The sequence below is a fragment of the Rhodococcus sp. LB1 genome (assembly GCF_001583455.1).
Taxonomy (GTDB): Bacteria; Actinomycetota; Actinomycetes; order Mycobacteriales; family Mycobacteriaceae; genus Rhodococcus_F; species Rhodococcus_F opacus.
Genome location: NZ_LTCZ01000027.1, coordinates 51343 through 100119, shown reverse-complemented (window position 1 = coordinate 100119; position 48777 = coordinate 51343). Strand labels below are relative to the sequence as shown.

At 67.3% G+C, this 48777-nt stretch carries 44 protein-coding genes and 1 pseudogene; 28 read left to right on the top strand and 17 right to left on the bottom strand.

From position 1 onward, the window contains the following. Positions 1 to 150: 150 nt before the first annotated feature. Positions 151 to 390 (top strand): DUF6400 family protein, encoded by a 240-nt coding sequence (locus tag AZG88_RS05765; protein ID WP_005237803.1) that lies wholly within the window; start codon positions 151 to 153, stop codon positions 388 to 390. Positions 391 to 632: 242 nt separating this feature from the next. Here AZG88_RS05765 and AZG88_RS05760 read toward each other — a convergent pair whose 3' ends face one another. Continuing rightward, positions 633 to 1415, bottom strand: a complete 783-nt coding sequence (locus AZG88_RS05760; RefSeq protein ID WP_061042079.1) for an IclR family transcriptional regulator — start codon at positions 1413 to 1415, stop codon at positions 633 to 635. A gap of 198 nt (positions 1416 to 1613) precedes the next feature. Between AZG88_RS05760 and AZG88_RS05755 the strand changes: the two genes are divergently transcribed. From AZG88_RS05755 to AZG88_RS05745, 3 genes are read left to right on the top strand one after another with little or no spacing between them, the layout of a single operon-like run. Beyond that, complete coding sequence (locus tag AZG88_RS05755; RefSeq protein WP_061042080.1) at positions 1614 to 2381, top strand: CoA transferase subunit A; 768 nt, start codon at positions 1614 to 1616, stop codon at positions 2379 to 2381. After that, positions 2378 to 3040: a 3-oxoacid CoA-transferase subunit B gene (locus AZG88_RS05750; protein WP_061697170.1), complete on the top strand. Its 663-nt coding sequence runs from the start codon at positions 2378 to 2380 to the stop codon at positions 3038 to 3040. Before AZG88_RS05755 ends, AZG88_RS05750 begins: the two co-directional genes overlap by 4 nt. Before the next feature lie 32 nt (positions 3041 to 3072). Then, positions 3073 to 4272, top strand: coding sequence for an acetyl-CoA C-acetyltransferase (locus AZG88_RS05745; protein ID WP_005237808.1), 1200 nt, complete (start codon positions 3073 to 3075; stop codon positions 4270 to 4272). Between the two features lie 33 nt (positions 4273 to 4305). On the opposite strand, the gene AZG88_RS05740 is transcribed toward AZG88_RS05745, so the two are convergent. Both AZG88_RS05740 and AZG88_RS05735 read right to left on the bottom strand, forming a co-directional pair. Continuing rightward, on the bottom strand, positions 4306 to 4968 hold the full coding sequence (locus AZG88_RS05740) for an enoyl-CoA hydratase-related protein (RefSeq protein ID WP_061042081.1): 663 nt from the start codon (positions 4966 to 4968) through the stop codon (positions 4306 to 4308). Beyond that, complete coding sequence (locus AZG88_RS05735; RefSeq protein ID WP_061697169.1) at positions 4965 to 5603, bottom strand: TetR/AcrR family transcriptional regulator; 639 nt, start codon at positions 5601 to 5603, stop codon at positions 4965 to 4967. Before AZG88_RS05735 ends, AZG88_RS05740 begins: the two co-directional genes overlap by 4 nt. Before the next feature lie 177 nt (positions 5604 to 5780). On the opposite strand from AZG88_RS05735, the gene AZG88_RS05730 reads away from it, so the two are divergent. Genes AZG88_RS05730 through AZG88_RS05715 form a run of 4 tightly spaced genes read left to right on the top strand, consistent with a single transcriptional unit; the run spans position 5781 to position 9791 of the window. Continuing rightward, positions 5781 to 7199, top strand: a complete 1419-nt coding sequence (locus AZG88_RS05730) for a sugar porter family MFS transporter (RefSeq protein WP_025431604.1) — start codon at positions 5781 to 5783, stop codon at positions 7197 to 7199. A 36-nt stretch (positions 7200 to 7235) separates the two neighbouring features. Beyond that, positions 7236 to 7595, top strand: coding sequence for a universal stress protein (locus tag AZG88_RS05725; protein WP_005237812.1), 360 nt, complete (start codon positions 7236 to 7238; stop codon positions 7593 to 7595). Positions 7596 to 7603: 8 nt separating this feature from the next. Continuing rightward, positions 7604 to 8788 (top strand): Gfo/Idh/MocA family protein, encoded by a 1185-nt coding sequence (locus AZG88_RS05720; RefSeq protein ID WP_061697168.1) that lies wholly within the window; start codon positions 7604 to 7606, stop codon positions 8786 to 8788. Between the two features lies 1 nt (position 8789). Continuing rightward, positions 8790 to 9791, top strand: coding sequence for a Gfo/Idh/MocA family protein (locus tag AZG88_RS05715; protein ID WP_061697167.1), 1002 nt, complete (start codon positions 8790 to 8792; stop codon positions 9789 to 9791). A 6-nt stretch (positions 9792 to 9797) separates the two neighbouring features. On the opposite strand, the gene AZG88_RS05710 is transcribed toward AZG88_RS05715, so the two are convergent. From AZG88_RS05710 to AZG88_RS05700, 3 genes are all read right to left on the bottom strand, one after another. Next, the gene (locus tag AZG88_RS05710; protein ID WP_005237815.1) at positions 9798 to 10427 is read right to left on the bottom strand and encodes a nucleoside/nucleotide kinase family protein; all 630 of its coding nucleotides are present in this window, start codon (positions 10425 to 10427) and stop codon (positions 9798 to 9800) included. A 61-nt stretch (positions 10428 to 10488) separates the two neighbouring features. Further along, positions 10489 to 11115, bottom strand: coding sequence for a hypothetical protein (locus tag AZG88_RS05705; RefSeq protein ID WP_061697166.1), 627 nt, complete (start codon positions 11113 to 11115; stop codon positions 10489 to 10491). A 274-nt stretch (positions 11116 to 11389) separates the two neighbouring features. After that, a complete protein-coding gene (locus tag AZG88_RS05700; protein WP_061697165.1) occupies positions 11390 to 12385 on the bottom strand; it encodes an Lrp/AsnC family transcriptional regulator in 996 nt (331 codons plus the stop codon). Positions 12386 to 12612: 227 nt separating this feature from the next. Here AZG88_RS05700 and AZG88_RS05695 point away from each other — a divergent pair, with 227 nt between their 5' ends. The 3 genes from AZG88_RS05695 to AZG88_RS05685 all read left to right on the top strand — a co-directional run bounded on the left by AZG88_RS05695 (position 12613) and on the right by AZG88_RS05685 (position 16713). Continuing rightward, positions 12613 to 13983 carry a DUF3100 domain-containing protein gene (locus AZG88_RS05695; RefSeq protein ID WP_061042083.1) on the top strand — a complete coding sequence of 457 codons (1371 nt, stop codon included), beginning with the start codon at positions 12613 to 12615 and terminating at the stop codon, positions 13981 to 13983. 74 nt (positions 13984 to 14057) lie between these two features. Beyond that, a complete protein-coding gene (locus AZG88_RS05690) occupies positions 14058 to 15332 on the top strand; it encodes an amidohydrolase (protein WP_061697164.1) in 1275 nt (424 codons plus the stop codon). A gap of 4 nt (positions 15333 to 15336) precedes the next feature. Further along, positions 15337 to 16713, top strand: coding sequence for an L-serine ammonia-lyase (locus AZG88_RS05685; protein ID WP_061697163.1), 1377 nt, complete (start codon positions 15337 to 15339; stop codon positions 16711 to 16713). Positions 16714 to 16753: 40 nt separating this feature from the next. Here AZG88_RS05685 and AZG88_RS05680 read toward each other — a convergent pair whose 3' ends face one another. The 5 genes from AZG88_RS05680 to AZG88_RS05660 form a co-directional block, all read right to left on the bottom strand. Continuing rightward, entirely contained in the window at positions 16754 to 17059 is a 306-nt protein-coding gene (locus AZG88_RS05680) for a hypothetical protein (protein WP_143767426.1), read from the bottom strand. A gap of 190 nt (positions 17060 to 17249) precedes the next feature. Further along, entirely contained in the window at positions 17250 to 18845 is a 1596-nt protein-coding gene (locus tag AZG88_RS05675; RefSeq protein WP_061697161.1) for a GMC oxidoreductase, read from the bottom strand. Between the two features lie 128 nt (positions 18846 to 18973). Next, complete coding sequence (locus tag AZG88_RS05670) at positions 18974 to 19525, bottom strand: TetR/AcrR family transcriptional regulator (protein ID WP_061697160.1); 552 nt, start codon at positions 19523 to 19525, stop codon at positions 18974 to 18976. A 42-nt stretch (positions 19526 to 19567) separates the two neighbouring features. Continuing rightward, positions 19568 to 19873, bottom strand: coding sequence for a hypothetical protein (locus AZG88_RS05665; RefSeq protein WP_061697159.1), 306 nt, complete (start codon positions 19871 to 19873; stop codon positions 19568 to 19570). A 2-nt stretch (positions 19874 to 19875) separates the two neighbouring features. Next, positions 19876 to 21381: an APC family permease gene (locus tag AZG88_RS05660; protein WP_061697158.1), complete on the bottom strand. Its 1506-nt coding sequence runs from the start codon at positions 21379 to 21381 to the stop codon at positions 19876 to 19878. A gap of 164 nt (positions 21382 to 21545) precedes the next feature. On the opposite strand from AZG88_RS05660, the gene AZG88_RS05655 reads away from it, so the two are divergent. Further along, positions 21546 to 22175, top strand: a complete 630-nt coding sequence (locus AZG88_RS05655) for a TetR/AcrR family transcriptional regulator (protein WP_061042090.1) — start codon at positions 21546 to 21548, stop codon at positions 22173 to 22175. A 9-nt stretch (positions 22176 to 22184) separates the two neighbouring features. On the opposite strand, the gene AZG88_RS05650 is transcribed toward AZG88_RS05655, so the two are convergent. Further along, a complete protein-coding gene (locus AZG88_RS05650; RefSeq protein WP_061697157.1) occupies positions 22185 to 23798 on the bottom strand; it encodes an amidohydrolase in 1614 nt (537 codons plus the stop codon). A 329-nt stretch (positions 23799 to 24127) separates the two neighbouring features. Here AZG88_RS05650 and AZG88_RS05645 point away from each other — a divergent pair, with 329 nt between their 5' ends. The 8 genes from AZG88_RS05645 to AZG88_RS05610 all read left to right on the top strand — a co-directional run bounded on the left by AZG88_RS05645 (position 24128) and on the right by AZG88_RS05610 (position 30943). Continuing rightward, positions 24128 to 25495 (top strand): MFS transporter, encoded by a 1368-nt coding sequence (locus AZG88_RS05645; protein ID WP_061697156.1) that lies wholly within the window; start codon positions 24128 to 24130, stop codon positions 25493 to 25495. Between the two features lie 21 nt (positions 25496 to 25516). Further along, positions 25517 to 26161 (top strand): GntR family transcriptional regulator, encoded by a 645-nt coding sequence (locus AZG88_RS05640; RefSeq protein WP_005237829.1) that lies wholly within the window; start codon positions 25517 to 25519, stop codon positions 26159 to 26161. Positions 26162 to 26178: 17 nt separating this feature from the next. After that, complete coding sequence (locus AZG88_RS05635; protein ID WP_061697155.1) at positions 26179 to 26991, top strand: carbon-nitrogen family hydrolase; 813 nt, start codon at positions 26179 to 26181, stop codon at positions 26989 to 26991. Next, the gene (locus AZG88_RS05630; protein WP_061697154.1) at positions 26988 to 27665 is read left to right on the top strand and encodes a DUF2848 domain-containing protein; all 678 of its coding nucleotides are present in this window, start codon (positions 26988 to 26990) and stop codon (positions 27663 to 27665) included. Before AZG88_RS05635 ends, AZG88_RS05630 begins: the two co-directional genes overlap by 4 nt. Position 27666: 1 nt before the next feature. After that, positions 27667 to 29124, top strand: a complete 1458-nt coding sequence (locus AZG88_RS05625; protein ID WP_005237832.1) for a pyrrole-2-carboxylate monooxygenase subunit — start codon at positions 27667 to 27669, stop codon at positions 29122 to 29124. A gap of 6 nt (positions 29125 to 29130) precedes the next feature. Beyond that, on the top strand, positions 29131 to 29478 hold the full coding sequence (locus tag AZG88_RS05620) for a cupin domain-containing protein (RefSeq protein WP_061697153.1): 348 nt from the start codon (positions 29131 to 29133) through the stop codon (positions 29476 to 29478). Between the two features lie 7 nt (positions 29479 to 29485). Next, on the top strand, positions 29486 to 30010 hold the full coding sequence (locus AZG88_RS05615; protein WP_061697152.1) for a flavin reductase family protein: 525 nt from the start codon (positions 29486 to 29488) through the stop codon (positions 30008 to 30010). Positions 30011 to 30250: 240 nt separating this feature from the next. Next, positions 30251 to 30943, top strand: coding sequence for a GntR family transcriptional regulator (locus tag AZG88_RS05610; RefSeq protein WP_037178951.1), 693 nt, complete (start codon positions 30251 to 30253; stop codon positions 30941 to 30943). A 114-nt stretch (positions 30944 to 31057) separates the two neighbouring features. Here the strand turns inward: AZG88_RS05610 and AZG88_RS05605 are convergent, their stop codons facing one another. The 4 genes from AZG88_RS05605 to AZG88_RS05590 all read right to left on the bottom strand — a co-directional run bounded on the left by AZG88_RS05605 (position 31058) and on the right by AZG88_RS05590 (position 36055). Then, the gene (locus AZG88_RS05605) at positions 31058 to 32206 is read right to left on the bottom strand and encodes an ABC transporter ATP-binding protein (RefSeq protein WP_025431600.1); all 1149 of its coding nucleotides are present in this window, start codon (positions 32204 to 32206) and stop codon (positions 31058 to 31060) included. Between the two features lie 12 nt (positions 32207 to 32218). After that, positions 32219 to 34024, bottom strand: a complete 1806-nt coding sequence (locus AZG88_RS05600; protein ID WP_061697151.1) for an ABC transporter permease — start codon at positions 34022 to 34024, stop codon at positions 32219 to 32221. Positions 34025 to 34097: 73 nt separating this feature from the next. Then, positions 34098 to 35162: an extracellular solute-binding protein gene (locus AZG88_RS05595; protein ID WP_025431599.1), complete on the bottom strand. Its 1065-nt coding sequence runs from the start codon at positions 35160 to 35162 to the stop codon at positions 34098 to 34100. 5 nt (positions 35163 to 35167) lie between these two features. Next, positions 35168 to 36055, bottom strand: a complete 888-nt coding sequence (locus AZG88_RS05590; protein WP_061042094.1) for an amidohydrolase family protein — start codon at positions 36053 to 36055, stop codon at positions 35168 to 35170. Positions 36056 to 37567: 1512 nt separating this feature from the next. Between AZG88_RS05590 and AZG88_RS05580 the strand changes: the two genes are divergently transcribed. From AZG88_RS05580 to AZG88_RS05545, 8 genes are all read left to right on the top strand, one after another. Then, positions 37568 to 38143, top strand: coding sequence for an SRPBCC family protein (locus AZG88_RS05580; RefSeq protein ID WP_061042095.1), 576 nt, complete (start codon positions 37568 to 37570; stop codon positions 38141 to 38143). Further along, complete coding sequence (locus tag AZG88_RS05575) at positions 38127 to 38981, top strand: HpcH/HpaI aldolase family protein (RefSeq protein WP_025431597.1); 855 nt, start codon at positions 38127 to 38129, stop codon at positions 38979 to 38981. Before AZG88_RS05580 ends, AZG88_RS05575 begins: the two co-directional genes overlap by 17 nt. A 31-nt stretch (positions 38982 to 39012) precedes the next feature. Next, the gene (locus AZG88_RS05570; protein WP_005237844.1) at positions 39013 to 40071 is read left to right on the top strand and encodes an amidohydrolase family protein; all 1059 of its coding nucleotides are present in this window, start codon (positions 39013 to 39015) and stop codon (positions 40069 to 40071) included. Continuing rightward, positions 40068 to 41720 carry a thiamine pyrophosphate-binding protein gene (locus AZG88_RS05565; protein ID WP_005237845.1) on the top strand — a complete coding sequence of 551 codons (1653 nt, stop codon included), beginning with the start codon at positions 40068 to 40070 and terminating at the stop codon, positions 41718 to 41720. The genes AZG88_RS05570 and AZG88_RS05565 overlap by 4 nt, the downstream gene beginning before the upstream one ends. A gap of 41 nt (positions 41721 to 41761) precedes the next feature. After that, positions 41762 to 42643 (top strand): hypothetical protein, encoded by an 882-nt coding sequence (locus AZG88_RS05560; RefSeq protein ID WP_061697149.1) that lies wholly within the window; start codon positions 41762 to 41764, stop codon positions 42641 to 42643. Between the two features lie 34 nt (positions 42644 to 42677). Further along, positions 42678 to 43658: a hypothetical protein gene (locus tag AZG88_RS05555; protein WP_061697148.1), complete on the top strand. Its 981-nt coding sequence runs from the start codon at positions 42678 to 42680 to the stop codon at positions 43656 to 43658. Between the two features lie 31 nt (positions 43659 to 43689). After that, positions 43690 to 44541, top strand: coding sequence for an amidohydrolase family protein (locus tag AZG88_RS05550; RefSeq protein WP_061697147.1), 852 nt, complete (start codon positions 43690 to 43692; stop codon positions 44539 to 44541). 374 nt (positions 44542 to 44915) lie between these two features. Further along, positions 44916 to 46151: an MFS transporter gene (locus tag AZG88_RS05545; protein ID WP_061697146.1), complete on the top strand. Its 1236-nt coding sequence runs from the start codon at positions 44916 to 44918 to the stop codon at positions 46149 to 46151. Here the strand turns inward: AZG88_RS05545 and AZG88_RS05540 are convergent. Then, a pseudogene (locus AZG88_RS05540) lies at positions 46148 to 48777 on the bottom strand (ATP-binding protein); the annotation flags it as partial. The gene AZG88_RS05545 and the pseudogene AZG88_RS05540 sit on opposite strands and share 4 nt — an antisense overlap.

The window sequence follows — 48777 nt, the reverse complement described above, 5'->3', positions numbered from 1 at the left end:
CGCCCCGTCATCCACCCGGATGGCGGGGCGTTTCGTCGTTGATACGACGCAACACTTTCGATCGACGTGATCCAGGTCATTGTGATCTTGGGCGGGCTCGAGTGACCCTGGCCCCTTCGATAACGGCGATTGCGAAACGAAGGTGACCACATGGGTAGCGACTCCGAACTCTCGTTCGCGCTCGACCTCACGCTGGACGAGGCGCGGCGGCGCACCGCTGTTCTCGAGGCGATCGGCGAGGACTGGGATCCCGTCGCCGTGCTCGCGGAGGAGGAGCGGGCGTACGACATGCTGTACTCCGGTCTCGACCCCGAGCAGCAGCGCATCTACGACGAGCTGGTCCAGGCGGGTGTGCTCCCGGATCGGACGGTGGGCCGTGTTACCGATTGATCCGACCGCGGACTTCTCCCGTCGCGCCTGGTTGCCCTGCCCGGGCTGCGACCACGGCTCGGACTGCGGCGACTGCGGGTCCGGCCGCAACTGCGACCGGCATTGGCAGTACCTGCTGAGCAATCAGGGCACCCACGTCCATCTGCAGTGCCCCGACTGCACCCACCTGTGGAGTATCGACACCCGCCACGGGCGACCTCAGCGGCGACGGAAAGCCGCGTAGGCGCCGGACCGAATCGTGCTCACCCCCGGCTCCGCGGCCTGTCGGCGAGGAGTTGGGTGAGCCGGTGCGCCTGGCGGAGGAGGAGTTCTCCCAGTTCTCGGCGACGCTCCTCGCGAAACCGGCTCTCCACACCGGTGATGCTCAGCGCCCAGGCCGGTGATCCCTGGGCGTCGAAGACGGCGGCGCCCATCCCCCAGCTCCCCTCGACGAGCAGCCCGGGGTTGACGGCGTACCCGTTCAGTCGTGTCTCCGCGATGCGCTCGGCGATCTCGTCCCGCCTGTGCTGCGTTCCCCACTCGCCGGTGACGTCGGCGCGCGACAGGTAGTCGTCGATGTCGCGGTCCGGCAGGTGGGACAGGATGACCAGACCCGCCGACGCCACCCCGAGCGGTAGGCGGATGCCGACGTACAGCACGTGGGAGCGCAGCGGGAAGCTGCCCTCCTCGCTCGCGATGCAGACCGTTTCGTCGCCGCGGCGCGCGGACAGGAAGACACTCTCGCCGGTCTCGCGTGCGAGATCGCGGAGGATGTCGCGGGAGCGGTCCGTGATGTCGTACCGGCCGACAGCGAGCGAGCCGAGCAGGTACAGCTCGGGTCCCAGCGACCATTTCCCCGACTTCTGGTCGCGGTCCACCAGCCCCTCCTCGGCCAGCGAGACGAGGAGGCGGTGCACGGTGGGCCGGGCGAGACCCGTCTCCCGCGCCAGGGCAGACGTCGAGGAGCCCGACGCTTCGAGAGCCGCGATGGCCCGGAAGAGGGATCCCACCCGCCGAATGACCTGCGGCCGCTGCGCGTCGTCCATGATCGCAGTATACGTTCACTCAGTGAACACTCTTCGGCGTGACGTCCAGACCGCGAGCACTGTGCCGGGAACCCTTGAAATGCATGCAGCGACCCCTTTTAGTGGAGCACAGCTCGTCGCGCAGAGTTGTCCATCAGGTGGACGAATCTTCGCGGGAAGACGGTATCGCCGGTACGGCGGCCAGGAGAAAGGATGCACATGGGATCGAGAGTGTTCGACACCCCGGAAAAAGCAGTCGCGGACGTGTCCGACGGCGCGTCGATCGCCGTGGGCGGGTTCGGTCTGTGCGGAATCCCCGACTCGCTGATCCGCGCGCTCGCCGACTCCGGTGTCGGGAACCTCGAGGTCTTCTCCAACAACTGCGGTGTGGACGACCACGGGCTCGGAATTCTGCTGGGTGCCCGCCGGATCCGGCGCGTCACCGCGTCGTACGTCGGCGAGAACAAGGAATTCGCGCGTCAGTACCTCTCCGGTGAGCTCGAGGTGGAGCTGACCCCGCAGGGCACGCTGGCCGAACGCCTCCGGGCGGGCGGCGCGGGTATCCCCGCGTTCTTCACCCCCGCCGGTGTGGGAAGCCCGGTCGCCGACGGCGGACTGCCGTGGCGGTACGCCGACGACGGTTCCGTCGCGCTCGCGTCGCCCCCGAAGGAAACCCGGGTGTTCGGCGACAAGCGCTACGTTCTCGAACTCGGCATCACCGCCGACTTCGCCCTGGTCCACGCACTGCGGGGCGACACCGCCGGCAACCTGGTGTTCGACAAGTCGGCCCTGAACTTCAACCCCCTCGCGGCGATGGCCGGAAAGGTGACCATCGCGCAGGTCGAGGAACTCGTCCCCGCAGGCACCATCGACCCCGCCCAGGTGCACCTGCCAGGAGTCTTCGTTCAACGCATCGTCGAGACCGGCCCCCAGAACAAGCGGATCGAGAAGCGGACAGTCAGCAGCACGGAAGGAGCCACTCGATGACCGGCACCAACGGATGGACACGTGAGCAGATGGCCGCCCGCGCGGCCGCGGAGATGGTCGACGGCGAATACGTCAACCTCGGCATCGGGCTGCCCACGCTCATTCCCGGATACCTCGGCACCGACGTCACCGTGACCCTGCATTCGGAGAACGGCATCCTCGGCACCGGCCCCTACCCCACCGACGAGAACGTCGACCCCGACCTGATCAACGCCGGCAAGGAAACGGTCACCGTCAACGCCGGTGCCGCATTCTTCGATTCCGCACTGTCGTTCGGCATGATCCGCGGCGGCCACATCGACACCGCCGTCCTCGGTGGCATGCAGGTCTCCCGCACCGGCGACCTCGCCAACTGGATGGTCCCCGGGAAGATGGTCAAGGGCATGGGCGGCGCGATGGACCTCGTGCACGGCGCGAGCCGCGTCATCGTCCTCATGGAACACACCGACCGGGACGGCAACCCGAAGATCATCGACGCCTGCACCCTGCCGCTGACCGGCCAGGGCGTCGTCAACCGCATCATCACCAACCTCGCCGTCATCGATGTGGTCGGCGACGGCACCCTCGCTCTCCGTGAGGTCGCCCCCGGCGTCACCGTCGACGACGTCGTCGCCACCACCGGAACCCCCCTCGAGATCCGCGAATCCGCGCTCGTCTGAGCGACATTCGTCACGACACCAAGGACACTCCCATGACTTCTCGCACCAGGTCCGTCATCGTCGCCGGAGCCCGGACCCCCGTCGGCCGGCTGACGGGTTCCCTCGCGTCCCTCTCCGGATCCGATCTCGGTGGCATCGCCATCAAGGGTGCCCTCGACAAGGCCGGGGTGGCACCCGAACTGGTGGAGTACGTGATCATGGGGCAGGTCCTCACTGCCGGCGCCGGTCAGATCCCGGCCCGGCAGGCCGCGGTCAACGCGGGTATCCCGATGTCGGTGCCCGCCTTGACCGTCAACAAGGTGTGCCTGTCGGGTCTCGACGCCATCGCGCTCGCCGACCAGCTGATCCGCGCCGGCGAATTCGATGTCGTCGTCGCCGGCGGGCAGGAGTCGATGTCCCAGGCGCCGCACCTGCTCCCGAACTCGCGGAGCGGTTTCAAGTACGGCGACACCACCCTCGTCGACCACCTCGCCTACGACGGCCTGTACGACATCTTCACCGAGCAGGCGATGGGCGCCCTCACCGAGGACCGGAACGCGAACACCGACAAGATCGGTCGCGAAGAGCAGGACGCCTTCGCTGCCGCCTCACATCAGCGCGCCGCGGCCGCGTGGAAGAACGGACTCTTCGACGACGAGGTCGTACCCGTCACCATCCCGCAGCGCCGGGGAGAGCCGCTCGTCGTCACCGAGGACGAGGGCATCCGCGCCGACACCACGGCCGAGTCGCTGTCGAAGCTGCGGCCCGCCTTCAGCAAGAACGGCACCGTCACCGCAGGTTCCGCGTCACAGATCTCCGACGGCGCGGCCGCCGTCGTGGTGATGAGCAAGGCCAAGGCCGAGGAGCTGGGACTCGAATGGCTCGCCGAGATCGGTGCCCACGGCGTCGTCGCCGGACCGGACTCGACGCTCCAGCAGCAGCCCGCCAATGCCATCGACAAGGCATGTACCCGTGAGGGACTCGACCCCTCGGCGCTCGACCTCGTCGAGATCAACGAAGCCTTCGCCGCAGTCGGCATCGAGTCGACCCGGCAACTCGGAGTCGACCCGTCGCGGGTCAACGTGAACGGCGGCGCCATCGCCATCGGGCACCCGCTCGGCATGTCGGGGGCACGGGTCGTACTGCACCTCGCGCTCGAGCTGAAACGACGCGGTGGTGGAACCGGCGCCGCCGCTCTCTGCGGCGGCGGCGGGCAGGGCGACGCCCTGATTCTCCACGTGCCCGGAGAGTGATCACTCTGGCACAGTAGTTTTCGCGTCACCGAGTCATGATCGGCCCGATGCGAGTGCGGCGACGGCCGGCGCGAACATGGTGGACTTGATCGCGCCGAGCGTGCCGGCGTCCTTTCCCGCGAGCGGCGTGATCAGGTCGACGGCAGCGTCCAGGACCGCGCCTTCGGGCGCGGTCCCGTCGACCAGCCCACTCGAGTGCGCGTCGGCGCCGCCGTAGCGGCGGCCGGTGGTCATGGCGGTGATCGCGGTCTGCGGTGTCAGCTTGGCCTGGATCAGCGCGGCCATCCCCGGGGTGAACGGAATGTGGATGTCCACCTCGGGGAAGCAGTAGTACCCACGGTCGGATCGCATCACCCGGTAGTCGTGGGCGATTCCGAGCATGGCGCCTGCGCCGAACGCGTGCCCGTTGACCGCGGCCACCGTCGGCAGGGGGAGCGTCAGAATCCGGCTGAACAGGGCCTGCACGCGCCCGACGTACCAGTCTGCGCGGTCACCGTTGGCCATCAGCCAGTCCAGGTCGAGGCCGTTGGAGTAGAACTTCCCCGTGGCCGTGGTGACCAGGGCCTGCGCGCCGTGTTCGTGGGCGTCGTCGAGGAGCCGGTCGACGGTGTCGAGCCACTCGGGGGAGAAACGATTCTCGTCGTCGCCGAGGTCGAGGACGGAGATCGTGTCCAGGTAGGTCAGGGTGGCGGTCATCGGGAACCTTTCGTGTTGCTGTCGTGACGTTTCCCCGGGGACGGGGGGTCGAGTGCGAGGACGGCGCGGACCGCCGTCTCGAGGCGTCGGCGCATGGGGTCGTCCGGTTTTCGCCGGGCGTGCAGCAGCAGTCCGGTGGGGAGCCCGACGACGCACGCTTCGATCACTTCGACCGCGCGACCGTCCTTGCGCCCCCACAACGCCAGCGCCAACCGGACGAACAGTTCGACGAGGACGGAGTCGAGGCGCGACAACTCGGCGGCGACGTCCTCGGGGACGTCGGATCCGAGCAGTTCGTCGCGGCGCACGGTGAGAAGAAGTCGCGACGACTGCGGGAAACGCTCGGCGAAGACGGCGGGGGTGTCGGCGGCCGCGACGACGGCGTCCACGGGACCACGCCCCAGCGCCTCCTCGACCGATTCCTGTTGCAGGTCGAGAAATCGGTGCGCCGCCCGCAACCATGCGCGCCCGACCAGTCCTCCCCGCGAGCCGAACGCGTGATAGATGGCCCCGTTCGACATCTCCGTGGCCGCGGCGACCGCACGCAGGGTCACCGCGCTCGGTCCGCCTTCCACCGCCAGCCGTTCGGCGGCATCGAGCGCGGCGTCGAGGTCGTGGACTCGTGGCCTGGGCATACCGCGAACGATAACAGATCATGCGTTCTATTACTCGTGGGTAGGTAGCGACCGATCGCGACGCGGGAACCGCCCGATGATTGGCTTGCCGTTGTGCCCCGAGTCACAATGGGTTAGCTTTGTTCGGACATAAACACATTACGTGTTCTGTACATGGAATACGTCGAGGAGATGTTCATGGCCAGCGATCTCACCCGAACTACCGCCCCGTCCCTGCCTGCCGAAGCCCCCGGGCGGCACTCGCACAGACTCGGCATCATCGCCGTCGTCGCCACCTTCGGCGGCCTGCTCTTCGGATACGACACCGGAGTCATCAACGGCGCACTCGCACCGCTGAAGGAAGACCTCCAGCTCACCTCGTTCACCGAAGGCCTGGTGGTGAGCATCCTGATCTTCGGTGCCGCGATCGGCGCTCTCATCGGCGGACGGATGTCCGACCGGTTCGGACGCCGGCACAACATCCTGGTGCTCGCGATCATCTTCATGATCGGGACGCTCGGCTGCGTGCTGTCCCCGACGTGGGAGGTGCTCGCACTGTTCCGCTTCATTCTCGGCCTCGCCGTCGGCGGCGCATCCGCGACCGTGCCCGTCTACCTCTCCGAGATCTCCCCCACCGAACGACGCGGCAGCGTGGTCTCCCGCAACGAAGTCATGATCGTCGTCGGACAGTTCGCCGCATTCGTGATCAACGCCATCATCTTCAACATCTGGGGCGAGCACGAGAACGTCTGGCGCTTCATGCTTCTGGTCGCCGTCATACCGGCCATCTTCCTGTTCGCCGGAATGCTGCGGATGCCGGAGAGCCCGCGCTGGCTGATGTCGCAGGACCGGCACGACGAAGCGCTCGCCGTGCTTCTCCAGGTCCGGTCCCCGGAGCGGGCACGTGCCGAGTTGGAGGAAGTTCGGGCGCTCGCCGAGGAAGAGAAGCTCTCACAGACCGGCGGGGCCGCCGACCTGTCGGTGAAATGGATCCGCCGCCTCATCTTCATCGGCGTCGGCCTCGGAGTGTTCCAGCAGGCCACCGGCATCAACTCGGTGATGTACTACGGCACCCAGCTGCTCGGCGACGCCGGATTCTCCTCCAACGCCGCCATCGTCGCGAACACCCTCAACGGTCTGTTCAGCGTGCTCGGCGTCCTCACCGGCGTCGCCCTGATCAACCGGATCGACCGTCGGAAGATGCTCATCGGCGGCTTCACCCTCACCACCACGTTCCACGTGCTCGTCGGCCTGTCCGCGTTCCTGCTGCCCGACGGCACCCTCAAGGCATACCTGATCCTGACGTTCGTGGTGCTGTTCGTCTTCTCGATGCAGGCCACGATCGGCCCCCTGGTGTGGCTGATGCTGTCGGAGATCTTCCCGCTGAAGATCCGCAGCTTCGCCATCGGTGTCTGCATCTTCGCACTGTGGATCGCCAACGCGGTTGTCGCGCTGCTCTTCCCGCCCGTCGTGGCCGCACTGGGAATCGGTGCGACGTTCTTCATCTTCGCCGGCCTCGGCGTGCTGGCTCTCGTCTTCATCAAAACCCAGGTACCGGAGACCCGTGGCCGCTCGCTCGAGGAACTCGAAGATCAGTTCCGGCGCGACTACTCGTGACAGTCGCCGCACCGCGTCCCCTGAAAGGTTGATCCCATGACAGTGCTCGTAGCCGTGACCGACTCCTCCGAAGGATCGCACGCCCTCCTCGCCGGCAAGAAGGAAGCCGCGATGCTGGGCACCGACCTCCTGGTGGTGAACCTCTCCCTCACCGAACCCGAAGAGGTGCACACTCTCGCGGACGACGGCGTGACCGTCCTCGACCGGATCGGCCGTGGAGACCGCGATCCCGCGACCGCCGTGCTCGACCTGCTCGACGAACGACCCGACATCGAACGCCTCGTGATCGGCGTCAAACGCCGCAGCGCGGTCGGCAAGGCTCTGCTCGGCAGTGTGAGCCAGCGCCTCATCCTGCAATCCCCGATCCCGGTCCTCGCGGTCAAAACCCCTCAATAGGAGCCGAGTTGAGCAAGCAAGGGAGCCTGCGCCTGGTCGGGGGCATGGTCGGCGGCGGGCAGGGCGCCGACATCGGCAAGACCCACCGCTACGCGATGCGCCTCGACGACCGATACGACCTGCACGCAGGGGTCTTCGGGCGAGACGGCGCATCGTCGGCGCGGATCGCCGAGAGCCTCGGTGTTCCGGGCGACCGCACCTATCGCGACTACCGGGAGATGGCGGAACGGGAATCCGCCCGCGAGGACGGCGTCGACGTGGTCGCCGTGACCACCCCGAACGACAGCCACTTCGACATCGCGCGCACGTTCCTGGAGGCGGGCATCTCGGTGGTGTGCGAAAAGCCCCTCACCTCCGACTCGGCGTCGGCTGCGGAACTGGTCGCGATCGCCGAGTCGTCCGGTGCGATTCTCGCCGTCCCGCACTGCTATTCGGCGTATGCGATGGTCCGGCATGCGGCCCGGATGGTGCGCGACGGCGACCTCGGCCGGATCCGATTCGCCGCGGTCGAGCACGCGTCCGGTTGGGCCGCGGCACCCGTCGAACTCGGCGAGCACCGTCAGGCACGCTGGCGCACCGACCCCGGCGTCGCGGGATTCCCCAGCGTCGTCGGCGATCTCGGCACCCACGCCTTCCACCTCCTGCGGTACATCACCGGACTCGAAGCCACCAGAGTGTCTGCCGAACTGAACACCCTCGTCCCCGGACGGCGGGTGTTCGACAACGCCACCGTCCGCCTCACCCTCTCCAACGGGGCACCCGCGACACTGTGGGCGAGCATGGCCGCGACCGGCAACGAGCACGGCCTGCGCATCCGGGTGTTCGGCGACGCCGCGAGCATCGAATGGCGGCACGAGGACCCCCAGCACCTGACGGTGCGCGACCTCGACGGCGGCGCGACGATCCTCGCGCAGGGGATGCGCACGCTGTCCGAGGACGCCGGCCGGCTCACCCGCCCCGGCCTGGGACATCCCGAAGGCTTCCTCGAGGCTTTCGCGAACTTCTACCGCGATCTCGCGGACGAACTCCGCGCCCGCCGCGACGACACTCCCACCACCCTCCGCGATCTGTCCTTCCCCACCGGACGCGACGGGCTGATCGGCGTCCAGTTCGTCGAGGCGACGGCCGCCTCGCACGCCGCCGACTCCGCCTGGGTGGTTCCCGCTTTCGCACACGACAAGGTCGGTATCTGACATGCAGCGATTCGCCCTCATCGGGGCCGGATTCATCGGCGGAGTGCACGGCGCCAACCTCGCCGCCCACCCCGACGTCGATCTGGCCCTCGTCTTCGACATCGACCTCGCTCGCGCGACGGACCTCGCCAAGCGGCACGGCAGCCGCGCCACCACCGATCTCGTGGAAGTCTTCGACCCCGCGGCAATCGACGCCGTCTTCATCGCATCGTCCACCGACACCCACGCCGAGCACCTTCGCACCGCGGCGACGGCAGGTATCCCGGCTCTGTGCGAAAAGCCCATCGATCTCGACCTTGCGCGCGCCGCCGACATCGTCCGCTTCGCCGAAACCCGATCACTGCGGGCGATGGTCGATTTCAACCGCCGCTTCGACCGTGACTACGCCGAACTGCAGCGGGTGGTCGCGTCCGGCGAGATCGGATCGGTGGAGCTGATCCAGATGACCAGCCGCGGTCCGGCGATGCCGCCGCTCGAGTACATCGCGGTCTCGGGTGGGCAGATGCGCGACCAGACCGTCCACTTCTTCGACCTGGCCCGGTGGATCTCCGGGCTCGACCCCGAGTCCGTCTTCGCGACCGGTTCCACGCTCGCCGAACCCCGCCTCGCCGAGTACGGCGACGTCGACACGTCGGCGGTCACCCTGCGTCTGCCCGGCGGGGCACTCGTCCAGATCGACTGCACCCGGCGGATCGGCTACGGCTACGACGAACGCATCGAGGTGCTCGGCTCGACCGGCATGGTCGAAGCGCGGCGGCAGCGCGCCGGATCCGTCTCCCGGTACAGCGCCGGCCACGTGGTCGACGACGGCTTGCACGCGGGATGGTTCGAACGGATCAGAGGCAGCTACCGCACCGCGCTCGACCACTTCGTCGACGCGCTGGAAAACGGTGCCGCCATCGGCCCGACCCTCGCGGAGGCGTTGAAGGCGCAGGCGATCGCCGAAGCCGCGACGCGCTCACTCACCAGCGGCCGGATGGAGCCGATCGAATACCCGGCCTGAGACCGGTCACACGGGGTCACCGAGCACGACGACGTCGGCGCGGGCACGGCCGGGCGCGACCAACGCGGTGTTGCGTTCGTCGCTGCGCCGCACCCACTCTCGCGCATCTTCGGGCGACTTGCCGAAACGGACGTGCCGCTCGACGAGCCGGGTGACGCGCTCCACGTCGTCCGGGGCGAGGAACCACGCCTCGTCGAGCAGGACACGCACCCGCGACCACGGCTGCTCGTCGAGCAGCAGGTAGTTGCCCTCGGTGATCACCAGCGGAACGTCCGGAGGGACGGCGATCGACCCGGCGTAGGACTCCTCGACGTCGCGGTGGAACTCCGGGGCGTACACCGTCTCGCCGGCGGGTTCACGGAGCCGGCGCAGCAGAGCCACGTAGCCGGCGGCGTCGAACGTGTCCGGTGCGCCCTTGCGCCCGGCCCGCCCGAGGCGGACCAGTTCCGCACCCGCCAGATGGAATCCGTCCATGGACACCACCACCGCGGACGATCCCAGTGCCGCGAGCACTGCCGCGGCGACGGTGCTCTTGCCCGAGCCCGGCGGTCCCGCGATGCCGAGAATGCGGCGCGCACCCGGCTCGGCGAGCGCCCGGGCGCGCGCAACGAGTCCGTCGAGTCGACCGTCGTCCATAGAAAGACCGTAGTCCGGACACTCCGCGGCGCACGCACCCGGCGCCCGATGTCACAGAGGGTCAGTCGGATTGGACCGCTGTGACATCGGGGTTGCCCGCTGGCCGCGTGGTCGGGATCTGCGAACTGGGTGCGTCCTCCGTCGGGGCGGAACGCCACGTCGTCCCGAGCACCGCACTGACCAGTCGGTCCTGCACCACGACCAGGACCAACGTCATGAGGCAGCCGTAACCGAAGATCACGAGGAGCCACAGCAGGTTCGGCCCCGGTTCACCGGCGGCGAGCATCGGGGTCAGCAGCATGACGAGCAATGACTCGATCAGCCCCAGCAGCACCGCCGGAACCACTCCGAAGGGTGTGCCTCCCAGCAGGATCGGGTGCACCGACAGGATCAGAAAGATCACGAGGGCCACGCCGACCCCCATCATCAGTTCGAACGGCACCCCGGGCAGCACGTCCTTGACGAGCATGAACAACCCGGCCCAGCCGACACCGCACGCGAAACTCGCGAACATCCCCAACAGGGCCTTCGGCGGCGCCTGGAGGGTGAAGAACAGCATCACCGGAAAGATCAGCATCGCGCTGTACGGGGCGAAGGGGGTGAGGCCCTGGAACGGGATCATCAGAATCGAGATGAGGACGGCACCGAGCACCGCCTGGATCAGGATTCCCTTGGTCTGTGAAGACATGGTGGTCCGCCTCTGTCGATGGTTCAGGAACGAAATGGGTCAGACAACAGTGCGTCAGTTCACACGACAAGGCGTCAGTGATGTAGGCAACAACCTATTCACTCACACGACATGTTGTCAAGAAACATTTCAGATCGACCACCGAAGGGTGACGACGAAGCAACGCCCAGGCCACCGGCGCACGATCGCCCGATGTCACAGCCGGTCAATCAGAGTGAACCGCTGTGACATCGCGCGATCGATGGGGTAACGTCCGGTCGTTACCGACGGCGACTCACCCGTGCGAAGTCTGGCCTGTGGCGGTCAGTCGCCGACCGAGATGCTTGGGCGTGCGCAGCACGAGCGATCTGTCTTCGATGATCACGTCGGGGCAGTGCTGTTCGATGACCGTTTCCAGCTTGCGCACCTCGTCGAGATTCCGGAGCCACATCGCCATGATGATGCTGTACGGACCGATGGTGGGGGCGAGGAGCCGGACGTCGCTGAGAGTCGCCAGCCGGTCGAGTACCTGATCCATCGATCGCGCCGGCGACTTCAGGAAGTACCACGCGTATGCCGGTCGCCCGGAGTGCCGCCGTGCGACTTCCGTGCGAATCACGGCGCGACCCGAGGCGAGCAGGCTGTTCATCGATGCACGCGTGCTGTCGACGCTCAGCGACAGTCGTGAAGCGATCTCGGTCGCCGGCAGTCGGCCGTCAGTGGCGAGTTCGCGGAGGATCTCGGCTTCGTCCCTCGGATGAGCCCGCAGTCGACGAGGCGCCGGCGCGCTGTTGGCGAGTTGTTGCACGGCGGCAGCTTCCGTGGAGTCCAGCGCCCGAAGTCTCCAGCTGCGGGCGTCGGTGTGGATGCCGGTGAGTACGTGCGTGGTCATGTCCGAGATGCCGTCGAGCGATCCCATGCGTCCGAGGAGATAGTCGCTCAGCTGCTCGTGGTCCTCGAATGCGGTGGTGACGAGCAGGTCGCGGCCGCCTGTCGTCAGGTCGATGGTGATGGCTTCGCGGTCGCGACCGATCTCGTCCGCCACGGCGCGTGTGCGGCCGGGTGGGCATTTCAGCTCGATGAGCGCAAGCACGCGTTCCGCGGTGGCCGGGTATGCGGTGACCCAGGCGAGCCCCTCGGACTGCAGCCGGGACCACCGACGGGCGATCGTGACGGCGTCCACTCCGAGGATGGGCGCCAGGGCGGTCCACGGGGCCCGCGGCGCGATCTGGAGCGCATGGATCAGACGCTGGTCCTCCTCCGACAGGATCGTGTCTCTCGCGTCGATCATGTCCTGCGAATCCTCCCGCCGCCGGGTCCTGCCGGTCGTCTGCCCCGGACGGGCATTACTCCTGCAATATTAGGCGCGCAGATCCTGCATTCTGCGCGCGCTTTCCGTTCCGTGCCGGTATCCGGCGACTCGGACGTCGCACTGACCCTCGTGCGCCATCATTCCCGCAGCTCGTATGCACGAATCCTGCGTGCCGATATCGGCACTACACCTCGTAGGGGCAAATCATGAAGGTCATTCCTGCGCCGTCGGTCCGTCGGACACCATCGGGTCCGCTTCGACGGGAAGTCTGGCTACCGGCCGTCCTCGCACTCGTGATCGTGTCGGCGTTCCAGGCCGTCGGCGTCTGGAAGATCAACCTCGGCCCGGCCGCGATCGCCGTGTACCCGATGGTGTGGGCGCTCCTTGCCGGCGGGTTCGTCTCGGCGCAGCGGCGGTGGCCCCTCACTCCGCGGATGTGGGCCGTCGCCGAGTCACTCATGGCGGTGGGTGTCTCGCTCCTGGTCGCCCGGTTGAGCCTCACGCTCGGTCCCAACATCGACGTGCTGTTCGACGCCGGCCCTGCTCTGCTGTTGCAGGAAGTAGGCCACCTCGTCGGGACCGTCGCCATCGCCCTTCCCCTCGCGGTGGCGCTGCGGATGGGGCGCGCAACGGTCGGAGCCACGTTTTCCATCGATCGGGAAGCATCCTTCGCCATCGTGGGCGACCGGTTCGGGGTGAAATCGGACGAATATCGCGGTGTGCTGTCGATGTACGTCTTCGGGACGATGTTCGGTGCCGTCATCGTTGCGTTGATCGCCTCGCTGACCTCGTCGTTGGGCATCTTCGACCCGCTAGCGCTGGCGATGGGTGCCGGCGTCGGTTCGGGATCGATGATGGCGGCCGGTGCCGCGGCCATCTCCGCGGCTCACCCGGAGGTGGGCGAACAGGTCCTGGCACTCGCGGCCACGTCGAACCTCATCACCATGATCCTCGGCGTCTACGTCGGTGTCTGGATCGCCCTTCCGCTGGCAGATCGCCTGTACCGGTTGCTCACCCGTTCCGCGTCCCGTCCCGCCGTCGTCTCGGGCGAGCGCACCGAATCCTCATCGTCCGCACCGATCGACGCGGCCGACCCCGCCGACACGCACGCCGCACCCTTCGGCGACGACGACGTGAAGGTCACCGTTCCGCTCTACCTGAGCGTCCCGATCGTCGCCGCGATCTGCATCGCCGCCGCAACGATCGCCGCCGGCGAGCCGACCACCAGCATTCCGATCGGATTCACCCTCATCGTCGGACTCATGCTGGTCGCGACCGCACTGTCCCATCTGACCCGCGGCAAGATCACCGCGGTCATCTGGGCCAGCGTGCTCGGCGTCTCCGTATCGGGTCCCTGGTTTCCCGGATCGGCGTGGATCGTCCACAACACCGAATCGATCGATTTCATGTCGATGTGCGCGGTGGTGCTGGGATTCGCCGGATTGGCCGTGGGGAAGAATCTCCCGGCGCTCCGGATGATCGGGTGGAAGATCGTTCCCGTCGGATTCGCCGCGATCTTCGCCTCCTTCCTGCTGTCGACCCTCATCGCCGAGTTCGCGCTCGGATTCTGGAGGTGACTCGCACGCCGAACCCCGTTCGCGAACGCGATGACACAGCAGAACACCCACGACGACTGGAAGGTCGATCACCGATGACGCGAGTCGACGACATCACCACCGCATCCGAAACGAACCGGCTCCTGAAGAAATCGGCCGCGCACACCATCACCGAGCAGCGTGAACGAATCATCGCGCTCAGCCGCGACATCCACGCACAGCCGGAGCTCGCCTTCGCCGAACACTTCGCGTGCGAACGCATCTCCACGGAACTCGAATCCGCAGGATTCGACGTCACGAGGGGCGCGTACGACATCGAGACCTCGTTCGAGGCGGTGTACGGCAGCGGCGATTTCCGCGTCGTATTGTGCGCGGAGTACGACGCGCTGCCGGGGATCGGACATGCCTGCGGCCACAACGTCATCGCCGCCATCTCCGTCGGCGCGGCCCTCGCCCTGAAACCGATCGCAGACGATCTCGGCGTGCAACTCGTGGTCCTGGGTACCCCCGCCGAGGAGCACGGTGGCGGCAAGATCGCGTTGATGCGTGCGGGAGCGTTCGAATCGGCCGTGATGTCGGCCATGGTCCATCCGTCGAACAGCGACACCCAGGTGCGCACGTCGCAGATCGTCATGCAATGCGTCGACCGCTTCGTCGTGGAGTTCACCGGACGGGCCGCCCATGCCGCGGCAGCCCCGCACGAGGCCGTCAACGCCGGTGCCGCCGCGACCCTCGCACAGGTCGCCATCGGTCTACTGCGCCAGCAGTTGCGTGACGGGATCCGCGTCGCATCGATCACCTCCGACGCCGGCACGGTGACGAACATCGTCCCCGGGTACTCGCGCCTCGACATCGAAGTCCGGTCGCAGAACCTGGAGGAGATGATCGACGCCAAACAGCGGGTGCTGGCCTGCCTCGAAGGCGCTGCCATCGCAACGGGCTGCTCCTGGGAGCACGGGCGCACCGAACCCAGGTACCTCAGCATCCGCCAGGATCCGCTCCTCGCTCAGTCGTGGGACGCGAACATCGAACTGTCCGGACTTCCCGTGGTGGACAGGCACGATGGGTCGGGCGGTTCGACGGACATGGGCAACGTCTCACGGGTCGTTCCCAGCATTCACCCGATGATCACACTCGACGGTGCAGCGGGTCCGCCGCACACCGTGGAGTTCGAACGAGCGGCCGGTTCCGACGCGGGCGACGACTGCGCCATCACGGGGGCGACCGCACTCGCGTGGACGATCGTCGACGTGGCGTCGGATCCGGGCACGCGCGAACACCTGCTGCGCCGCGCCGCCGAGCGTCCCGCGGGCGCCACGATGGTCGACCACGACGACGACGCTCGGGCCGCCGCCCATCTCGCGGAGTAGAGGTGTGGTGACCAGCGTCTTCGACCTGTTCTCGGTCGGAATCGGCCCGTCGAGCTCGCACACCGTCGGTCCGATGAAGGCGGGCTCGATGTTCGTCGACGAGGTGAAGAACTCCGGCCTCGGCACGGTCTCCCGACTCGAAGTCGACTTGTACGGCTCGCTCGCCGCGACCGGCCGTGGGCACGGAACCCTCGGGGCGGTACTCCTCGGCCTCGAGGGCAATGCGCCCGACACCATCGACCCCGACTACGCACGGTCGCGGGTCGCCGAGATCGAGGCCGGCTCTCCACTGCGATTGAGTCCGGACTGCGAATTACGTTTCACCACTTCGGATATCGCGCTGCACCTGCACGACGCCGGCAATCGGCATCCGAATACCCTGCGGTTCACGGCCCACTCGGACACCCCGCACAGCGACCCGGCACCACCCGCCCACACGGCGACCTACTACTCGGTGGGTGGAGGGTTCGTCGAACGCGACGGCGCGCCCCGCTCCCAAACACCCTCGGTCCCCTGGCCGTTCGGCACGGCAGAGGAACTACTCGACATCTGCGTTCGCGAGGGCCTCGCGATCAGTGACGTGATGTGGCAGAACGAGTGCGCGACCCGCTCCCCGGACCACGTGCAGAGATATCTGCTCGAAGTCTGGAACGTGATGAGCGAGTCCATCCGTCACGGCTTCCACACCCGCGGCCGCCTGCCCGGTGGGCTGGGAGTCGAACGCCGCGCACCCGGCCTGTACGAACGGATACGGCTGATCGGCACCGACCACTCGGTGTCGATGGACTGGCTCAGCGCCGCCGCGATGGCCGTCAACGAGGAGAATGCCGGCGGCGGACGCGTCGTGACCGCACCCACCAACGGCGCCGCCGGCGTGATACCGGCAGTGCTCAACTGGGCACTGCGGTTCGTCCCCACGGTCGGCACCGGCGATGAACGCGACAACGCAATCGTCCGTTTCCTGCTCACATCCGGCGCCATCGCGTCACTCATCAAGGGCCGGGCGTCGATCTCGGGGGCCGAGATGGGCTGCCAAGGCGAGGTCGGGTCCGCCTGTTCCATGGCTGCCGCCGCCCTCACCGAATTACTCGGCGGCACACCGGCACAGGTCGAGAACGCCGCCGAGATCGCGGTCGAACACAACCTCGGTCTCACCTGCGACCCGGTCGGTGGACTCGTTCAGATTCCCTGCATCGAACGGAACGCGGTCGCCGCCGTGAAGGCGGTCAACGCCGCAAAGATCGCGATGCACGGCGACGGGACGCACCGAGTGTCCCTCGACCAAGCCATCGAAACCATGCGCCAGACCGGCATGGACATGCTGTCGAAGTACAAGGAGACGTCGATGGGCGGATTGGCTGTCAACGTCACGGAATGCTAGGTGCGACGTAGTCGCATGATTTCTCGCCGTGACCTCGCGCCTACGGTTCCACGTAGAACGTGCCCACGCTCGGAGTCCCGAACACGTCGTGCAGGTCCGGCAGGTGCGCGGTCACGGTGACGACTACCTGGCCGGGGCCGGTCGTGACCGCGTCTCGGTCGGGGTTCTGGTCGGTGATGAACCCGGACGCTCCAGTCGAGAGATTGATCCACTGGAACTCGTATCCGTAACCATCCGGGGTCGGATAGATCTGGCCGTGTCCGTGGTGGACGACGGGGTTGTAGAACGCGCCCCCGCGGGTCAACGGCCAGCCGACAATCGTTCCAGGGACTTGGAGGGTCGTCATGCCGTCGAAGTGTGGTGGTTCGGCAGACGCCGGGACGGAGCACCCGATCCACGCACTCACCGCGAGCACACCGATAATCGTTCTTCGCACTGTTCGCCTCACGTGAACTCCTCCCCTTGTGCTGATTCCCCGGATACGTCCGATTCCGGCGACGATTCGTTACGGAACGGGTTCCGGTCGTATCGAGGAGTCAGATCACCGTTCCGACGTCGCGGGCGACCAGGTGGTCCAGGGCGCGTTCGGCGACAGCGGCGATGGTCATCGACGGGTTGCAGGCCGCGGTGTTGCCGGGCATCAGTGCGCCGTCGAGCACATACAGTCCGCGCTGGCCGAGCACCCGGCCTTCGAGGTCGCACACCGAGCCCATCGACGCCCCACCGAGCGGATGCCAGGTGGAGGGGAACAGCGCGTTGGTGTCCGTGAGTAGGCTTCCCGGCCCGGCGATCTTCCGCACCATCGGATCGATGCGGCCGTTCTGGATGACGGCGTCGCCGTCCTTCGGCCAGCGCAGTACCGCGTCGTCGGTGGCCGAGTCGTACACGAAACTCCCACGGCCGTCGCTGACTCCGTATCCGACGAGCATGGTGCTGCGGGCGTCGAAGGACAGTGGTGGCATCGACGCCTGGATGACCGTGACGGCGGTGGCGGGGTCGTCCCAGTTCAAACTGCCGTAGACGACCGGGCCACCCTGCGGAGCACTGAACTCTTCTTCGAGGCTCGTCCAGACATAGATTCGGTCGGCGTTGGTTCCCCAACCGGTTCCGAGTCCGTCCGGCAGATCCGGGATCCGGCCCGTCGCCGCCGCGCGCACCAGCAACTTGGTGGTGCCGAGGCTGCCGGCGGCCATCACCAGGGCATTCGTGGTGAGGATCTTGTTCTCGAGCACGTTGCCGGACGTATCGATCCGGTCGACGTACACGGTCCAGCGACCGTCCGGGGCGCGTTCGACATCGGTGACCTGGTGCAGGGTTTCCACCGTCACCCGGCCGGTCGCTTCCGCGGCAGCGATGTAGGTGACGTCGACCGAGTGCTTGCCGCCGTTGTTGACCCCGAGGGCGCCGTCGCCGTTGGTGTACGAGGGTTTCATGCGGCCGCGGAGTTCGTCGAGCGCGAAGTTCCAGTCGATCGGCATCGGGATCTTCGACACGGGCAGTCCCGCTCGCTGCACGTTCTGCGCAAACACCTTCGCGGCCTGGTAATTCGGGCTGTCGATCAACTCGTCGGGGGCGACGGCGAGCCGCAACATCTGCGCGACCCGCGGGTAGTGAACTCGGTCCATGGTGGCCCAGTCGAGTGCTTCGGGCAGGTGCGTGTCGAAGACGGCCTCGGCCGGTTGCAACGTCATCCCTTGGTAGACGAGGGAACCACCGCCGACGCCTGCCGCGCACAGTGCGGTCATGTTGTCGCCGGGCACCGCCTCGAGCAGACCGGTGTACGGCTCCAGCGCCACCGGCTCACCGAACAGTTGCGGACTGGACCGGTACCAGAGGATGCGCTTGTCCGGGGCGGTCGCGCGGGGGAAGGTCTCCGCGTCCGGCCCCGTGGGCCAGCGCATTCCACGCTCGAGCACCAGAACGGGCACCCCGGCCTCCGCGAGCCGAAGGGCCGCGACGCCGCCGCCGAACCCCGACCCGACGACGATGACCCGGTGATCTTCGCGGGTGAGAGGCACGGTCGTCCGGCGGCCCGCGAGTCCGGTCCCGGCCTGCGCGATGCGCGGACTCGCCAACGCAACTCCCGCGGCAGCGGCCCCGGCCAGAAAGGAGCGGCGATTGAATGCAGACACAGCTTTCCCCCAGATCACAGACGGACTCACTCGGCGAGATGTCGAAAGATCAGCGTGGAGCATTTCTTTTAGCGAGCTCAAACTAGACACTCTGAGTCAGATGTGTCAAGAAGTTACTGTGACTGCCGTTACGAGCTGGATGGCATCGCGGGCAAGAGCCAGCGGGTGAGGAACCGGCGCAGGTCGTCGTCGGTGTGAACGGCGTCGTCGTCGAAGAGGACGACCGACAGCGCCAGCCGAAGTGCGATCTCCACGATGTCGTCCAGGCTCGACTCCACGCCGGGGTCGCGCTCGACGAGTGTCGCGAGCAGTTCGCGCGCTACGGGTTTCGCGCGGGACATCATGCCCGTGTCGAAGACAGGGTTGCCCCGTTCCGCCTGGAGCAGGGTAGCCAGCACCGGATGCGCGCGCACGGCGGCCCGGCCCGCGACGATGAGTTCGACGACGTACTCGCACGTGGTGTCGGTGGCGTTCGATCGGGAGTGGATCCCGCCCAGCACCTCGACGGCGAGACCGGCGATCGCCTGCGACACCAGCTCTTCCCGCGACCCGAAGATGGAGTACACGGTCTGTCGCGTGACGCCCGCACCCTGCGCCGCCGCCGCGATGGTGACCCCCTCGAAGCCGTCACTCGCGATCAAGTCGAGCGTGGCGTCCAAGATCTTCCTCCGCGACCGCATGCGACCATTATCGACGACGATCCCGACGGGCCCGCACCGTCGCTATTCGTGCTGCGGATAGGCGCTTTTCAGTTCGGTCTCGTCGGCTCGCCCGCAGCCGAATTCGCCGATGACCTGCCAGAGCCGTTCGGTGAATCGACGCGGGCACATTCCGAAGTTGACGAGGGTCTCCTCCTCCGGGGGACCGCCGAATGGCGCCCAGGCCCGGGCGAAGTCGAGGAGGTCGTCGACCTCTTTGCCCGGTCTCGGCTGTCGGGCGCGATGGCGTTCGGCTTCTCGGCGTCGATCGCGCCACCGACGGTATCGCCGGACGTCCACCTCCATCGGATCCGATTTCTGCGCAGGCACGGCTAGGTGGCCTTGCCGGGCTGGATCGGGCTGTTGCTCATTTGTTCGGGCGGGGCCGACAGTTCGGCGTCCACGTCGGTGGTGCCCAGCTGCGCGAAGAGGTCGGGATCGCGCCGCGCGAGTCGCGCACCGGGCACCAGCCCGATCGCCAGGCTTACCGGTGTGACGGCGACGAGGACGGTGTTCACGGCGGGTCCTGCGGCCGTGAGCAAGCCCATCTTGGCCACGATCAACCACGTCGCGCAGCTCAACATGGCGAGGGCGGCGGCGGGCGCTACGCGCACCCTCCAGACCGAATGCCCGCGGCGGTCGTGCCAGAAGAAAGCGAGAACGGCTGCGGCTGCCATGGCCTGGAGTACGACGATGCCGACGACACCGGGCGAATTCACCCAGAGCAGGAGCTGAAGGTAGGGGTCGGCGCCGGCTACCGCGAATCCGACGATCACGACCATCGCAAGCAGACTCTGCACGGCGCTCGCCACGTACGGCGACTTGTAGACCGGGTGCAGTCTGCCGAGGAAACGGGGCAGTACGTGCTCGCGCGACAACGCGTAGGCGTAGCGGGTGATCGCGTTGTGGAACGCGAGCAGGCTGGCGAGGATGCTCGTGATGATCAACAGTTCCATGAGTGTGCTCGCCCAGCCACCCACGTAGTTCTCGATGGCGTCGAAGTACATGGCGGCGGGATCCGAGGCCGCGAGCGCGAGCGCCTGATCCGGGCCGTAGGCCTGGATGATGATCCACACCATGAAGGCGTAGAAGAGGCCGAGGAATGCGACCGCCAGGTAGGTCGCCCGGGGGATCGTCCGTGCGGGATCTTTCGCTTCCTCCCGATACAGGGCGGTCGCTTCGAACCCGATGAACGCGGCGAACGCCAGGGTCAGCACCCCACCCAGGCCGGGGCTGAAGACGTGGGCGGGTGCGAACGAATCGACACCGAGACCCTCGGCGCCGCCCCGGAGAATCACGGCGGCCGCGAGCAGGACGAGGATCCCCGTCTCGGCGGTGAGCAGCAGGATCAGGAACCGTGCGCCGACATGGACCGATCGCGACCCCAGGAACCAGACGAGTCCGACGCCGATCAGCGACCACAGTCCCCACGGAAGGTCCAGCCCGACCAGATCCGCCATGGTGGACTGGGTGAAATACCCCAGGGCGCCGAAGATCCCGATCTCGAGGGCGTTGTAGGAGACGAGGGCGAGTACCGCGGCCGCGAGGCCCCATCGGGGGCCGAGTCCGATCGAGATGTACGAGTAGAAGGCCCCCGCGTTGTGGATGTACTTGCTCATCGCAGTGAAGCCGATCGCAAACACGCCCAGCGCGAGTCCGGCCAGGATGTACCCGCCGGGAGCCCCGATGCCCGCGACGTTCAGGGCCAGGGGAGCCACCCCCGCCATCACCAGCAACGGCGCGGCAGCCGCCACGACGAAGAACACGATGCCGGAGGTACCGAGGGCGCCACCCTCCAGCTGCGTGCCGGAGGCGGGTCCGGGTGCGGATTTCTTCATGAGGAACTTCTCCAGTCAGGGCACGGGCGCAGCGGCGGGGAAACCCGGGAGCGCGGATACGCGACGAGGAACTAATCGAATGTGTTTCGATTAGACTAGAACGTTGTGACCGGCGCCACAAGGGCATAATCGAATGAATTTCGATTGGAGAGGTGGGTGCACCGATGGGCAGACCTCGCGTCGCACGCCTGGACCGCGAACGCATCGCGGAGGCGGCGCTCGAACTGGTCGATCGTGACGGCGACTTCAGAATGCCGGATCTCGCCCGGCACCTGAACGTGCAGGTGTCGTCGATCTATCACCATGCCAAAGGCCGCGCGGCCGTCGTCGAACTGGTTCGCCACCGCGTCGTCCGGGAAATCGACGGATCGGCCTTCGAGCGCCTGCCCTGGGACGAAGCCTTCTCCGAGTGGGCCCGGTCGTATCGGGCAGCGTTCAGCAGGCACCCCACCGCCATCCGCCTCCTGGCCACCGAGACGGTGCGCGATCCCGGCTCGCTGTCGGTGTACCACTCGGCGGCGGCCGGACTGCGCGACGCCGGGTTCCCGGACGACCACATCATGGCCGTCATCACCGCCGCCGAGAATTTTCTCCTGGGGGCCGCCCTGGACGCGGCCGCGCCGGAGGTCATGATCGAAGCGGATCCGACGACGACCGACGATGCCCTGACCCGGGCGCTCGCCGCCGCACCCCGCGGCCCGGAGAGGGCCGAGCAGGCGTTCGAGCTCGGCCTGGCGGCTCTGCTGGCGGGCTTCCACAACCTTCTCCAGGAATGCGGCGCGGTGCAGCGGTAGCGCCGGGACTCAGTGAACCTGCACGCCGCCCAGCCAGGTTCGGGTCACGGCAAGCTCGCTGAGCGCCTGCGTGGACGACAGGTCGTAGGGGTCGACCGGCAGCTGGATCATGTCGGCCCGCATTCCCGGCCGGAGACAGCCCCACAGGTCCTCCTCGAAACCCTGATAGGCGACTCCCGCCGAATATGCGGCGAGGGCCCGTTCGAGGCCGACGCGTTCCCGCGGCAGCCATCCTTCCGTCGGTATTCCGGACGGCGTCTGGCGGTGGATCGCGGTGGCAATTCCCTTGATCGGCTCGTAGGCGGTGATGGGCCAGTCACTGCCGAAGGCCACGCGAGCACCTCGCTCGGTGAGGGTTCCGATGCGGTATTGCTGCGCGCCCCGCTCGTCCCCGATCCGCGGAATCGTCAATTCCGTCATCAGGGCGTCGAGTTGGGCCCACAGCGGCTGGAAGTTGGCGACCGCCCCGAGGGACGTGAATCGGTCGAGGTCGTCACCGTCGACCAACTGGAGATGCGCGATCGTGGCACGCCGATCACGCGGACCGTTGCTGCGGTCGACGTGCTCGATCGCGTCGAGCGCCATGCGGACACCGGCGTCGCCGATGGCATGGATGTGGATCTGGAAACCCAGCCGGTCGACTTCGGCCGCAGCCCGAGACAGTTCGGCCGTCGTCCAGTTGCTGATGCCGTGGGAGTGCGGACAGTCCGTGTAGGGCGCCAGAAGCGCTGCCGTGCCGGCCTCGATCACCCCGTCGGCGAAGAACTTGACCGTTCCCGCCCTGACCGCGTCGCCGCCCCGTTCCTCGACCTTCCGCCGCGTCAGGGCGAACGCCTCCCGGTCGGCCTCCCAGCTCTCCGGGGTGGCACGAAACGCGAGGTTGGCACGGGTCGACAGTCGCCCGCGGTCCGCGGCGGTCAGCCAGACCTCGACGTCGTCGAGTTCGGTCCACGCGTCCTGCACCCACGTGATGCCCGCGGCGGCAAGCATCTTCGACACCGTCGCCAGCGCATCGACCCGGTCGTCGAGGGTCACCTCCGGCACCAGTGCGAGAACCGGATTGATCGCACCCCATTCACGCAGAGTGCCGAGCAGCTCACCGTCGGCGGTTCGCACGATCTCTCCGCCTGCCGGGTCCGGGGTGTCCCGAGTCAGTCCGGCACACCGCAGCGCCGCACTGTTGACCCACGCGGTGTGATGGTCCATCGTGCGCAGGACCACCGACCGGTCCGGCACCACACTGTCGAGCCACCGGGCCTCGAAGCGCCCGCCCTCGGCGAGCGTCGGTGAAACCCCGTCCCCGAATACGCAACCGGCTCCGGGATTCTCGTCCGCCCACCGGCGCACCTCGCGCAGGACCTCGTCGATGCTTCCGCAGTCGCGGATCGAGGCACCGCGCAATCCGAGCCCGCCCATCAGCGGGTGGACGTGCCCGTCGCCGAACGACGGCAACAACGCGCCCCCACGCAGGTCGATCAGTTCGGTGCGGCTCGACTGCATGGCATGAGCCCGCTCCCCCAGCGCGACCACGCGGCCGCCGGCCACGGCGAGCGCGTCGGTGACCGGCCGGTCGGGATCACCGGTGCGCACCGCGCCTCCAGCGACGAGCAGTTCGGCGTCCACGGCACCTCCTTCAATTAATCGAATATGATTCGATTAAGCTAGGCCGTGCTCGGGCCGGCGTCAAGAGTTGCCCGGTCGCGGGGCGGAAACGGAGAGTTCAGCCGCCCTCTTGCGAATCGTAGACCGGTCGTATACAACTGGTGTACGGCCTTTTCGTGATCGGCTTCACAGTCGGATGAGGCAAGAAAAAAAAGCGGGCTCGGCAGCTGTTGGAGCAGCCACCGAGCCCAGGCAGCACCATCTGCGCGACCGTTCGAGTCGCCTACTTGGAGGTAGGCGCAAGGACGTGCAGCTCGTCACGTAGCGACGATTCGACCTAGGAGTCGACTATGGCAACCGCCAACAACAAATCTATCAATCGCAGACCCCACACCAGCCTGCCCGTCATTGCAGGTTCGAGCCTCGCCGGTACCGCAGTCGAGTGGTACGACTTCTTCCTGTACGGAACAGCGGCGGCGCTGGTGTTCAACAAGCTGTTCTTCCCCACCGAGGATCCCCTGGTGGGAACCATGCTCGCATTCGCCACCTACGCGGTCGGCTTCGTGGCGCGTCCCCTCGGTGCCGCAGTACTCGGGCACTACGGGGACGTCAAGGGCCGGCGGGCCACCCTGATCGCCAGCCTGATGCTCATGGGAGTGTCGACCTTCCTCATCGCCTTCCTGCCCACCTACGCGTCCATCGGCGTCGCCGCACCGTTGATCCTGGTGCTTCTGCGGCTGGTGCAGGGCTTCGCCCTCGGTGGCGAATGGGGTGGCGCAGTCCTGCTGGTCTCCGAACACGGCGATTCGAAGAGACGGGCGTTCTGGTCCGCCTGGCCGAATCTCGGTCCGCCGCTGGGCAACCTGCTGGCGGCCGGGGTGCTCGCCGTCCTCGGTTCGACGCTGTCGGAGGACGCGTTCCTGTCCTGGGGTTGGCGGATCGCCTTCGGGTTGTCGGCCCTGCTGGTGATCATCGGTCTGGTGCTGCGGCTGTACGTCGCGGAGACCCCGCTGTTCGAGCAGTCCCGGGAAACCGCGACCGCCGAGAAGAAGGGCATGCCGCTCGCCGCGGCCGTCCGGGGACACTGGCGCCAGATCCTCCTCGCGGCCTTCACCCGCTTCGGCGAGAACGCCGGCTTCTACATCTTCTCGCTGTTCGTCATCACCTACATCACCCAGATCCTCGAACTCGAGCGCAGCACCGGATTGAACGCCGTCATGATCGGCATGGTCGTCGCCCTGGTGACGATCCCGATGTTCGCCGTGCTCGCCGACCGGATCGGCCGGCGACCGATCTACATCGGCGCGTCCGCCGCCACCATCGTGTGGGCGTTCGTGTTCTTCGCGCTGCTGGACACGAAGAATCCGGCGGCGATCACCCTCGCGGTGTCGGTGGGACTGCTGATCTTCGCGGCCTACAGCGCCGTGATCGGCGCGTTCTTCTCCGAACTGTTTCCCACCGAGGTCCGGTACTCCGGGGTGTCGCTGGCCTACAACCTCGCGTCCGTCCTGGCCGGCTCGCTGGCCCCGATCATCGCGATCGCGCTCTACACCCGGTTCGGCACCGGATACGCCATCGGTGCCTATCTCGCAGCCATGGGAGTCATCTCCCTGATCGCCTCACTCCTCGCGCGGGAAACGCAGTCCGTGGATCTCGCGGCCGTGGGCGACGAGGCCATCTCCCGGACACCGGAAACGCCGGCGTCCGTCCACTACTGACTCTCCTCGAAGGGGCAAGCCATGACGACATCGAAGACCACCGGAGCAACGGCGCCGGAGCTGGCCTACGAGTGGCTGAAGAACACCATCGTCACCCTGCCCCGCGACGAGGAGATGTTTCTGTCCGAAGCGCAGGTCGCCGCCTCCTCCGGAATTTCCCGAACCCCCGTGCGCGAGGCGCTGTTACGCCTCGAGGCCGAAGGCTTCATCCGGCGAGTGCCCCACAAGGGCGCCTTCATCCCGGCCTTGTCCGACAGCGACGTCGAAGCCATCATGCAGGCCCGCCGGGTGGTCGAGGAATGGTCGGTCACCGAAGTGGCACCCCAGCCGGGCCTGGTACCGGACCGGCTCCGCATTCTCCTGGACCTCCAGGAGAACGACACCGACCCGGTCGACTTCATCGCGCACGACCTCGAATTCCACACGGCCATCATCCGCGCGGCCGGCAACCCTCTGATGAACAACTTCTACAGCTCACTGCGGGACCGTCAGATGCGGATGGGAATCCGCATCGTGATGGCCGACGAAACCCGTAAGAAGCAGGTCCTCGTCGAGCACCGCGCCATCGCCGACGCGATCGCGGCAGGCGATCCCCACGCCGCGGTACAGGCGGTGCGGGAACACCTCGACACCACCCTGCAGTCAATGAAACGGCCGAACATCTAACGGCACGAAGGAAACCCATGAAGATAGCCCTGGCTCAACTGGCCAGCCCCGATTCCGAGACCCCCGCGCATCGACTCGAGCGCGTACGCAACCTCCTGACCGGACTCGACGAACGAGTCGACCTGATCGTTCTGCCCGAGCTGTGGCGCGTCGGATACAACCACTTCGACGACTACTCCACAGCCGCGGAAACCCTCGACGGCGGTACCGTCCAGGTTCTGGCGGCCGTCGCCGTCGAACGGCAGTGCTACATCCACGCCGGCAGCATCGTCGAACAGGGCGAAGAGGGCAGGCTGCGCAACACCGCAGTCCTGATCGGCCCGGACGGACAGATCCACCACCACTACAGCAAAGTTCACGTGTTCGGATACGACTCCCTCGAAGCGCAGCTCCTGCAGCCGGGGACGCAGATCCACACCACCGACACGCCGTTCGGCCCGATCGCCGCCACCACCTGCTACGACCTGCGGTTCCCCGGATTGTGGACCGAATTGGTCGCCGCCGGAGCGCAACTCGTCATCGTGCCCGCCGCGTGGCCGAAAGCCCGCAAGGAGCACTGGCGGCTGCTGACCTCGGCCCGCGCCGTCGACAACCAGGTCTTCGTGATCGCCTGCAACGCCACCGGCACACACAATTCGGTCGAACTCGGCGGGCACAGCCGGATCGTCGACCCGTGGGGGACGGTGATCGCCGAGGCGGATTCGTCCGAGGGCATCACCATCGCCGAGATCGACCCCACCGTGGTCGACCGCACCCGCGCCGAGTTCCCGGTCCTGAAGGACCGGCTCGGCGACTACAGCTTCCTCAACCGCAGAAAGGTCCTTTCATGACCGGCGCCACCACGGAGGTGCTCACCTTCGAAACCCTCGATTCCTCCGAGATCCTGCGATTCGGCGGCGGCCGAACCCTGGTCGCCGGGTACACCGGCCGGGACGAAGCAGCGGTGCAACATCACATCGACGAACTCGCCGCCATCGGAGTCGCACCGCCGGCACAGGTGCCGATGTTCTACCCCGTCGAGATCGCGACGATCACGACCGCGACGCAGGCCCCTGTCACCGGCGCGCACACCTCGGGCGAGGTCGAGCCCGTGATCCTGAGGCACGGCGGGCGGTACTACCTCGGTGTCGGCTCCGACCACACCGACCGCCAACTCGAGACCGTCGACATCGGCGATTCGAAGCGGGCGTGCCCGAAGCCGGTAGGCCCGGCCGTCGTCGAGATCGAGGACTGGGCGTCGTTCGACTGGGACGCGTGCCGGGCCCGATCGTGGGTCGACGGGGTCCTGTATCAGGACGGCACCCTGGCCAATCTCCGTACACCGCACAACCTTCTGCAGATCTTCGCCGACCGGCTCGGCGACACCGGCGAGGACCTGCTCTGCTTCGCAGGCACCCTGCCGCTGCTCGACGGCAACTTCACCCCCGGCCACCGGTGGGACCTCGAACTCACCCTGCCCGACGGCCGAGCCCTGACCCACTCCTACACCACCGAAGGACACTGACATGCGCACCGGAGCCGACTACCTGGCCTCCCTGAACGACGGGCGAGTAGTGCTCGTCGACGGGGAGAAGATCGACGACGTCACCACCCATCCGGCTTTCGCTCCCGTGACCCGGACGATTGCCGAGATGTTCGATCTGGCCGCGGACGAGGCCAACGGCATGCAGTACGTCGCACCCGAAACCGGGAACGCGGCCAACCGGGTGTTCTCGATTCCACGGTCGCGGGAGGAGCTCGCGCAGCGGCGGGAGGCGATCGAGCGGTGGGCGAAGCACACGCACGGATGGATCGGTCGTAGCCCCGATCATGTGGGAACGTTCCTTGCCGCGTTCGCCGCGCATCCCGAGGTGTTCGCGGCCGAGGGTGGGCACGACTTCGGGGCGAACGTGTCCGAGTTGTACCGGCGCCTGCTCGACGAGAACCTCTACGTCTCGTACGCGATCATCCCGCCACAGGTCTCACGCGCGACGACGGCGTCGGGCTGGGAGGGCGAGTACCTGCAGGCCGGCGTCGTCGAGGAGACCCCCGAGGGTCTGGTCATCCGTGGTTCGCAGATGCTCGCCACCGGCGGAGCGATCGCCGACGAAATCTTCGTCTCGTGCATCAAGCCGCTCGGCCCGGACGACAAGGACTTCGCCGTCGGGTTCGTGGTCCCGACCAACGCCCCCGGTCTCAAGCAGTACGTCCGCCGCCCGTACATCCCGGCCGCGACGAGCTCGTTCGACTACCCACTGACCTGCCGCTACGACGAGCCCGATTCGCTCCTCGTCTTCGACGACGTCCTCGTGCCGTGGGACCGAGTGTTCGTCGACCGCGACACCACCGGTGTCCGCCGTCAGTTCTTCGAGACGGGCGCCCACGTTCTCGGCAACTGGCAGGCGCAGATTCGCTTCGCGACGAAGCTCGAATTCATTGCCGGCGTTGCGCGTCGGGTCACCCAGGTCAACGGGGTGGACAAGATCCCCAGCGTTCAGGAGAAGCTCGGCGAGCTCGCCGCACTCGTCAGCGGAGTCCGTTCCGCGGTGCTGGCCGCCGAGTACACCGCCGAGCCGGATTCGGCCGGAATGTGGTTGCCGGGCAGGCAGGCCCTGTATGGGTCGATGGGTCTGCAGTCGGAGATCTACCCGCGGGTGATCGCGATCCTGCGCGACCTCGTCGGCGGCGGTGTGCTGCAACTCCCGTCGAGCGTCAAGGACCTCACCAGCCCGTTGACGTCCCGGGACATCGAACACTACGTCCAGTCCCCCGGTGTGCCGTCCGAGGAGCGCGTCAAGCTCTTCAAGCTGGCCTGGGACATCATCGGCTCCGAATTCGCCGGACGACACCAGCAGTACGAGATGTTCTACGCGGGTGCCCCTTTCGTGGTGAAGGGCGCGTACACGTATCGCAACTACGACTACGACAGCGCCGTCGCGGCAGTGCAGCAGTTCACCGACGGCTACAAAGCGGAAAGCGAGTAAACCATCATGGCCAAGCCTGAATTCGAATTCTTCCCGGTCACCGACGTCCAGTGGACGGTATGTCCGGGTGACGATCCGAAGATCACCGAACGCATCCTCGCCAAGGGCCCGGAAGGCAACGTCGCCACCCGGATCCTGCGCTACGAACCCGGCGCCGACTCGACGCCGATGGGCGTGCAGAAACACGACTTCTGGGAGGAGGTCTACATCCTCGAGGGGTCGTTCACCGATCTGACCCTCGGCGAGACGTTCACCGCGGGGATGTACGCCTGCCGACCGCCGGGTATGCCGCACGGCCCCTGGAGCACGGACGAGGGCGTTGTCACCTTCGAAGTCCGGTACCACAGTAAGTAGGCCCACGATGACCCTTCCGGCATTCCACGCGCCCACCCCGACGGACATGCGACGAAGCATGGGCCGGTTCACCACTGGGGTCGCCGTCGTCAGCGCCGACGACGGCGACGGCAACCCCAGTGCCATGACGATCAGCTCCCTGACCTCGATCAGCCTGGACCCGGCGATCCTGCTCGTCTCGCTCACCCACGGCTCCCGCACCACCGAGGCCGCGGAAGCCGCGGGCTCGTTCGCCGTGTCCGTCCTCGGCTCCCGTCAGGAAGCCCTCGCCCGTCGCTTCGCCACGCGGGGCGGCGCCCGATTCGACGACCTGCCCTGCGATCGCAGCCGCTCGGGTCTGCCGCTGATCAAAGATGCTCTGGCCCAGCTCGAATGCAGGGTCCACAGCGCCCACGACATCGGCGACCACCGCGTCTTCTACGGCGAAGTCACCGACATGCGCTGCCGGGAGGGCACCGGCCTGGTGTTCTACTCGGGGCGGTTCGGCGACTTCCACGACTTCGGTCACGACGAGGTCCCCTGGTTGTTCTGATTCGGCGAGCACGTGTATGTCGGGGTCGGGTTTCTCGTGGGCCGGAGGGTGCGAATTGTGCAACAATATGGACGTCAGTACGGACTAGTCGAGGCAGGAAGGGAAAGTTTTGCTGCCGCCTAACCGCGTTCCCATCGATCGCTCGATACGTAACCGGTGATGTTGTTGTACAACATCACGTGGGAGGCTGTGCGTGACGCGTCTGCCCGCCAGATCCACGACTACTCGAGGTGACACACCATGGTGCTAGCTACGGGCACGGGCCCGGGCAACGACAGCCCGGATTCGGGTGCCAACCGGACATCGCAGGCTTACCACGATCTGCGTGCTTTGATCCTCTCCGGTCACTACGAACCGGACTCACGCCTCACCGAATCGGAGCTCACCACGCAGCTCCAGGTCTCGCGCGGGACGATCCGTTCGGTGCTCGCGCGCCTAGCGCAGGAGGGCTACGTCACCGCCGAGGCGAACCGCAGCGCTCGCACCCGCTCGTTCTCGGTGGACGAGGCGGTCGAGATACTGGAGACCCGCGCGGTGATGGAGGCAGCGCTGGCGGCGAAGGCCGCCGAACGCGCCACCGATACGGACATCGCCGCGATGACCGAAACCTGTAAGCGCATGTGGGACTGGCAGGTACCGGGTGGGCGCGAGGAGTACGCGAATCTCAACCGCAAGTTCCACGAACAGGTCAAGCGGGCGGCGCGGCAGGCCACGCTCACCAGGTTCGTCGACAGCCTGCTGTACCCACTCGTCATGCAGCAGTACCGCGACGCCGACCGCGAGCAGCCGCGGACCGACTCCGTCAGGGAGCACGAGGCCATCCTCGCCGCGATCGTCACCCACAACCCGGAGGCCGCCGCGGCGGCGATGCGGCATCATCTGTCGTCGGCCCGGCGGGCGCTTCAGCTGAAGTTCCCCCCGCCGGCCGACTAATCGTCGCCGCGAGGACCTCCAGGCGACTCGTGGGTGCGCCACGACACCCGCTCCGCCCGGAGGTCCTCGTCCACTCAGTTCAACACGCCGACAGCACTCTCACGAGTTACGGCGTTACGACCACAGCGCGACCGTCCACGCTGGGTCCAGGACAACGGTCACGTCGTCGCCCGGGCGAGCGTCGAAGTGCGCATCGGCGTGCGCGCGAAGCGTGACATCCCCGACGGCGACGACCATCTCCTGGCGATCGCCGAGGTACTCGGCGGTCATGATGCGCGCCGGGAACCGGTTGGGGCCCTCGGGCTCCCGTGACGCAGTGACGACGCGGATGTTCTCGGGCCGGATGCACACGGACATTTCCTGGCCGGCGGTGGGCGGTGCGGGTGGGGTGGTGAATCGCTCGCACCGCACCACCCCGAGGGTCGTTTTGGCGTCGACCACACGGTCACGGGGGCCTGCCGGCCGGTCGAGCACTCCGGGGATGAGGTTGGCGCTGCCGACGAAGTCGGCCACGAACCGTGTCGCCGGGGAGTCGTAGATCTCGCTCGGCGAGCCTATCTGCTCGATTCGGCCACGGTTCATGACGACGATCGTGTCGGACATGGCGAGGGCTTCGCCCTGGTCGTGCGTGACGTAGATGGTGGTGACGCCGAACTTCTGCTGGAACGACCGCAGCTCGGCGCGCAGTTGTGAGCGTAGCTTGGCGTCCAGGTTGGACAGCGGTTCGTCGAGCAGCAGGACCTCCGGCTCGCACAGCAGCGCGCGGGCCAGCGCGAGCCGCTGCTGCTGGCCGCCGCTGAGTTGGGTGGACCAACGGTCGGCGTACTCCGACAGCCCCACCTGTTCGAGCATTGCGAGGACACGGCGCTGCGTCTCGGGGCGGGGGTAGGTCTTTCGGCCGTATCGGAGCGGGAATGCGGCGTTGTCGAACACCTTCATGTGGGGCCAGATCCCGTAGGACTGCGGCACCATGGCGATCGGCCGGGAGTCGGGAGGGACGTCGCGACCCGCGGCGGCGGAGAAGACGGCCTTCCCGTTCATCCAGATCTCGCCGCCGTCAGCGGTCTCGAGTCCGGCGAGGCAACGCAGCGTGGTCGTCTTGCCGCAGCCGCTGGGTCCCAGCAAGGTGAAGAAGCTGTTCTTCGGTACGGCGAAGCTGACATCGTCGATGACGCGGTTCACTTCGCCGCTGTCGTGACGGGTGAATTGTTTCTGCAGACCGGAGATCTGTACGGAATGGTCGGTAGCAACGAGTTTCTGCATGTTCACGACACCTCAGATGTGTTTTTGGACGCCACGGCGGTTGACCCACCAGACGGAGACGGCGGAGAGGGCGAGCAGGAGAACTGCGAGGGCACTGGCCTCGGGATAGTTCGCGCTCTCGCCGATCATGTCCCACAGCAGCACCACGACGGTGCGGTTGTCGGAGCTGGACAGCAGCAGCGCGATGGGGAGTTCGCCCAGGGAGTGGGCGAACACCCACAGCCACGTGCTCGACACCGCGGGGGCGACGAGGGGGAAGATCACCCGGCGCAGCACGACACCTTTCGACGCACCGGAGACGCGTCCCACCTCTTCGAGTCCTTTGTCGAGCTGGAGCAGTGCCGTCTGAATCATGCGTGACCCGCGCGGGACGTACCGGGTGGTGAACGCGATGATGATGATCCAGATCGTCCCGTAGATCGGGAACGGCAGGTACAGGTAGAGGAACAGCACCGCCATTCCCAGTACCACGGCGGGGATGGCGAAGACCAGGAACGAAATATCGAACAGCCACCGGCCGATGCGTCCGCCGCGGCTGGCGGCCAGCGCCAGCCACAGGGCGAACCCGGCGGTCAGCGTCGCCGTGACCAGGCTGATCACCAGGGTGTTGATGACCGCTTGGCTCAAGCTCGGGTTGGTGAAGATCGCGGTGTAGTTGGCGAGGCTGAGCGCACCCAGATTGTCCAAGCTGATCGGCTGGAGGTACGGGGTCAGGCTCGTCCAGACCAGGGTCAGGATGGGCACGATGATCGCGACGAGTACGTAGAGAAAGACGATCGTGAAGATCGGGATGCGCCAGCGTCCCAGCCGCACCGGCGTGGACCGGTATCCCTTGCCCCCCACCACCTGGAACCGGTGCGACTCGCGGGTCTGGCGCCGGTAGACGGCGATCATCACCAGGGACAGCAGGACCAGCATGATGCCGTAGGCACTGGCCTGGCCGTAGTTGGCGAGTCCCGACGGCGGCTGCAGCGAGGCCTGGATGAGGCTGCTGAACACGTAGATCTGGTCCGGCATTCCGAGGATGGCCGGGATCGCGAATTCCTCGAGCGCGATGACGACCAGCAGCATGCTGGCCGCGGTGATTCCCGGCATCGTGAGGGGCAGAACCACCTTGCGGGTTCGTGTCCACCATCCGGCGCCCGACGTGGCCGCGGCCTCCTCGAACTCGAGGTTGAGCCGGGCGAACGTCGGCGCGAGCATGATGTACATGCCTGGCACGCCGAAGATTCCGGCGACCAGGATCATGCCCGGCAGCGAGTAGATGTCGATGGTGAACCCGAAGATCCGCTCGATGACGATGGCGATCGGGCCGTTGGTGGGGTTGGCCGCCAGCACCCAGGCCACTGCCATGACCGTGGCCGGCACGGCCATGGGGGCCAGTGTGCTCGGCGCGAGGAATCGGCGACCGGGGATGTCGGTGCGTTCGAACAGGTAGGCCAGGCTGACACTGATCACGAGAGCCAGGCCCACGGTGCCGACCACGAAGATCAACGAGTTGAGCGCGACTTCGACCAGGCGTTTCGAGGAGAAGATCGCGGTGAAGTTGGCAAGCGTGAACCCGGGGACCTGGAAGGGCAGCTTCGTCTCGCTGTCCTTGAGACTGCTGAACAACAGCATGCCCAGGGGAAAGAGCATGAGATAGGCGATGATCGCGCCGATGACGATGTTGACGCCGATCAGGACACGGTCCCGCCGGTGCGGGTGTGCGTCGGTGGGCTCAGGGCGGACGCCGGTTCGCTGAGGGCGTGTGCCGGTGGGCGGGCGCGTGCCGGTGGGCGGGCGTCCGCCGGTGGAGAGCGGGGTGCCGGACTGCATCGCTGAAGTCTCCAAAGGTGAGGGGATAAAGTCTTCTGCTGCCCGTCGGGCAGCGGTGCGACGGTGGGGGCCGTCAGTTGACGTCGGTGCCCAAGGCCTCTTCGACCTCGGGGAAGTAATCCGAGAACTGCTCGTACTGCTCGAGGTTGGTTTCGCCGAACCACTCGACGCCGGCGTCACACAGGGCGCCGATGACGCGGTTGGTTGCGGCGTCCGTGCAGTCCGTGTTGGTGGGGATGGCCGAGTTGTACGTGTCGACCAGGGCGGACTGGCCCTCTTCGGAGGCGAGGAAGGCGGTGAGCAGGCGACCTGCGGCCGGGTGTGGGGCGCCCTCGGCGACGAACAGGTAGGACTTGTTGGCGTTGGTGGGGCCCACCGGTGCGACGGCGACCGGCGCGCCCTTGGCCTGGTCGCCCAGCACCAGGTTGATGAGGTCGGTGCCGACCGGTGTCTGGCCGGAGACGATGAGTGTGTGGGCCTGCGTGGTGTTCTCGGTGTAGTGGGGCTGCTGCTGGGCCAGCCGGGAGCTGTAGTCGAGACCGGCGTCGGTGCCGAGGGCCGGGTCCTGAGCCCACACGGTCATGAAGGACCCGCGCGCCTCGACGCTGAGCTTTCCCCCGTTCCATCGCGGATCGAGCAGATCGTCCCAGCTTTTCGGCGTATCGCTCGCGGCCACGGCGTCGGTGTTGTACGCCCAGACTTTCGGGACGGCCCAGACGTAGACGAAGTCGTCGGCGAAGATCTGATCGCCGGGCACCTCGTAGGACGCCCAGTCGACCTTCGCCGCCAAGGACTGCGACGGCAGCACGGTGAGCCCACCCGCGTTGGAGACATCGAAGGTCACGCGCTCGGCGGCCTGCTCCACATTGAGCTGGGTGACGAGGTCCGGAGCCTTCTTGTTCGTGTACCGGACTTCGATCCCGGGGTACTTCTTCTCGAAGGCGTCGATGGCCGGCTTCATCTGCGCCTCAGGTTTCGGCGCGTACCAGACGACCTCTCCTTCGGCCTTGGCCGCCTGGTACAGCTCATCGAGATTCTTGGTGTCCGGAACGGGGGGAGGACCGCCGCAGGCGGACAAGGCGACGGCAACCGCCATGACCGAGGCGGTCAGACAGAACTTGCGCCCGATTCGGGTCATGGCAATCAACATTCCTTCGCGCCGGGGATAACGGCGCCGGCAGGGGTGAGCCCGTACAGCCGGCCGGCGGTGCCGCCGGCGATCAGTTCCAGCTGCGTGTCGTCGAGCGAGGGCAGTTGCGTGTTGATGAGGTCGTGAAGTTCGGACAACGATCCGGCCGAGGCGGGGAAATTCGAACCCCACATGACGTTGGCTGCGCCGAACTTCTCGATCAGCGTGCGGACCACCGGTGCCGCGGATCCGCTCTCGCGCTGCGCACGCAGGACGGCCGGCGGCGTGAGCTTGATGAAGACCCGGCCGGTCTTCTCGAGCTGGGGAACTCCGTCGGTGCTCGGGTACGGCGCGGCGTCGTCCAGCTGGGGCCGGCCCGCGTGGTCGAGGATCGCGGTCAGTCCCGGGTACTGCTGGAGGAGTCCGGCGAGGATGGGAGCGTGCTTGGCGTGCATCTGGATGCAGACCGGCACCCGGCGATCGGACAGGAACTGCCAGACGGGCGCCATGCGCTCGTCGTCCAGGCCGCGGCCGGGCGTCGGGACGGCCGTCGTCCCGTCGGCAGCGCGGATGCGGACTCCCGAGAAGCCCCGCTCGTCGATCCAGTGGTGGAGGTCGTCGACCACCTTCGGGGAGAGGAAGTCCACCGAGCAGACCCCGCTGATGCGGTCGGCGTGCCGGGTGAGCTGGTCGGCGACGTAGCTGTTGTCGAATCCGTAGACCGTGGAGGCCTGGACGACGACGAGGTGGTCGACGGCGGCGGCGTCAGCCGCGCGCAGGAGACCGTCGATGTCGGTGGGCCGTTCCTGGGACCAGGTGGAGCGGTGGCCGCCGAGCGGGTCTGCGGGATAGGAATCGGTGTCGGGCGAGATGATGTGGGTGTGTGTGTCGACGGTGAACATCAATACCTCACGGCTGGTAGGTGGCGGGGCGGGCGTGCGGGCGGGGTGTGTTCATGCAAGCTCGCCGAGGTGCCGGGTGAAATCGTCGAGGAGTTCGGCCACTGTCACCGGCGTGCGGATGACGTTCTGCTGCAAGGCGTAGTCGATCGCGATCTGCAGACCGGCGACGAGCTCGTCGGTCACCCCGAACCGGAGGGCGCGTACGCGGGGCCCGGGCGCGGTATCGGCTGCCTTGCGCGCCTCGATCTCGGCGCCGAAAGCCCGGTAGAGCGCTGACACCGTCTGCGGCTCGGCTTCGAGGAGGTCCCTCCGGACGGTGAGCATGTGGTTGATCGGCACGGTCTGGTGCCGGGCGCCCCACGCCTCCTCGGCCTCCCGCCAATTCGGGATGATCGGGACCAGCGGTCCCTGCGCGCCGTCGAGCGCCGGCGGGCCGAGAACNNCGCGCTCGAGCACGTCGAGCACCTTGCCGGTCGTGCGTTCGACGTTCGGCGGCTCGACGTAGCTGGCGACGTGCGGCTCTTCGGTGGTGACCCAGGTGACTTCCTTGGCGTCGACGCCGAACTCCTCGTGCAGGATGCCGCGGACCCACAGCCCGGTGGTCTGGCTGTACGCCCGGACACCGACCCGCCGCCCTGCCAGATCTGCCGGGTTGATTTCGGCCGAACCGGGCCAGCGGGTGAGCGAGTGGTGGTGGAAGTCGCCACTCAATACCACCGGCAGGAGTGCGATCGGGGCACCGGCTTCACGAGCCTGCAGGAAGGTGGCGATGGCCAATTCGCTGACGTCGTAGCGGAGTTCGCGCACCATGGGGGCGAATGCCTTGTAGATCGGATCCGCCGCCGCGAGCTCGACGGCGCGCCCTGCGACGGTGAAGCCGGGGTCGGTGAGGAACGCGGTGTGCGGGTAGGACTTCGCCGCGATGGACAAGGTTTGGGTCATGAAACGACTCCTCTGTTGCGTCCGAGCCCGGGGGGAGAGTGCGTGCACGGTGCCGGTGCACTGATGCTGATCCTCAACCGACGGGCGGACCACCAATATTGTCTTACGGTTTCGCCCAATTTACGCGTGTGACGGGCCCAACACAAGGCCCCGCGACGTGGATCGTCTAACAATTTTGCTCGAACGGCGTCCGAGGAGCTCCGACGACTTACTCTGCGACCGCGGTTTCCACCGGGCACACCGCTCCCACGGTCCGCCGAGCCACACGTTCACGCAGATTGTTGTACAAGATTCTCTGGCCGCGCCGGGTGCAGTGCCGAAACAAGAGATTTATACATGTTCTTGCAGACAACTACGCCGCGCTGCTACTCTGTGCGAGAGAAAGTTGTTAAACAATCTGAGGCCGCGTCGCCAGGAGACTCGGATGACGCCAACGCAACTGGGCGGCCGGCCTGCACTCCGCCACCAGCGGGGCGCCCGTGACATCAGCTCGCTGATCGAGTCTCGCGAGTTCCCAAGCTCCACAACGATTTGTGGAGGTGTTCCAGATCGCCAAGCGAGGACACAGTTGTGATAAAGATCGACGAAGAGATCGCCGTACCCGCACCACCGGAACGGGTGTGGGAGGTCATTTCCGACCCCACTGAAGTGGTGTCGTGCATCAATGGAGCCGAACTCGGCCAGTTCCACGACGACGGCTCCTTCGACGGCACGCTTGTCGTGAAGTTCAGCGCGATCCGGGTGCGGTTCGGCGCCCGGATGTCGCTCGACCTCGATGAACCCGAATGGGAGGGACGGCTGTCCGCCCGCGGACGAGACGGACAGGGCGCGACCCGGTTCACCGCGCACGCCACCTTCCGGATCACCGAGGACAAGGGGGCCGGCGGTGCCCGAGTACGTGTGGCCGGTGAGGTGAGCCTCGCGGGCAAACTCGCGTCGCTGATCGAGGCGGGCGCCGGGGCTGTGGTTTCCCGGATGACCCAGGAGTTCACGGACGAGCTGGTGCGCCGGTGCACCGGCGACACAGTGGTCACACCGGCACCCGGCCGTCCCACCCTGTGGGCACGCGTACGCGCCTGGTGGCACAGGACCATTCACAAGCGACAGAGCGAGCAGATCGGAGTGGCAAGTGGCAAGACTCAATAGCGTGATCGGTGCCCTGGAATCGGGGCAGCACGCCTTCGCGGCGTTTGCGGCGCCCGAACCGGCCGCGGCGCTCGACTTCGCGACGTCCGACTACGACGGTCTGGTGTTCGAGTCCGAGCACAAGCCGTGGGACGCAACGACGTTGCGGGACAGCCTGCAGTACCTGCTCAACCGGCGACGGATCTTCGAAGCCGGCACGCTCGCCCCGTCGCCCACGCCCCTCGTCCGCGTGCCCGTCAACGGAGCCGAACACGGGCAGTGGCACGCGAAGCAGGCCCTCGACCTCGGAGCGTACGGAATCGTGTGGCCGCACATCAGCCGGGTCGAGGAGGCGCGCAACGCGGTCGCGGCGTGCCGCTACCCGCGGCTGCCCGGCGCGGACCGGTTCGAGCCGGCGGGAGTGCGCGGCGACGCGCCGGCGGCCGCCGCCCGTTACTGGGGTCTGTCGAACGACGAGTATTACGCCAAGGCCGACGTGTGGCCGCTCGCCCCGGACGGCGAGATCCTCGTCGTGATCCAGATCGAGGATCAGCTCGGAATCGAGAACCTCCCGGCGATCCTCGACGAGGTGCCCGGCATCGGTCTCATCCTCATCGGTGAGGGCGATCTCAGCCAGGAACTGGGCGTGCCCCGCCAGCTGGACCACCCGTCGATGGTCGAGGCCAGGAGCCGGATCGTGAAGATCTGTCACGAACACGGAGTCGTGGTCGGCCACCCGCACGTGACCCCGAGCAACGTCGAGCAGGTGCTCGACGAGGGCTACCGCTTCCTCATGTCCGCGCCGGTACGCAGCTATCCCGGCCTGGAACTGGGCCGCAAACTCACCGGTCGCTCCTGACCCCGAACACCTCACCTGGAGAAAAACCTTCATGATCATCGACTGTCACGGCCACTTCACAACCGCGCCACCCGCGCTCGGACAGTGGCGAGAGCGCCAGATCAAGGCGTTCGAGGATTCGGGCGCGCGAGTTTCCCCCGACGAGTTGCACATCGGCGACGACGAGATCAAGGCCGCGATCGAACAGGGCCAGCTCGAGCTCCAGCTCGAACGCGGCACCGACCTCACACTCTTTTCCCCCGGCGCGGGAAAGATGGCCCACCACTACGGCGACGAGCAGACCAGCCTGGTCTGGTCGCAGGTCAGCAACGACCTCATCGCCCGGGTGTGCGGCCTGTTCCCGGACCGTTTCGCCGCGGTGTGCCAGCTCCCGCAGTCGCCCGGTGACGCGCTGGCCTCCTCCATCCGCCTGTCTTCCGAAGAACTCGAGCGCTGCGTCGAGGAACTCGGATTCGTCGGCTGTCTGCTCAACCCGGACCCGTCCGACGGGTACTGGCAGGCGCCGCCGCTGACCGACCGGATCTACTACCCGCTCTACGAGAAGATGGTGGAGCTGGACGTGCCCGCGATGGTCCACGTCGCGATGTCACGCAACCCCGCCATCCAGGGCACCTGCGCGCACTACCTCAACGGCGACACCGCGGCCTTCATGCAGCTGTGCCAGTCGGACCTGTTCACCGACTTCCCGACGCTGCGGCTGATCCTGCCGCACGGCGGCGGCGCGGTCCCCTATCACTGGGGCCGCTACCGCGGGATGATGCAGGACCAAGGCCGGCCACCCCTGCAGGAATCGTTGCTGCACAACGTTTTCTTCGACACCTGCGTCTACCACAAACGGGGCCTCGAACTGCTCACCGACATCATCCCCGCCGAGAACGTGCTCTTCGCCTCCGAGATGATCGGCGCCGTCCGCGGGGTCGACCCGGAAACCGGGCACCGCTTCGACGACACCAAGGCGCTGCTGGACTCCATCGACTCCATCAGCGACGACGACCGGCAGGCGATCTACGGCGGCAATGCGCTGAAGGTGTTCCCGCGCCTGGCGAGCCGCGTTGCCAACCACGACAAGCAAAAGGAGATCGCGCGGTGAAGGTCTACGAAGCGCTCGCAGCAGCATTCGCCGCCGAGGGCACCACGGATGTGTTCGGCATGATGGGCGACGCCAACATGCACTGGATGAACGCGCTGGCCAGTCGCGGAACGCGCCTGTACGAGGTGCGCCACGAGGGTGCGGGACTGAGCATGGCGCACGGGTACGCCCGCGCATCCGGCCGGCCCGGCGTCGTGACGACGACCAGCGGCCCCGGTACCGCGCAGCTGGCAACGTCGATGATCGTGGCGAGCCGGGCACGCATCCCGCTGGTCGCGTTCTGCGGGGAGACGCCGTTGGGTGACACCGGCGCCGTCCAGTACCTCGACCAGCAACGGTTCGCCGCCGCGATCGAGTGCGAATTCCTCCAGGTGACCAAGGCCGAGTCGGCCGCAGAAGTGGTGCAGCGCGCCTTCTACCTGGCCCGCACCCAATCCCGGCCGGTGATGATCAGCGCACCCTTCGACGTGCAGCTGCAGGAGTTCGAGGACGACATGCCGTACGTCCCGTCCACCGAACTGCTCCGCACCCCCAAGCTGCTGCCGCACCCGACCCAGATCCAGCAGGCGTGCGAAATCATCGGGGCGAGCAAACGAGTGGTGATCGTCGCCGGACGAGGCGCCCGCAACGCGGACGCGGGCGAGCAGGTCCTCGCACTCCAGCGTCGCACCGGCGCCCTACTCGCCACCACGCTGCAGGCCAAGAACTGGCTGAGCGCCGAAACCGAGTACCACGTGGGGATCGCGGGCCTGTTCGGCAGCAGGCTCGCAATGGAGCTGCTGCAGGAGGCCGACTGCGTGGTGTCGGTGGGCGCGAGCCTCAACCACTACACCATCGAGAGCGGATACCTTTTCCCGGAAGCGAAGTTCATCCAGATCGACACCGCGCCGCACCTGGTGATGGGCAACGGTCAGGTCGCCGACTGCTACATGCAGGCCGACGCGGTCACCGCCCTCGACGCCCTGACAGGCGCGCTGGGGGTTCGCGGTATCGAGGTGGAAGGCTTCCACACCCCCGAGGTGCACAGCCGGCTCACGGCCCCGCTGATCGACCCGGCCGAGTTCCGCAGTGAGCCTGGCCTGCTCGACCCGCGCGAGGCGATCTCGGTGCTCGACGCCGAACTTCCCGGCGAGATCGGGCTGGTGCTCGGCAGCGGACACCAGACCGACTTCGGCACCATGCTCTTCCAGCGCTCCCGCGAGATCACCTCGAACTACGGCATGTTCGGCGCCATCGGTCAGGCCCCGCTGCTGACCATCGGTACCGTCGTCGCCAACGGCGGCAAGCCGACGTTCGTGGTCGAAGGCGACGCGAGTTTCCTGATGCACCTGTCGGAGTTCGAGACCGCCTGCCGCTACGGGCTACCGGTGCTCGTCGTCGTCATGAACGACCAAGCCCTCGGCGCCGAGTACCACAAGGCGAAGGCCAAGGGCCTCGATCCCGAGCTCGCCGTGATCCCCACCCCCGAATTGGGCACGGTGGGCCAGGCCCTCGGCGGCGGCGGCGCGACAGTCCGCACAACCGACGAATTGCGCGCCGCGCTGGCCGAATACGTCCGCAACCCGCGGCCGACCGTCATCGACGTCCGCATCACCCGCGACGTGCTCAGCGTGCCCTACCGGCGCATCCAATACGGCGACGACGTGTGACCGCGGACAGTGCTGACCACCAACGACAAGAGGAGTCGGAAATGAAGATCGTACTGGGCCGGGACGACCTCGCCGCCGCCGCCGTCGAGGGGGCCGCAGCCGCCGGTGCCACAGCCGAACGTGTCGACGTGCGGCCCGTGCACAAGGCGTCACGCGGTTTCGTGAACGACGCAGCGGCGGACGTCTGCGAGCTGGCCGTGGTGACACTGCTGCAGGCCGCCGCCCACGACAAGCCGGTGGCGCTGCTGCCGGTCACCATGCTCGGCCGCTACCAGCACCAAACCCTGGTGACCATGGGCGGACTGAGCGTCGACGACGTGCGCGGCAAGAGCATCGGCGTGCGCTCGTGGAGCCAGACCACCGGGGTATGGCTGCGCGGATTCCTCAGCGAGCAGTACGGCATCGATCTGACCGAAATCAACTGGCAGACATACGAAGGCGGACACGTCGACGGCGCCACCGATCCGGCATGGGTCACGCGCGCACCCGAAGGCGCCACATTGCAGGCCGACTTCCTCGAAGGCCGGCTCGACTACGGGATCATGGGTAACGAACTGCCCTCCGACGACCGGATCCGCACCGCCATTCCCCACGCGCTCGCGGTCGCGGCCGAATGGGCCGCGCGCAAGGGATTCGCTCCCATCAACCACGTGGTCGGGTTCAGCGCGGCGGCGGCGAACGAGGACCCGAAGGCCGTGCTCGCGGTCTACGACGCATTGGCCGCGGCCACTGCGGCCGCCGGCCCGACGGCGGGTTCGGTGGATCTGAGCCCCGTCGGGTTCGACGGTCTGCGCGGGCCCGTCACCGACGCTTCCCGTTACGCCTACGAGCAGGGGCTGCTGCCGCGCCGGGTCGAGTTCGACGAACTCGTCGACCGCACCTGCGCCGCGCTCGGGGTCACCGCGTCGCGGCTCGGTGGCTGAACTACTCGCTCCTTCTGAACACGAAAGGCTGAACATGAATACGCTTTCGGTCGCACTCGGGGACTACCCGCACGTGCAGGCGTTGCTGGGTGGCGACGTCGCAGTGGACGGCTACACAGTCGAACCCGTCGAGGTCAGCCCGATCATCGGCGCCTACCGGCGGATGATCCGCGACCTCGAATTCGACGTGTGCGAACTCGCGCCGACCTCCTACCTGATGGCGCTGCAGGCCGGGGTTCCGCTCACCGGGATCCCCGTCTTTCTCAACCGCCGCTTCCACCACTCCGACGTGCAGTGTGGTTCGGCATCCGGGATTCGCTTCCCCGCCGACCTGAAGGGCAAGCGGATCGGTGTCCGCGCCTACACGGTGACCACCGGGGTGTGGATGCGCGGCATCCTGCGCGACGAGTACGACCTCGACATCGACACGGTCACGTGGGTCGTGGACGACGACGACCACATCGAAGGCCGCGCCCCGGCGAACGTCGAGCGCGTCACCGACGGCCGATCACTCGGCGAGTTGCTGCGCGCCGATGAGATCGACGCCGCGTTCAGCGGCAACGCCGGCACCGGACGGGCGGGGGCGCCGCGGGCGGGATGGTCCGCGACGGCCGAGCAACCCGCGGGCGACGACGGTCCGTACCCGCTGTTTCCCGACCACGAGGTGCTCGCCACCGACTGGTACCTGCGCACCGGGATCTACCCGCTGCACTCGGTGATCGCACTCCGCCGCGACCTCGTCGACCGCGATCCCGGGTTGCCCACCGCGCTCTACGCCGCGTTCGCCGAGAGCAAACGTCGTCAGGTCGAGGCCGATCCGCAGTGGTCCGCGCTGCCGCGGCTGGGCAAGCAGGCCAACCAGATCCGGACCGACCCGATCCCCTACGGCCTGAATGCCAACGACGCGAGCGTGCGAGCGCTCGTGAAGTTCTCGCGGGACCAGGGCCTGCTCGATCCGGACTTCCCCACCGATCCCGCCCTGCTGTTCGCCAAGGGCGACTACCCGGACGCCTGAGCCGGCCCACCAACCGAGAAAGGTCCAGACCATGGACATCGTCGACACCCACTGCCACATCATCACCGACGACGTGACCCGCTACCCGCGGGGCCCGATCGGCGGGACCCAGTCCGGCTGGGCTACCACCCGGCCGGTCACCGCAGACGGCATGATCGAGCGCATGGACGAAGCCGGGATCGGTCAGGCCGTGCTGGTGCAGGCCACCACCGCCTACGGCTACGACAACTCCTACGTACTCGACAGCCGGGCGCAGCGACCGGACCGGTTCATCGCGGTCGGCACGGTGGACCCGTTGCGGCCCGACGCGGCCGACAACCTCGCGGCGGTGGCCGGCGACGGTGGCCTCGCCGGGGTGCGGTTGTTCACCAGCGGCAGCACGGTACCCACCCAGGGCGAGTGGTTCGCCGCGCCGGAGACGTATCCCTTCTGGGACAAGGCCACCGAGCTCGGCGTCACCGTGTGCCTGCAGATGCGGCTCGGTCCGGCCACCGAGCAACTGCACCTGTTGCTGAACCGGTTCCCCTCGGTCCGCGTGTTGCTCGACCACATGGGTTACCCCGACATCGCGGCCTCGCCCACCGACGCCGGCGAAGCGGTGGCGGACCTGGCCGTCCACCCTGGCCTGCACCTCAAGCTGACCCACCGCAACCTCGAACGCCTCCACGACGTCGGCGCAAAGGCCTCAGGTTTCCTCGACCCGGTGCTCGCAGCATTCGGAGCGAACCGGATCGCGTGGGGCTCCAACCTGCCCGCCGCGGAACAGTCGCTGCCCGAACTCGTCGCCCTCGCCCAGGAGGTGCTGGCCGACGTGTCCGAACCCGAACGCCGGGAAATCTTCGCGGGCACGGCGCGACGGCTGTATCCCAGCCTGACCGCATAGGGACCGGGAGGAAACAATGGATATTCGGCAAAGATCCGACAGCACAATCGGTATCGCGCGCCGTGTGTTCGATTCTTGTGTTGCCCTCGTCTCTGCGGCTGCAGCTGCCCCGGTTGCCTTCGCGCTGGCCGAGGGAATGGCGATGTCCCGCATTGCGCGCGTCGGTCTCGAGGCGGACGAGTCTTCGTCGGACGAGAACCTTCACGATCTCGGCACGGTGATCGAGCTGATCTAGGTCGTGCCCCCACGTGCGTGCCGTCCGCTGCCGATGTCCCCCGAAATCCGGCGGACGGCAAGCATTTCCACGCTACTTCCCCAGCAGAGGTGATCACCACGAGCAACGACCAACCAGAACCCCGCCCCGGGGTGGGCCGATGACCATTCTCTCCGGCCTCCGCGGGCAAACCTTCGCTTCCCTCGCCAGCACCAACTTCCGCCGTTACATCACCGGTCAGGCAATTTCCCAAGCCGGCAAGTGGATGCAAACCATCGCCCAATCGTGGCTCGTCCTCGAGCTCTCCGACTCCGCCACCGCGATCGGCGTGGTGATGGCGTTGCAGACCGTGCCCATGCTCCTCGTCGCCCCGTATGGAGGGGTCGTTGCCGATCGACTCGACAAGCGGCGCCTGATGATTGCCCTGCACACGCTGATGGGTGTGCAAGCACTGATCCTGGGCGTTCTCACCGTCACCGGAGCAGTCCAGCTCTGGCACGTCTACGTTCTCGCGCTCGTCCTCGGCCTGAACCAGTGCTTCGAAAACCCGACACGCCAATCGTTTCTGCTCGAGATGGTCGAGGCCGACCACCTTCGCAACGCCGTCAGCCTGCAATCGGTGCTCAACTCCACCGCCCGGATGATCGGGCCCGCCGCCGCCGGACTCGTCATCGCCGCCGGCGGTGTCGGTCTGTGTTTCCTCCTCAACGCTGCGAGTTTCGTGGCGGTCGTCGCCTCCCTACTCGCGCTCGACGTCGCACAGCTGAACCCGTCACCACCGACGGCCCGGGCCCGCGGGCAGCTCCGCGAAGGACTCACGTACGTCCGACGCACCCCTCAGCTGGCCGTACCGTTGACCATGATGGCCCTGATCGGCTGTTTCGCCCTCGAGTTCCCGGTGATCCTGCCCGTGATCGCCGACCAGACCCTCGACGCCGGCCCGGGCGCGTACGGCTTCATCACCGCGGCGATGGGCGCTGGATCCGTGGTGAGTGGCCTCGCCGTCGCAGCCTGGGGTCACACCGGAACCCGGCCGCTCGTTCTCACGGCAACCGCCTTCGGAGTCCTCCTCCTCGTCGCCGCCCTCGCTCCCAACCTGTGGGTCATGCTCGTAGTCATGGCCTGCGTGGGAGCATGCAGCGTCGCCTTCACCTCCACGACCAACAGCACACTGCAACTCGCGGCCGCAGCGACCACACGCGGACGAGTGATGGCCCTGTTCGGCATGGCGTTCATCGGATCCACAGCCGTAGGCGGGCCCATCGTCGGATGGGTATGCCAGCAATGGGGCGGCCGCGCAGGACTACTCCTCGGCGCCATCGCCTGCCTCATCGCCGCAGCCATCGCAGCACCGCGTCTGAGACACCGCGACAGTTCAGCCCTACCTACTACCTAGTCGTGCGCCTGCTCTACGACCCAAGCCGCAACCTGCGTCCGGGAGGTGAAGCCGAGTTTGGCCAGAATGTGCTCCACGTGCCCCTGCGCGGTGCGGGGTGAGATCACCAGGCGGTCGGCGATGGCCTGATTGGTCAGGCCTTCGGCGATGAGGTCGGCGACCTGGCGTTCCCGCTTGGTCAGTCGTGGCGACGCGTCGCCGGCGGGTGCGGGGGTGCCGGACTGTCGCTCGAGGAGGGCGTAGGCGATTGCAGCATCGAAGTTCAGGCTTCGGCCCTTGCGGTGGGCTTCCTCGAATACTGTGCCCCCGAGCCGCTTCCGTGCTTCCTGGTCGCAGTTCTGTTGGTATACGAGAAGATTGGAATGAATGACCACAGCGCTGCCCACCGATCGCGCCAATCCCTCCGCGGCTCCCATCAGCACTGCGGCCCGGGCGGCGTCGCGTCGCTCGCACGCGATCCAGGCCAGCGCCGCGAGGCAGGCAGCGGCGAAGCGGGGGCTGTGCACTTGCCGGGTCAGCTCCAGCGACTGGTCGAGAAGCCGGACCGCGCGATCGGCGTCACCCTGCTGCCACACCGCGATTCCCAGGGCCCACAGTGAATGCGATCGATACACCTTCTCGCCGTGCATTTCCGTGATTGCGAGAACACGCTCGAGGCTTTCGACAGCCTGCTCCGTCGAGCCGGACAGTCCATAGGTCGTCCCCAACAGGTACAGGGCGCTGGTTTCGAGTGTGCGTTCGCCACGTCCGCGGAACTCTGCGAGCGCGGTGTCGAGGCGAGAGCGGGCCCGTTCGAGATCACCGTTGTAGAGCGCCAGCGTGCCGTCGGCATCGGCGACGAGAGCGCGCATCATCGGGTCGCTCGTGCCCGCGGTGAGGGTCCGTGCCTCCGCCACGAGCGCGGCCCCGGACTCGAGATCCCCTTGTACGTCGGCCATCACGCTGGCGCAGTAGAGCGCCTTGATCCGGTCGACGGTCGGTTCGACGGGGTAACGAGCCAACAGGTGGTCCAGCCAGCGCCGACCCTCGTTGTAGAGGCCTTGGGATGTCCAGAACCAGCGGAGTGCGGCGGCGGTGCGCAGGCCGGCGGCGGGGTCGTCGTCGATGCCGAATTCGAGGGCCTCCCGCAGGTTCGGCTGTTCGCGCTTCAGCCGGGCGATCCAGTCGAGTTGGCGGGCGCTGATCCACTCGGCCTCCGCATCGAGCGCCAACGCCTCGTACCAGTCCCGGTGCCGTCGACGCAAAGCCACAGCCTCACCGGTCTGCTCGAGCTTCTCGAAGCCGTACTCGCGGAGGGTCTCGAGCATCCGGAACCGCACCACCGACCCGTACTCCTCGCGGATCAGGATCGACTTCTCCACCAACGAGGTCAGCGTGTCGAGCAACTCGCCCGGGTCGAGGGCGGCGCCGCACACCCGCTCGGCGGCATCGAGTTCGNNNNCCGGCGGTGCACAACTCGAAGCTCCAATCGATACACAACCGCAGCGTCTGTTGCCGAGTCGGCGCACCCCGGCTGCCGCGGGTCAGCAGGGCGTAGCGGTCGGTCAGGCGCCCGAGGATCTGCTCGGGCGACATCGCCCGCAATCGCGCCGCCGCCAACTCGATCGGCAGCGGCAACCCGTCGAGCCGGTGACAAATTCCCGCCACCGCCGCCGCGTTCTCCTCGGTGAGCGCGAAACCCGGAACCGCGGCAGCGCCACGCTCGACGAACAACGACACGGCATCGTATTTGGGCAACCCGCGCAGCGAGGGCTTCCGCTCGGGATCCGGGACGGCCAGCGGGGGGACCCGCAGCACCACCTCCCCACCGAGGCCCAGGGGTTCGCGGCTGGTGGCCAGAATCCGCAACCGCGGACAGGTGTACAACAGGGGGCCGGCGAGTTCGGCGACCGCGTCCACCATGTGCTCGCAATTGTCGAAGATCAACAACACCTGTCGCGGTGCAAGGAACTCGATCAGCACCTCCCGCAGCGGCCTCGCCGAGTGGTCCCGGACTCCCAGTGCGCCCGCGACGGCGTCGATCAGCGACGACTCGTCGCGCAGTTCGCCCAACTCGACCAGTCGTACCCCGTCGGCATACTCGCGCTGCACAGCCGACGCGATCCGCATCGCCAACCGGGTCTTGCCGACACCGCCGATCCCGGTCAACGTCACCAGCCGCGACCCGGCCAGCAGGTTCTTCGCCTCGGTGAGCTCGTGCCGGCGGCCGACGAAGCTGGTCAGTTCCAGCGGAAGATTCCCCGTCGCGCCCGGACTGGAGGTACCTGTGCGCCCCGGTCGTACGTTTGGGCTTCTCCCGCCGTTGCCCTGTGTGTCGGGTTCGGCTCGTAGGGGCATCTCGTCGACCAGGAAGTCGTGGGCACGTTGCAGGGTTCGCAGTTCCTCGCCGAAGTCGGCGGCGGTGGCCGGCCGCTGACCGGGGGTCCGGGACATCGCCCGTGCGATCGTGTCGGACACGTCCTCGGGGATCCCGTGCTCACGCAGATCGGGCACCTCCTGCGTGGTGATCCGCAGGAATTGGGCGACCACCTGCTCACCGCTGCGCCGTTCGAACGCGGCATGCCCGGTGAGGGCACTGAACAGGGTGGCGCCCAGACCGTAGACATCGGCGGCCGGACTCGGCGGG

Excerpts from the sequence above, each read along its gene's own strand:
- AZG88_RS05765 (WP_005237803.1), top strand. The coding sequence starts at position 151 with ATGGGTAGCGACTCCGAACTCTCGTTCGCGCTCGACCTCACGCTGGAC.
- AZG88_RS05760 (WP_061042079.1), bottom strand. The coding sequence starts at position 1,415 with ATGGACGACGCGCAGCGGCCGCAGGTCATTCGGCGGGTGGGATCCCTC.
- AZG88_RS05755 (WP_061042080.1), top strand. The coding sequence starts at position 1,614 with ATGGGATCGAGAGTGTTCGACACCCCGGAAAAAGCAGTCGCGGACGTG.
- AZG88_RS05750 (WP_061697170.1), top strand. The coding sequence starts at position 2,378 with ATGACCGGCACCAACGGATGGACACGTGAGCAGATGGCCGCCCGCGCG.
- AZG88_RS05745 (WP_005237808.1), top strand. The coding sequence starts at position 3,073 with ATGACTTCTCGCACCAGGTCCGTCATCGTCGCCGGAGCCCGGACCCCC.
- AZG88_RS05740 (WP_061042081.1), bottom strand. The coding sequence starts at position 4,968 with ATGACCGCCACCCTGACCTACCTGGACACGATCTCCGTCCTCGACCTC.
- AZG88_RS05735 (WP_061697169.1), bottom strand. The coding sequence starts at position 5,603 with ATGCCCAGGCCACGAGTCCACGACCTCGACGCCGCGCTCGATGCCGCC.
- AZG88_RS05730 (WP_025431604.1), top strand. The coding sequence starts at position 5,781 with ATGGCCAGCGATCTCACCCGAACTACCGCCCCGTCCCTGCCTGCCGAA.
- AZG88_RS05725 (WP_005237812.1), top strand. The coding sequence starts at position 7,236 with ATGACAGTGCTCGTAGCCGTGACCGACTCCTCCGAAGGATCGCACGCC.
- AZG88_RS05715 (WP_061697167.1), top strand. The coding sequence starts at position 8,790 with ATGCAGCGATTCGCCCTCATCGGGGCCGGATTCATCGGCGGAGTGCAC.
- AZG88_RS05710 (WP_005237815.1), bottom strand. The coding sequence starts at position 10,427 with ATGGACGACGGTCGACTCGACGGACTCGTTGCGCGCGCCCGGGCGCTC.
- AZG88_RS05705 (WP_061697166.1), bottom strand. The coding sequence starts at position 11,115 with ATGTCTTCACAGACCAAGGGAATCCTGATCCAGGCGGTGCTCGGTGCC.
- AZG88_RS05700 (WP_061697165.1), bottom strand. The coding sequence starts at position 12,385 with ATGATCGACGCGAGAGACACGATCCTGTCGGAGGAGGACCAGCGTCTG.
- AZG88_RS05695 (WP_061042083.1), top strand. The coding sequence starts at position 12,613 with ATGAAGGTCATTCCTGCGCCGTCGGTCCGTCGGACACCATCGGGTCCG.
- AZG88_RS05690 (WP_061697164.1), top strand. The coding sequence starts at position 14,058 with ATGACGCGAGTCGACGACATCACCACCGCATCCGAAACGAACCGGCTC.
- AZG88_RS05680 (WP_143767426.1), bottom strand. The coding sequence starts at position 17,059 with ATGACGACCCTCCAAGTCCCTGGAACGATTGTCGGCTGGCCGTTGACC.
- AZG88_RS05670 (WP_061697160.1), bottom strand. The coding sequence starts at position 19,525 with ATGCGGTCGCGGAGGAAGATCTTGGACGCCACGCTCGACTTGATCGCG.
- AZG88_RS05660 (WP_061697158.1), bottom strand. The coding sequence starts at position 21,381 with ATGAAGAAATCCGCACCCGGACCCGCCTCCGGCACGCAGCTGGAGGGT.
- AZG88_RS05655 (WP_061042090.1), top strand. The coding sequence starts at position 21,546 with ATGGGCAGACCTCGCGTCGCACGCCTGGACCGCGAACGCATCGCGGAG.
- AZG88_RS05645 (WP_061697156.1), top strand. The coding sequence starts at position 24,128 with ATGGCAACCGCCAACAACAAATCTATCAATCGCAGACCCCACACCAGC.
- AZG88_RS05640 (WP_005237829.1), top strand. The coding sequence starts at position 25,517 with ATGACGACATCGAAGACCACCGGAGCAACGGCGCCGGAGCTGGCCTAC.
- AZG88_RS05635 (WP_061697155.1), top strand. The coding sequence starts at position 26,179 with ATGAAGATAGCCCTGGCTCAACTGGCCAGCCCCGATTCCGAGACCCCC.
- AZG88_RS05630 (WP_061697154.1), top strand. The coding sequence starts at position 26,988 with ATGACCGGCGCCACCACGGAGGTGCTCACCTTCGAAACCCTCGATTCC.
- AZG88_RS05625 (WP_005237832.1), top strand. The coding sequence starts at position 27,667 with ATGCGCACCGGAGCCGACTACCTGGCCTCCCTGAACGACGGGCGAGTA.
- AZG88_RS05620 (WP_061697153.1), top strand. The coding sequence starts at position 29,131 with ATGGCCAAGCCTGAATTCGAATTCTTCCCGGTCACCGACGTCCAGTGG.
- AZG88_RS05615 (WP_061697152.1), top strand. The coding sequence starts at position 29,486 with ATGACCCTTCCGGCATTCCACGCGCCCACCCCGACGGACATGCGACGA.
- AZG88_RS05610 (WP_037178951.1), top strand. The coding sequence starts at position 30,251 with ATGGTGCTAGCTACGGGCACGGGCCCGGGCAACGACAGCCCGGATTCG.
- AZG88_RS05605 (WP_025431600.1), bottom strand. The coding sequence starts at position 32,206 with ATGCAGAAACTCGTTGCTACCGACCATTCCGTACAGATCTCCGGTCTG.
- AZG88_RS05600 (WP_061697151.1), bottom strand. The coding sequence starts at position 34,024 with ATGCAGTCCGGCACCCCGCTCTCCACCGGCGGACGCCCGCCCACCGGC.
- AZG88_RS05595 (WP_025431599.1), bottom strand. The coding sequence starts at position 35,162 with ATGACCCGAATCGGGCGCAAGTTCTGTCTGACCGCCTCGGTCATGGCG.
- AZG88_RS05590 (WP_061042094.1), bottom strand. The coding sequence starts at position 36,055 with ATGTTCACCGTCGACACACACACCCACATCATCTCGCCCGACACCGAT.
- AZG88_RS05570 (WP_005237844.1), top strand. The coding sequence starts at position 39,013 with ATGATCATCGACTGTCACGGCCACTTCACAACCGCGCCACCCGCGCTC.
- AZG88_RS05560 (WP_061697149.1), top strand. The coding sequence starts at position 41,762 with ATGAAGATCGTACTGGGCCGGGACGACCTCGCCGCCGCCGCCGTCGAG.
- AZG88_RS05555 (WP_061697148.1), top strand. The coding sequence starts at position 42,678 with ATGAATACGCTTTCGGTCGCACTCGGGGACTACCCGCACGTGCAGGCG.
- AZG88_RS05550 (WP_061697147.1), top strand. The coding sequence starts at position 43,690 with ATGGACATCGTCGACACCCACTGCCACATCATCACCGACGACGTGACC.
- AZG88_RS05545 (WP_061697146.1), top strand. The coding sequence starts at position 44,916 with ATGACCATTCTCTCCGGCCTCCGCGGGCAAACCTTCGCTTCCCTCGCC.